Genomic DNA, 57,671 nt, shown 5'->3' on the forward strand with positions numbered 1-57,671 from the left:
GCGGCAGCGCTATCTGTACCCAACCTTGGCATTGGCAGGGGCGTTGTTGGTAATGTGTATGGCGGTATCATCCAGCCAAAATTTAATGTCTATTTGATCATCTGTTTAATAGGTATTGCGGCTGGACTTCTGATACGCCCGAAAAGTACGAGTACATCATAAATCTCCTCCTAGCAAAATAGCAGGAGGTTTTTTATATTCTATATGCGCGATCATGACCGGATTGCTCAATATGGTAAAGCTTACAGTGCCGTAAATCAGAGGACTGCCCGCAGATGTTTCCAGCATGCTTGAAAATTTATTAATTTCAAGTATGATAAGAAAGAAGGAAAAGAGGACATGTAATGAAGAAAATTGTAGTTTTGAATGCAGATAAAATAAATTATGATCATAAGCTGGATCTGTCAGGGTTTGGTGAGAATACGGTTATCTATGGGGATACGCCTGAGGAGTTGATAATCGAGCGGATTCAGGGAGCATCGATCCTGGTAACCAAGGAGCTGCCGTTGTCAAGAACGTTGATTGAGCAATTTCCCGATTCGATAGAATTGATTTGTGAAGCGGGAACCGGTTATAACAATATTGATTTAGAAGCAGTCGAAAAGAAACAGATTCATGTCTGCAACGTACCGGCGTATTCCAGTGAACGGGTTGCTCATACGGTAATTATGATGATTTGCAATGCAAGCTCGTCGATGAAAAAACAGATGCGAATGCTTTTGGAAGGAGATCATCGTAATTTCACCGATCATTTAATGGTCGACCATGTTGAAATTAATGGAAAAACATTAGGTATTATCGGAGCTGGCAACATTGGCAAAGAGGTGATGAAAACCGCCTTGGCAATGGGCATGAACATTCTTGTATACACGCGTACACCGCAAAAAGACAGTGAACACATCCGCTATGTGGATCTAAATTCACTTTTAAAACTGAGTGATTATGTATCGCTTCACTGTCCGCTGAACGAGACTACCTACCATATGATCAATCAGAAAACCTTAGCACTGATGAAACCGACAGCTTTTCTGATCAATACATCACGCGGTGCTTTAATTGATGAGGAAGCGCTGTTGGAGGCACTGCTCAATCATCAGATTGCCGGAGCGGGATTGGATGTGCAGGAAATAGAACCGCCGCGCGAGGATCATCCGTTTTATAAAATGGATGAGGTAATTTTGACTCCGCATATGGGCTGGCGGGGGCTGGAAACAAGGCAGCGTCTGATCGATAAGCTGCTCGATAATATTCATCAGTATGAACGGGGAAATCCAATCAATATGGTTCTGTGAATATTCATGCGGATAACAATGGTGAATATAAAACCTTGTGTGTTATAATACATACAGTTATTGAAGGAGGTAACCGATGAAAATATTAGTAACCGGAGGTATTGGATTCATCGGCAGTCACACCTGTGTGGAGCTGCTGAAGGAAGGATATGAGATCGTAATTATTGATAATTTATATAATTCACAACTCGATGTGGTGGATAAAATCAACGCGATCACAAAAAAACAGGTTTCTTTTTATGAAGGGGATTGCTGCGACGCAGACTTTATGGATTCGATTTTTCAGAAGCATAAGATTGATGCGGTCATTCATTTTGCCGGTTATAAAGCAGTTGGTGAATCGGTGAAAAAGCCCTTAGAATACTATCGTAATAATATGCAGAGCACCTTTGTCTTATGTGATGTGATGCGCTCTCATAACTGTAAAAATCTGGTATTTAGTTCCAGTGCGACCGTCTATGGTGATCCGCAGCGTATTCCGATTGATGAGGAATGTCGATTAGGTCCGACGACCAATCCATACGGTACAACAAAATTATATATTGAACAGGTGTTGAAAGATTTGTATATGTCTGATCATGACTGGAATATTCTGCTGCTTCGTTACTTTAATCCGATCGGAGCTCACGAAAGCGGCTTGATCGGAGAAAGTCCCAATGATATTCCGAATAATCTGATGCCGTATATTGTGAAGGTAGCTGCGAAAGAACTGCCGTATCTTCACGTGTTTGGCAATGATTATGAAACACCGGATGGAACCGGCGTACGTGATTACATCCATGTCGTAGATCTGGCAAAAGGTCATGTCTGCGCAATTGATAAATTGCTGCGTGAGCATATTGGTGTTGACGCGGTGAATTTGGGAACCGGGAAAGGGTATAGCGTTCTCGATGTGGTTCATGCGTTTGCTTCCGCAAATCAAGTGGAAGTGCCGTATCAAATCGATCCGCGCCGTCCCGGAGATATTGCTGTTTGCTATGCCGATCCTCAAAAGGCAAAACAGCTGTTGGGCTGGCAGGCGGAAAAAAATCTGGAGGATATGTGCCGTGATTCCTGGCATTATCTGACAGTTACACATGCGAAAAAATGATCCCATTAAGGATCATTTTTTATATATTGGTGCTGCTGAAGCAATCGAAACTATGGATCGATCACCGTGTTTGTCCTGCCGATACCTACGACTTGATTTACAAGCCGGGTCCAGGTTCCGCAGCCGCATACACCATCGGATACCAGCCCGTTTTGTCGCTGATATGCCATCAGCGCATTTCGGGTATTTATACCAAAAGCCCCATCCAGAGTACCGGTAGAATAACCGAGCGCATTTAATGCATCCTGAAGGATGAGTACATAAACGCCGCGGCTGCCGCTTCGAACAACCGGATAACCGGCACTGCAGGCCGGAGGGCCAATGCGTTTGTCAAAGTGCACCCAAGTCGGTGTCAAGTTCTGTGGTTCGACATACACCCAAACACCAAGATCTTTCGCAATTTGCCAAATTCGATTGCGTTGAGCTGAAGTTAGTGCCTGACCGACATCAAATGCAACACCGGCATAATGCTGAGATTGACGTCCATGTCCGCCTTCCCATATACGCTTGAATGCATAGCGAAATGGAATGGGTCTCCCATAATTGCGCCGGGTTGCATTCCATGCTTCCATTGCTGCGTTCGTCGTCCACAGCACAGTGGATTTTGAGGAGCCGCGGAATTCCGATACCTTCATGGTATTACCGTAGACATACGGCATTGTATCATTTTCTGCAAGATAATAGACTTCCAGTGCAGTCGTATTTACATTATAAACAATTACCTTAGCCATCATTCCTCTCCTTTCATAGTATGGTATGCACGCATGTGTAATCGACAAGGGACAAATAACCATTCCTTTGTAAAGTCGGGTCAAAACATCAGCTGCCTACATATTCTGTAAATGGGGGGTGGCATATGAATCTCAGTGAAATGGCCTTACTGAAGGAATGTGAAATTCGCACACTGCATCATCAGGGCTCGATGAAGCGCAGATTATTGGATTTAGGCATCATGGAGGGGGCAAGAATCAAACCAATCCTGAGCGGAACGCATGAGGGTATGAGAGCCTATTTGATCAAAGGAACACTGATTGCACTAAGAAAAAGTGAAACCGATTTAATCGATGTAGAGAGTGTGTAAAGTATGATGCAGACAAACAAGTCTGCATTTTTTGTGGTCAAGGAGCAGCTTTCTTATCGTTGTTTGAACCCTTCGGCTTTCTTGTGTAAAGCTTATCTGATTTCTTTTTATAGCATGATATAAATATTGCATATGGAAAATCATGGGAAACTGTCTTATAATAGATTCGGTAAAAATGAAGGTGGAAGCATGGTCGTCAAATCAGCAATCAAAAATATTCAATCTGTTATCAACCATATCAATGTACTGATCGATCAGAAAGCTTATCAGGAAATGACTTCTGATATCTGTCAGCTATTTTTATATGCCAAACAAAGCCATGATCCTGAGGCCCTGACCGCGGCTCATTTTTATTTAGGCTATCAGGAATATGAATTAAATCATTATGAGTCGAGTATTCACGCCTTGCAGATTGCGATCGAGGTATCAGAAACGCATCAGCTGGAGGACTATATCATCCGCAGCCACAATATGATGGGAGCGCTATATGCAAAGCAGTCCGATTATTATAGCAGTCTTGAGCATTATCTTAGGGTGTTCTATATTTGCAAGGATCATCCGAAATCAAAATACAAGGCATCTATTTTCAATAATTTAGGCAGTCTGTTTTATGAACTGCAGGACTATGAATTCGCGCTCGACTATTATGAACAGGCATACACCGTCTGTATGAACGATCCTAATCAAGCTGAAAACAGTAAACCGATCATTCTCTTAAATATCATTGAAACGCTGACTTGTATGGAAAAATATGATGAGGTTATGCGTCGCTATCAGGAGGATGAAGCAATGCTGCTGGAGTACGACCTAAGCTTGACGAAATGCATGATTTTACTAACACAAGCGCTCAAGTTCCATTCACAGAAGGCGGATGAGCTTGCCTTACAGCGGATGGAAATATTTTTGAAGCTCAGTGAAGACAGTGATGATTATGACTATTTGTTCAAGGGCTATGTGAGAGCTGCGAATCTGCTTATTGACATGCACCAGGAAGCATTGGCGGTACAGACGGTCGACCGCCTGAATAAAATCCAAAAATTTACAAGGGTAAAGTTACAGGAATTACTGTTAAAGCGGATGTTGATTCGTTTTTATGAAGAATTTGATAAAACGGAACAATATCAGCAATCACTGGTGGAGCTGTATCGGCTCCTGGAGGAAATCGATCAAAGTGCAAAGCTGGTTTATCATAAATGCATGCGGCTGAAAATCAATCTGGAGCGGCTGACCTTTGAACAGCGGCAGATCATGAAACAGAATGAAGAACTGCAGCGCAGTGTAAACCTTGATCCATTCACGGAAATTTATAACAAGGTGTACGTGGAACAGCTGATCGAACAACACTTGCGGCAAGCTCAGCATACGCGCACTGCCATGCTGTTGATTGATATCGATATGTTTAAATGCATCAATGATACTTATGGGCATACGATTGGAGATTATGTTATCAAGGAAAGTGTTCGGGTGCTGCGTAATGCTTTACGCGCTGATGATATTGTCGGCAGGGTCGGCGGCGATGAGTTTGTCGTATTTTTTAATACTGTGTATTCAGAAGAACTTGTTTATGAGAAGGCGGCATTGATCTTGAAGCAGATCAGTAATGTGTATATCAAGGCGCGAAACGATGCAGTGACTGTAAGCATTGGCGTTTGTATCTGTGATCATGCGGCTTCATATCAGCAGCTGTTCGCCCGAGCTGATGAAGCACTGTATCGGGCGAAGGCAAACGGCCGCAATCAGTATGCGGTGTGGAAAGGGGAATGTGCGTAGACACATTCTTTTTTTATGGGCATGACAGTGGATGAATTATGCTCCCTTTTGTATACTAAGATCAGTACGCAAAGGAGAAGACTATGAAGATCATAAAACGAGATGGGAAAAGTGAAAGCTATCAGGATGAGAAAATAAAAAATGCCATCCGAAAAGCGTTTTTGCCCCAGGATGAATTACTTAAGGAAACCGAGCTGCAGGAAATCTGTAATGCCATCCGGTCATATTTCGATAACCGTAAAGCAGTGCCTACTGTTGAAAAGATTCAGGATTTGGTAGAAGAACAGCTCATGGAACGCGGCTTTTTCAAAGAGGCGAAGCGTTATATCCTGTATCGTGAAAAACGTACGCAGGATCGAACCTGGCTGCTTTCCCTGCAGGGGTTGTTTGCCTCTAAGCAAATCCACCAGACTTTGATGGAAACACAGCGGGCATATCCGCAGGAGGAGTATTCATTTCGCTTTCTTTATCTGAAGCTTCAGGCATTTTTGAAAGAGGGCATGCAGGATGATGAGAAGCTCAGCATGCTGATGAAGGCCAGCGTTGAGTTGATCAGTCAGGAAGCTCCTAAGTGGGAATATATCGCCGCCCGGTTTTTATCACTGGATATTCATCGTCGTATTGATGCGTATATGCTTCCCCGCGGGATTGACACGATGGCTAAAAAGATGCTGTATCTCGATGAATCAGGATATTTGGGAAAGTATATTCGGCAAAGCTATCGGGATGAAGATATTGCGGAGCTGGAAGCATATCTGAAACCGGAACGTGATCATTTGTTTACATACAGTGGCCTGGAGCTGGTCATGAAGCGTTATCTGATTACTTCTAATGCGCATGAACTGCTGGAAACTCCGCAGGAGATGTTTATGGGCATTGCGATGCACTTGGCAATTCCGGAAAAGCAGCGGGTCTATTGGGCCAAACAGATTTATGATATTCTGAGTACCTTGAAGGTTACGATGGCAACCCCGACCATGTCCAATGCCCGTAAACCGTATCACCAGCTCTCCTCCTGCTTTATCGATACCGTCCCGGATTCTTTGACCGGTATCTATCAGTCGCTGGATAATTTTGCCCAGGTTTCCAAATACGGCGGCGGCATGGGATTGTATTTTGGTAAGGTAAGAGCGGTCGGATCAGATATCCGCGGCTTTGAAGGAGCGGCCGGCGGGGTCATTCGCTGGATCAAGCTTGTCAACAATACCGCGACTGCGGTGGATCAGCTGGGAGTGCGGCAGGGTGCAGTAGCGGTTTATCTGGATGCATGGCATAAGGATCTGCCGGAATTTCTGCAGCTGCGCACTAATAATGGAGATGACCGTCAGAAAGCACATGATGTATTTCCGGCCGTCTGCTATCCGGACTTGTTTTGGAAAATGGCTGAGGAGGACATGGATCAGATGTGGTATCTCATGTGTCCTCATGAAATTGAAACAGTTAAGGGCTACTGCTTGGAAGACAGCTTTGGCGAGCTGTGGGAAAAGCGTTATCTGGAATGCGTGCAGGACTCCCGCATTTCCAAGCGGGCAATTTCATTAAAAGAACTGATTCGATTAATTATCAAATCTGCGGTAGAAACCGGTACGCCGTTTGCCTTTATGCGGGATACTGTCAATCGTTTGAATCCCAATGCTCATAAAGGCATGATCTACTGTTCCAATCTCTGTACGGAAATTGCTCAGAATATGTCTTCCATTCAGGAAATTGACAAGCAGATCGTAGAAGTTGACGGAGCAACAATTGTGGTGGAGCGAAACAAAGCCGGCGATTTTGTCGTATGTAATCTCGCATCGCTGATTCTGGGGAATATGAATGTGAATGATCCCGATGAATTGAAAAATACGATTCGGGTAACGGTGAGGGCGTTAGACAATGTGATCGATCTGAATTACTATCCGCTGCCCTATGCGAAAATAACCAATCAGCATTACCGATCGATCGGACTTGGAACCAGCGGCTATCATCATATGCTCGTAAAGCAGGGGATCGCATTTGAATCAGAGGAGCATCTCACCTTTGTCGATAAGCTGTATGAGGATATCAACTATTACACGATCGAGGCGAGCAGCGATTTGGCCAAAGAAAAAGGCCGTTATGATTATTTCGAAGGTTCTAAGTGGCAAACCGGTGAATATTTTGAAGAACGCGGCTACCGGGAGAAGCGCTGGAAGCTGCTTCGAGAACAGGTTCAAGAGCAGGGTATGCGAAATGCTTATTTGCTGGCGATTGCACCGACTTCATCAACATCGATCATTGCCGGAACCAGTGCAGCGGTTGATCCGATCATGAATAAATTCTTCATGGAGGAGAAAAAGGGAAGTATGATCGCTAGAGTGGCGCCGGATTTGAGTCCGAAGACATTTTGGTTGTATAAGAATGCCCACCTGATCGATCAGCAGTGGGTGGTAAAAGCTGCCGGTGTCCGCCAGCGCCATATCGATCAAGCACAGTCAGTAAACCTGTATATCACAAATGAATTTACCATGCGGCAGGTATTCAATTTGTATCTGGAAGCGTGGAAGCAGGGCGTAAAAACAATTTATTATGTCCGCAGTAAATCACTTGAAGTAGAAGAATGCGAATCCTGCGCATCCTAAGGAGGAAATATGAGCGAATTAAAACGAAAGGCCCTGTTTAATGCGGCCGGTGATATAGAAGTAACCAAACGCAGAATGATCAATGGCAATACGACCAATCTAAATGATTTCAATAATATGAAATATGCGTGGGCATCCGATTGGTACCGGCAGGCCATGAACAATTTCTGGATTCCGGAAGAGATCAATTTGGGTCAGGACATCAAAGATTATCGTCAGCTGTCCTTGGCCGAACGAACAGCATATGACAAAACGTTATCCTTTCTGATTTTTCTGGACAGCATTCAGACGGCGAATTTGCCTAGCATTGGAGAATATATCACTGCTAATGAGGTAAATCTGTGCTTAAATATTCAAACCTTTCAGGAAGCGGTTCATTCTCAGAGCTATTCTTATATGCTGGACAGCATCTGTTCACCGGATGAACGCACAAAAATCCTGTATCAATGGAAGGATGACAAGCATTTGTTGGAGCGTAATGAATTCATCGGCAATCTGTATAATGAATTTCAGCTTCACCAGGATGGTTTCCAGCTGGTAAAGACGGCCATTGCCAATTTTATTTTAGAGGGCATCTATTTCTATTCCGGATTTATGTTTTTCTACAATCTGGGCCGTATGGGAAAAATGCCGGGATCGGTGCAGGAAATCCGCTATATCAACCGTGATGAGAATACGCATTTGTGGCTTTTCCGTTCGATCATCCTGGAGCTTCAAAAGGAAGAACCGGATTTATTCACTTTAGAAAAAATGGATATTTATCGTGAGATGCTGAAAGAGGGAGTGCGTCAGGAAATCGCTTGGGGAGAATACATCATCGGCAATGATATTGAAGGGCTGACGATGCAGATGGTATCAGACTATATCAAGTATTTGGGCAATCTGCGCAGTACCTCGATCGGACTGGGTGTTTTGTATGAAGGATACGAAAAAGAACCTTCGACGATGGAATGGGTATCGGTTTACAGCAATGCCAATTTGATCAAAACTGATTTCTTTGAAGCACGTTCCAGCGCATATGCCAAATCAACCGCATTGGTGGATGATTTGTAAGTGTTTGACCCGCTGAAAAAAGCGGGTTTTTTCATGATTTTTTACAAATTGCTTGCCTATGCAACTAGTTGGTGGTATCCTAATAAAGGTTGCCTATGCAACTATTGAATAGGAGTACAAATATGGAAGAAAAAATGCGGGTAAACCGAACAATATCCATCCTGTATCGGCTGGGACATATGTATTTTGATCGGGATCTGGAGCCTTATCAGATCGGCAGCGGTCAGCAATTTTTTTTGCTTACGATCGGCAAGAATCCGGGGATCAGTCTCTATGAGTTGGCGCAGCACGGCTGCTATGATAAGGGAACGACGACCCGAGCGGTGCGCAAGCTGGAAGAGGAAGGCTTTATTCAGCGCGTGATCGATACGCGGGATAAACGCTATCATCAGCTTTACATAACAGAAAAGGCAGAACGTTTGATTCCAGTTATTGAACAATCGCTGGAGGACTGGAATGCTATCATTACCGATGGTTTGGATGAGAAGCAGCAGGAATCACTGATTCAGCTGACTGATCAGCTGGCAATCAATGCTTCCAAGGCGGTTATGAAAGATAGAAAGAGGGATAAAGAATGAGCGAAGCAAGCACCAAAAATATACTGGGCTATTATCCGGTAGGCAAACTGATGCGGATGTTTGCCCTGCCGGCGGTGATCTCGATGCTGGTAAATTCCATCTACAACATCGTGGATCAAATCTTTATCGGCTGGGGTGTCGGATATTTGGGAAATGCCGCTACGACGGTAGCGTATCCGATTGTAACCATTGTTTTATCAGTGGGTACATTGCTTGGGGCCGGAGGCAGTGCTTATGCGGCTATCAAGCTTGGTGAAAAACATGTGAAGGAAGCAGAGCATACGGTGACAACAGTTTTTATCCTGCTGGTTGGAGTGGGCATTATCATGGCCATCGGCGGATTACTTTTTTTAGATCCGATCCTGAAGCTGTTCGGTGCTACTTCAAACGTGATGGGATACGCGCGAGACTATACCTCCGTGATCCTGATCGGTGTGCCGTTTAATTTGATTGGTATCGGTATGTCCAATATGGCCAGGACCGACGGCAGTCCTAAGCTTGCGATGTACAGTGTGCTGGCCGGATGCATTCTGAATACGATCCTGGATCCGGTTTATATCTTTGTCTTCCACTGGGGCGTGTTTGGGGCAGCCGTTGCGACGATTACCTCACAGATTATTTCCGCAGTGATCTTGACGCATTATTTTTTCCGTAAATCAAATATGCGGATTCGTATCAATGCATTACATATTCATTTCAATATCGCCCGCAAGGCAGTTATTCTTGGAGTATCCAGCTGTATTACGCAGCTGGCCGCAACAATACTGCAGATCGTCATGAACAATTCTCTGGTTTACTATGGTGATCAGACAACGGTTGGCGGTGATGTAGCGCTGAGCGCGATGGGCATCGTTATGAAAGTCAGTATGATTCTTACCTCGATCTGTATTGGTATCGGAATCGGATCCCAGCCGATCCTGGGCTTCAATCGAGGTGCCAATAATCCGCATCGCATCAAGGAAACATATATCAAGGCAGTGACAATGGCTACCATTGTTGCGACGATCGGCTGGCTGCTGTGTATGCTGATTCCGGATGTATTATTATCGATCTTCGGTTCTAATGATGCTAATTTCTTTGCGTTTGCGCAGAAATGTATGCGGCTGTTTATGCTGGGAGTATTCTTTGCGGGATTCCAAATTGTTTCGACCAATTATTTTCAGGCAACCGGTCAGCCGGCAAAGGCTTCGATCTTATCCATGATGCGGCAGCTGATCCTGTTAATTCCGCTGATTCTGATCCTGCCGACGAAATTTGGATTGGATGGTGTTTTATATGCCGGTCCGATTGCGGATATCAGTTCCGGGTTGATTGTATTGGCGTTTATCATTCATGAAATGAAACGGTTGAATCGCTGGATCAAAGAGAATGACGACAAGGAAGAGGGTCAGCGTGAAACTCAGCCTGCTTAAATCTTGCTGATCATTGTCAAAAAAAGTATTGCACGGGAAAACCGTGCTTTTTTTATCCTTCAGGCATACCGGTTTCCAATTGGGCAAAAATGAATATAATAGAGTATGAAAATGCGAGGGATCTTATGAACATACAGAAATACATCGATGTGCTGTCACATCTTCAAATAGCATGGAAGCAAAATGAGCGAATTGCGGCATATACCAGCTTAAAGATCGGCGGACCGGCAGCCCTGGTCGTGAAACCAAGCAATGATGAACAGCTGCATTTGGCATTTCAGGAGGCAAAGCGCCTTCAGCTGCCGGTATGCATGATCGGAAACGGGTCTAATATACTGGCGGATGATTGCGGCTATGATGGGGTGCTGATCGTAACGCCGCCTTTTTTTCATAGCATTGAACGCAGGGAAGGCAACGTTATTTATGCCCAGGCGGGAGCCAGTCTGAGGGATGTTTGTTTATTTGCGCGGGATGAATCCTTAGGCGGCATGGAATTTGCATATGGAATTCCGGCAACGGTTGGCGGAGCCGTCTATATGAATGCGGGAGCTTACGGTGGTGAAATAAAGGACATTCTGTTATCCTGCCGCTTTCTGGATGAGCATGGAGAATGGCATGTAAAACATGTATCTGATCTGCAGTTCAGCTATCGTCAAAGTCTGTTTACCGACCGCGAGGTTTGTGTGGCGGATGCATTATTTCAGCTGTATCCGGATGACAAAAAGAAAATTGCTGCGAAAATGGAGGAACTGATGGAAAAACGGCGGCAGAAGCAGCCGTTAGAATATGCCAGTGCCGGAAGTACCTTTAAGCGGCCGCAGGGGAATTATGCTTCAGCATTAATAGAACAGTGCGGTTTAAAAGGATACCGTATTGGAGATGCGATGGTTTCAGATAAGCATGCCGGGTTTTTGATCAATATGAATCAGGCAACCAGTCATGACTTTAAGCAGCTGATTCATTATGTTCAGGAAGAAGTGTATCAACAGACTGGCTACCATTTGGAATGTGAAGTAAAAATGATTCCCTGATGTGAATCTACAGAAAAAGGCAGATTGTATGATCTGCTTTTTTTTGATATTTAATTAAATAAATATCTAATTAAATATTGACATCTGTATTTATAAATATATAATTATTTTAACGTACTTATGTACAGGAGGATTATATATGGATAAGCAAACGATTGTGGACATCGTAAAGGCAAGCGGTGTTAAGGAAGGCGAAATGGTATTCATTCATTATTGGGGAGAAAATGAAAACAAGGAGCTTGCAGATCAGTTTATGTGTGCAGTTACTGCCCTGCATGCGACCCCGGTTTTGTTACAGCAGTCACGGAAATTAAATCGAGAACTGTTTTTAAATGTTGATGAGCATTGTTTTGACGATCGTTATTTTGACATGCTTTCACATTTTGATGCCGTTATCGATATTTTTACCTATCGTCCGGTGGTACTGAATGCGGATATCGGTGACTCACAAATGAAGCTTTATCGCCGCTACATGTCTCAGCTTTTTCCGGCTTTCATGAAAAGCAAGCGAGTGACACAGATTCGGATACCTACTCTTGAAAATGCCCAGGAATCCGGCCTGGAGCCGAACGATTTTATGCAGCGAATGGAACTGGCGTATGCAATTTCTTACGATGATTTAAAAATTGCATGTCAAAATCAGATCGATCAGTTAGCAAAGCAGTCACATCTGACCTTATGCACCGGTGACCACGCTAAACTGCATTTTACGTTGACCGGACGCCAATGGATAACGGATGCCGGCGATGGTGATATGCCCTGCGGTGAGGTCTTTATTGCGCCGCTTGAGGATCAAACATACGGAACGGTCTATTATGACGACTTGTTTATAGAAGATCTCGGTCATTTTACACAGGTTACCATAGAAGTAGAAAAGGGATGTTTTATGGGTGCTGATCAGACAGAGGTAAATCAGTTTATAAATCGTTTGGATCCGGCTGACCGAGTTGTCTGTGAACTGGGCTTGGGAATGAATCCTAATATCACATCATTGTGCGGATATACCGTACTTGATGAGAAGATGGCGGATACCTTCCATATTGCGATCGGTATGAATGACATGTTTGGCGGTCAAAATCATGCCTCTGTGCACATTGATCTGGTGGGCCGCGGCAGCTTAATAAATGAAAATGGTGATTGCATATGGTAAAAGCAGAAGCATCGATCATAAACTATTTTATCAAACAGATAGAGGAGAAGAAAAAACAGAGTACATTATGTTATGAGGATGGCAGAGCAGATGAAGCCAACCTTGAAAAAATCGCAGGCAGTGTCTTGACCTTATTTCAAACTGTTTATGAAGCTTCGTTGAAGCAGGATGACCGCATGTCCCAGCAGACATTTATGTTAGATCAGCTTCAGCAAATACCCAATCATTGGCGCCAATCATACCAGATCGCAAAGCAGCACGATGATGCGGTAAAGATGTTATACGAATCCATAAAAATCGAAACCGCGAAACAGATACGGGAAACATTTATACGGTATTGGGGTGAACATGATGAATGAACGAGAAACCGTACAGCTGTTTAAATGTCTTGCGGATAAGACAAGACTGCAGATTTTACGATCACTTGCGAATGAAGACATGGATGTGGAGCGTTTGGCACAGCGGTTAAATGTAACTCCGCCGACGATTTCATTTCATTTGAAAAAGCTTGCGGATGCGGGAGCGGTGTCCTCTTATAAAGAACAGTACTATACTTTTTATTCTCTTCATCGGGAAATCTTTATGAAAAATATTTTAGATTTTATTCAGATACAATCGGATGAAGCAGATTTGCAGGCACAGCGAGATCATGATTATCGGGAAAAAATCATTGCTTCCTTTTTTGAATATGGCAAGCTGAAAAGTCTTCCGACCCAGCGAAAGAAAAAACGGATCGTTTTGGAGGAAATCGTAAAAAGCTTTAAAGTAAATCAAATTTATACAGAACGTGAAGTCAATATCATGCTTGCGGATTACCATGATGATTTTTGTACACTGCGCCGCGATATGGTTGAAGCAGGGCTGTTGAAGCGTGATCAGGAAGGGTATCAAAGACCGTGTAAATATGAAAAGGAGAACTGATGATGTTTGTATGTATTATGGGAGACAGCTGTACCGGGAAGTCCACGCTGGCAAAGACGCTCGCAAAACGGATCGATGCCGAGGTAATGACCGGTAAAGATTATTTGCGGCTTGCGAAGGATGAGCGAAGTGCTGAAGCAGTTTTTAAAAAGAAAGCGGAATCGGCATCTCAGAGTAATCAGCATCTTTTTTATGTGATTACGGAGAAAACGCAGCTATCGCTTGTACCTGATCAAGCGCTGCGAATTTTGGTAACGGCGAGTTTGGAAACGATAAAAGACCGATTTGCGAAGCGAATGGGAGGAAACCTTCCTAAACCGGTGGAGCAGATGCTGGAACGCAAATACGGCATGTTTGAAAGAGAACAGTATGACTGCAGAGTAAATACGGATCAGGATGATTTTGAAACAGCCATGTCAGATATTCTCGAACAATTGCAGCGAATAGAAAAAAATCAGACTTAGGTCTGATTTTTTTGGATTGAATTGTATCTTTAAAAGTTTCTGCTTGATGATTCATTTAGCATTTATTTTATGTTTTATGGTTCTGCATTATGTTCGTGCAGGTAAGCTTGCAGATCGGTGAAGGAAAGAGCCTTGCTGTAAAGCCAGCCCTGATAGATATGGCATCCCATATCTGCTAGCTGCTGCTGTTGACTTTGATCCTCTACATATTCTGCGACTACATCGAAGTGCAATGATTGTGAAAGCTGCATGATCGATTCAATGATCTTAGCAGAGCGCTTGCTGTCACGAAGCTGTTTAATCAAGGAGCCATCCAGCTTGACACAGTCAAACTGATTATTCAGTAAGTACATCATGGAACTATGTCCCATGCCGAAATCATCCATAATAATCCGTACGCCGAGTTTGCGAAGTCTCATGATCTGCGCGATATTTTTCTGCGTGATTTCCATAGCTGCTTGTTCGGTCAATTCCAAGCCGATCATCGAGCTGTTGATTCCGGTCTGGTCGATTTCTTGCTGTATTTTTGATATCAGCTTAGGGTTAACCAATTGTTCTGCCGTTAAATTCAAAGAAAGTATGAAATGCTGATAACCCTGATCCTGGAGAATTTTTAAATCGCAAAATACCTGATGGATCAATAGATCCCGCAGCAGCTCCAGATACCCGTTTTCTTTTAGCAGGGCGATGACCAGCGGCGGATACAAATAACCGATGGATTCCACAAAGCATCGAAGCAATGCTTCTGCACCTAATGCTTTTCCCTTCTGGTTAACCTGAGGCTGATAATGAATGTTGATTTCTCCTTTATGCAGTTGATGTACGATTTCACCTAACAGAAAACGCGCCATTTCACCGGCTTCTCCTTCCAGCTGCATAAGCTTCGGTGAAGTGCCGTCTTCTTCATGCAGAATTACCAATTCTTCTAATTTTTTAACCTGCATTTTCTTAGTTTGATTGATCCTTCGCATATTGAAGCGTACAAACGGCAGATAAATGAGCATACCGACGATTAGATTGACAAGCTGTAAAATGCTTCCGGAAATTGAGCCGGTCGCCGCATATCCGCTGATAAAAATCGGTGAAGTCCATTCCACTCCATGAATCGGAATGGGGACAATATGGAAAAACATTGCTCCATAGCTAATGACGGTTAAAACGATAGGGGTCAGAATAAACGGAACCAAATAAACAGGATTTAAGACGATTGGAATACCGAAAATCAGCAATTCATTCATATTAAAGACAGCCGGCAAGGTTGAAAAACCGACAAACCGTTTGAATACCTTGCGTTTATCCGCAATCATGATCGCGGCAATCAAACACAGTAAGGCACCGCATCCGCCGAATAATACAAAGGTATCGAGAAAGGTCTTGGACATGATCTGTCCTGATTGCAGGGCAAAATAATTTCTTGCCACATTATCAAGAACATTCCCCCCATGAATACCGAAGAACCACATGAGATGAAGCAGAAAGATAAAGATCACACCGCTGAACAACGTAGTTCCCAAGGCAGTGAAGATAGTAAGCATAGCATCACTGATCAGTGACTGCAAATCATTGATGCCAAACGCGCTCATCAGCAGATGCAGAAAACTGAACAATAAGAGTATGACCGCTATGGGGATAATGGCATACATGGCATGGAAGAAGGTACTTTCATTCGCTGATTGATGCTTGAAAACTTTTTGCATCCACAAATTTAAAGTATGATACAGCATGGATGATACACATACAACCAATAATGCGTTAAACAACATCGTACTTTGGAACAATGTAAAGTCAAAGCTTTTGGCAGCGTTCCAACAAAAAATCAGGTAGGCACTTAGATTGACAAACACAAGCATGCCGCCTGTATTGAGTTTTAAATATTTCTCAAAACTGATACTGATGGTAATGAGCAGAATCAGCGTGATAACATCTAAGGTACAGCCATGTATGATCGTCAACAGCTCGAGATAAGGCTTCCAGCCGGCAGAATGTAACAGAGTCTGGTATCCGGGAATCGGCAGACTTAAAAGCAGCAGTGCCGTCGATCCGCATAAGATAGCCGGAATGGCCAAGGCAACACCGTTTTGGATTGCCCGAATGATTACATTTTGTTCGATCTTTTGAAATGTTTTGCGCAGAAAAACGGTCATTGTCTCATTCACCCCTCATGTATTTATTATATACGATTCACGGTCCTTGAAAAAGGATAAATTAACTGATTTTTCATAAGGTGATGTCGTATCGTTTCAGTCATGAAAGTGTTATAATAACATTGTTGAATAAAAGGAGGAGTTCTTATGACATGGCAGGAGATGCTTACTCACAATGCTACGAAAGCAGAAGATGTAAAAGAGCTTCTTCATCTGAGTGATGAAGAGGTAGAAAAATTAGACAGGATACTGGAACATTTTCCAATGTCAGTCTCTCAGTATTATTTATCCTTAATTGATCCAAGTGATCCGGATGATCCAATCCGTAAATTATGTATTCCTTCGTTATCGGAAACCGACCTGAGCGGTGTGTTTGACACCAGCGGTGAAGCCAGCAATACCAAAATGCCGGGACTTCAGCACAAATATCAGCAGACGGCGCTGATTTTATCAACCAATCAGTGTGCAAGTTACTGCCGCCATTGTTTCCGTAAGCGCTTAGTAGGCTTGAGCGATCAGGAAATTATGAAAACATTTGATGTTATGGCGGATTATGTAAGAGATCATGAAGAAATTACCAATGTTTTGATTTCCGGCGGTGATTCTTTTATGAACAGCAATGAGACGATTGAACGCTATCTGAAAGCTTTTTCCGCAATCGATCATCTCGATTTAATTCGTTTCGGTACGCGTACTCCGGTATTTCTGCCGCAGCGTATTAGCGAAGATCCAGAGCTGCTGAGCTTGCTGGAAAAATATAATAAAATCAAACAAATTTACGTAGTAACGCATTTCAACCATGTGCGTGAATTGACACCGGAAGCAATTAAGGCCGTACAGATGCTGATACATATCGGTATTCCGGTCAAAAATCAGACGGTTTTGTTAAAGGGCATCAATGATGATCAAAACGTATTGGCCGCTCTGTTAAAGGGACTTACCAAAGTCGGTATCATTCCTTATTACATCTTCCAGTGCCGTCCGGTAACCGGGGTTAAGGTACAGTTCCAGGTTCCGATTGCCGAGGCTTATGAGATTATCGAAGGTGCTAAGAATCTGCAAAATGGACAGGGCAAATGCTTCAAATACTGCATGTCTCACGAAACCGGCAAGATTGAAATTCTCGGCAAGCTTCCTGACGGCAATATGCTGATGAAATACAATCAGGCAAAATACAAAGAGGATGAAAGCAGAATCTTCACGGTTGCATTACGAGAAGGTCAGGCATGGCTTGAGGATGAGGATGTAAAGCGATAAGCGGACTGATATCCAGTCTGCTTTTTTTATGCCTTTGTTTATAAAAGCTTTTCTATACAGGTAATTTCTGTAAAATAACATCGCATGCATAAACCAAGATCACAGACAGTTATTGATAAGTGTGTATAGTGTATACCGTATGATCATAGAGAAATAGATGCTTTCAGCAAGCCTGATTGATTCTGTCTATGATATTAAGCCGCTTCTCGCATATCGTTTTTTCAGTTGTTGTTTTTTTGTATAGGCAACTGCATACAGGGTTATTATCACAAAGCATTAGGGGATGTGTATGATAATAGTAGGGATGATGGACAGACCAAAATCCCAGATTATAGGGGGATGATTATGCTTTTTTCGAAAATGATAGAAGTGAATGATGAGATAAATGCAGAAATGACGCTGCCCCGAAAGGGACCGGTCATAGCATTGGTCGGAAATCCAAATGTGGGTAAGAGTACGGTGTTCAACGCGCTTACCGGTATGAAGCAGCATACCGGTAACTGGCCGGGTAAAACGGTCGAGCTGGCAACGGGTACGTATGAGTACAACCATTTGCGGCATGAAATGGTAGATTTGCCTGGCACCTATTCGCTGCTGGCACATTCCAGTGAAGAAGAAGTAACAAGGAATTTTATCTGCTTTGAGGAATGCGATGTGTGCACGGTTATCTGTGACAGTACTTGTTTAGAACGAAATCTCAATTTGGTCTTACAGACACTGGAGATTACCAATAAGGTCGTTGTGGTTTTGAATCTGCACGATGAAGCGCAGAAAAAGGGCATCCAGATTGATCAGGAGCAGTTACAGAAGCAGTTAGGCTGTGATGTAGTGACAATGAGTGCCCGCAACAATGTTGGATTCGATGATCTGAAAGCGGCAATTCAGCGGACTGCAAAAAAGAAATTTCAGGAGGAGCTTGTACCGGTACGCTATGATATGCGCATTGAGTACATGGCGCAGGAAATTATTGACGCAATGGGAGATATGCCGTTCAATCGCAGATTTTATGCATTGAAGCTCCTGGATCATCAGGTGGATGCTGAAGCGTTCTATCAGCAAATGGGAAAAAAGGCGGAGAATGTAAGAGCAGTCGTTACGCAATGTCATGAGAAATTGGCACATATGGGAATTGATCAGCGTTATGAGGAAATGATCGTTCATGCGATCAATTCAAAAGCTAAAAGGATCAGTGAAGATTGTATTATATTCAACAATGCCGACTACTATCAAAGAAATATGAAAATAGATCGGATCGTAACCAGCCGCCGCAGCGGGGTGCTGATTATGCTGGCATTATTGGCTGTAATATTCTGGATCACGATCGAAGGAGCCAATGTACCGTCACAGATGCTGAGTGATATGTTCGGAAATCTTGAAGCTTGGCTGAATCAGCTGGCTTCGTCGATCTCCATGCCGGTATTTTGGCAGGGACTGCTGATTGACGGTGTGTATAAAACCCTAGCTTGGGTCGTCTCGGTCATGCTTCCGCCGATGGCCATCTTCTTCCCGATGTTTACGATCCTGGAAGACCTAGGCTATCTGCCGCGAATCGCTTTTAATCTGGATGGTTATTTCCAAAAAGCATGTGCCTGCGGGAAACAAGCGCTTACGATGTGTATGGGGTTTGGATGTAATGCGGTTGGGGTCAGCGGGTGTAGGATCATTGATAGTCCCCGTGAACGGCTGATTGCTTTATTAACGAATAACTTTGTACCATGCAACGGCCGCTTTCCTACTTTGATCGCAATCATAACGATGTTTTTTTCCGGGATGCTGGCTGCACCGTGGAATGGGCTTATGTCTACACTTTTATTGACCGGAGTAATCTTATTCGGCATTTTGCTAACCTTTTGGACATCATCCTTTTTGTCAAAAACGATTCTGAAAGGCGTGCCGTCCTCTTTTACCCTGGAATTGCCGCCTTATCGCAAACCGCAATTCGGCAAAGTAATTGTTCGTTCTATTTTTGATCGTACGCTCTTTGTATTAGGCCGCGCAGTCAGCGTTGCGATTCCGGCCGGCGCGATTATCTGGCTGCTGGCAAATATTCAGGTTGACGGCATAACTTTATTGGCACATATTTCTGCCTTTCTTGATCCGCTGGGTCATTTGATGGGTCTCGACGGAGTGATTCTGTTAGCCTTTATATTAGGCTTCCCAGCCAATGAAATCGTTGTTCCGATCATTATCATGTCCTATATGGCAAGCGGCTATATGATGGATATGCAGAATCTTTCAGCACTGAAAGAACTGCTGCTGAACAACGGCTGGACTTGGATAACCGCCGTATGTACGATGCTGTTTTCACTTGTCCATTTTCCATGTGCGACAACACTGCTGACCATTCGTAAAGAAACCAAGTCCTGGAAATGGACAGCGCTTTCCTTTCTGCTTCCGACGGTAATGGGAATCGTCTTATGTATCATCGTATCATCTGCATGTCATCTGCTGGTAGCACTCTTCTAAAAGATACTGTCTGACAGTATCTTTTTTACATACTAACACACTTTAAAAAGAAGTGAATAAATTCATTGCATTTCAATTATAAAAAGAGTAACATAGGCAATAATTAAGAAGGAAGGAACTTTCAAATATTATGCTGGAACTAAAACATATAAAAAAGACTTATCATGTCGGAGATACCGAAACCAAAGCGCTGGACGATATTTCGCTGTCTTTTCGCCAGAAAGAATTCGTAGCGATATTAGGAGTCAGCGGGTCGGGTAAGACCACCTGCCTGAATGTTATCGGTGGATTGGATCGTTATGACAGCGGTGATCTTGTTATCAACGGAAAACATACGGTTGATTTTAAAGATCGGGATTGGGATGCATATCGAAATAACAGCATCGGCTTTATTTTTCAAAGCTATAATCTGATTACCCATCTTGGTATTGTTGAAAATGTTGAGCTGGGCATGACGCTAAGCGGTGTATCACGGGATGAAAAGCATCGCCGTGCGGTAGAAGCGCTGACAAAAGTAGGACTGGAAGATCATATTCATAAAAAACCGAATCAGTTATCAGGCGGTCAGATGCAGCGGGTTGCGATTGCTCGGGCTCTGGCAAATGATCCGGATATTATTTTAGCCGATGAACCGACCGGTGCTCTGGATACGACCACCAGTGTTCAGATCATGGATCTGATCAAGGAGGTTGCCAAGGATAAATTGGTGATCATGGTCACTCATAATCCTGAATTGGCCGAAAATTATGCAGACCGTATCGTTCGCTTTGCGGATGGCAGGGTTGTATCGGATACCAATCCCTATGAGGAAGAAAAGCAGGACGATCATTTTAAATTGAAAAAGACCAGTATGAATTTCTTCACAGCACTGCGTCTTTCTTTCAATAACATCCGTACGAAAAAAGGAAGAACGGCGCTGACTGCCTTTGCTTCCAGTATCGGTATTATCGGAATTGCTTTGATTTTATCTTTATCCAATGGCTTTCAGATACAGATTGATAAATTTCAGCGTGAGAGCCTCACCAATTTCCCGATTATCATATCTAAGCAGAGCGCGTCGGTAAATCCTGAACAGATGGTTGCTCAAAGTAAAAAATATAAGGATTATCCTAAAGCCAAAACGGCTATTCCTTATGATCCGCAAAATGATTCGATGATGCATACAAATATTTTCACGGAAGACTATATGGAGTATATCAAAAAAGTCGATCCGCAGACTGTCGGCAGTATTGGGTATACTAGGGTGGTCGGAATGAACCTTCTGTCTAAACAGGATAAAGGGATTACTCGAGTAGACAGCAAAGCACTGAATTTCAGCTCGTATCCGACTTCATTAAAAGCTAAAGGACAAACGAACAAAAGTTATCTTAAACAAAATTTTGATTTGCTTCAGGGAAGTTATCCGAAGGACAAACAGGATTTAATTCTAGTCGTGGATAAAAAGAATCGTATCAGTACGCAACTGCTGGAAGCGCTGGGGCTTGATAAAGATGCCAAATCAATTGATTTTCATGAATTGGTTGGCAAGGAACTGAAAGTTGTACCTAATGATTTATTTTATCAATCCACACCAATGGGTACTTTTACGTTTAATCAGAACTATCAGCAGATGTATGATAATGAGAAATCATTAAGTGTACGGATCGTCGGGGTATTTCGTCAGAAAAAAGATGTTGTCATGTCGGAGCTAAATGCCGGTATCGCTTATCGTGATGATCTCGTCCAATATGTCATTGATGCAGATAAAGATTCTGCCATTTTAAAGGCGCAGCAAACATCTGATCGCAATGTATTAACCATGGAACCGCTGGATGCGGATACCAAAACTCAGATGATTTCTTACCTGGGCGGAGATGAAACTCCATATGTGATTACCATTTATCCGCGCAGCTTTAATGCAAAGGATGATGTATTGAAATATCTGGATGCTTTCAATAAAGGCAAGTCAAAGGAAGATCAGGTTATCTATACTGACATGGCAGATACGATTACTTCTTTAAGCGGTGGAATTATCGATGGTATAACGATGGTATTGGTTGCTTTTGCGGCGACCTCACTGATTGTATCTCTGATTATGATTGCAATTATTACGTACACGTCAGTATTGGAGCGAACCAAGGAAATTGGTGTGCTGCGTGCCCTCGGCGCTCGTAAAAAGGATATTACACGTGTGTTTGATGCGGAAACCTGTCTATTAGGTATTTTTTCCGGATGCTTGGGGATTGCCATTGCCTATTTCTTGACATTCCCGATCAATTCGATTATCTATGCGGCTACGGAACTTAAAAATGTCGCCCAGCTGCAGCCGATACATGCCGTTTTGCTAATAGTTATCAGTACAGTATTAACTATGCTTGGCGGTCATATACCAGCCCGTATGGCATCGAAAAAGGATGCTGTGGAAGCACTGAGAAGCGAATAAAAAATGCTGAGTGATCAGCTTTTTTTATATATGTAGATTTTCATAATTTGTGAATGATAATGGAAGAATATTGTGATACTTGATAAGTAAAAGGACTGCCTCATGAAAGTGACAGTCCTTGCAATGAGATGCGTTTTATCATAATCTGTTTTAGTTATTTACCTTCAAGAAAATAAGTAGCTTCCATATCGGCTGTACTCAATGCAAAGGCAATGGGATAATTCTCAAATGTGTAGCCGATGCTGCGTTGATCTTCCGGCCCAGAAAAACCCATGTGATAACGAATTGCGAATGCTTCCTCCCTAGTAAGCTTCATAAATCCGGTTATGATATAGACTGATTTTTCGCCATGACCATAGGGAAGCTGATCGTCAAACTCATAATACGGAACCTGCTTCCATTCTCCGTTTATCTTCTGATTACGAGTGCTTTCTTTATACACATTGGTTTTACAAATATCATGGAGCAGAGCTACTATAGCTACTGTTTCATCGTTATAATTCATGTTGTAAGTTGATTTCGTGCGTTCTCTGGACAGATAATCAACCAGGCAGTCATACACATTCAAGCTGTGTTCAAGCAGTCCTCCAGAATAGGAGCCATGAAAGCGAGTGCTTGCCGGAGCGGTAAAGAAATCACATTGATCACTGCACATATATGCAAGCAGCCTGTCTGCGCCCTCTCGCTTGATGTGTTCCTGAAATAAGGCAATAAAACGTTCTTTGTTATTTTCCATAAGCTTACCTCTCTGTGATTCCATTATACACGAAAAAGATTACCTGCGTCCACGTACGGAAATAGAATCAGACAAAATTAATTATTATAAATTGAGGGAACGGATGAAAATACAGGGAATGAAAAACGGATAAACGAAATGTAAAATAATTTATCAAAACCTATCTGAAGTTTATGGAAATAATTAATTATAGAATCATTTGAATGGTCTATTATTTCCTTCCATACTTAGAAACGATTTAGATTATGTTTTTATTCTTATAGATTATGATATAATTTTACCATTGAGGTGATTTTATGTATCATATTTCTGATATTAAAAAATTCGAACGGTGTGAAAAATATTTTTGGCTTTATACTCACCAGCCAGTAAAGTATTCACCTTTCGTGTATCATAATGAGAATATGACAGAGCTTTGTAAAAAGCTGCTTTCGATTAATGAACCGTATTTTGAAGGACAAGCCAATGATGAAGGAGAAAAAGCATTACAAGCAATTTCAGAGTATTCCTGCCTTGTAAATGCCCGTTTTGTATATCAGGATTTGCGTATTAAGATACCGTTTTTGATAAAACAGGATGACCACAGCTTCGACGTTTATTTTACTTATACCAGTTGTTATCCAAAAGAAGGGGAAGCGCAGTCAATCGCCGACCATATGTATGTGTTAAAACAGCTGCAAATACCGGTTCATCATATTTATGCGATTCATTTGAATGCGCAATATGTTCGTCAGGGGGACTTGGACGTTCATGAACTGCTGATAATCGATACCTATTTATTCAATCATAAAAATAAAGCGCATCAGAAAATTGAAGAATTAGTTGATACTTGTTCACGAAATCTGGATGAGGTGCTTGTGAGAATGCGTGAAGTTCAACAGGTTGAACATGTTGAAAGCAAGCGGACAACAATGTGCACAAGAGGATTAAAATGTCCTTATTTTGAAAAGTGCTTTGAAACTCCAAGTCCCACCTCTGTATTGAATCTGGTACAGTCCGCTGGAAAGCTGGAAATGCAGGAAGCAGGTATTCAGGATATGCGTGATGTCGATCTAGCCAAGTTAGAAGGTACACGTCATCAGTATGCGCAGATCATGGCCGCGAAATGTTTCGACGGTATTTACTTTGATACCTTTGCTATGTATTCGTGGGTGCATGACAATATTCAATATCCAATTTCCTATTTGGATTTTGAATGGGAAACATATGTTTATCCGCCTTACGACGGCATGAAGCCTTATGATGTGCTGACCTTTCAATATTCATTGCACATAGAAAAGGAACATGGTGCTGAGCTGGAGCATAAACAGTTTTTAGGTAAGCAGGACTGCCGTGAAGCATTCATACAGCATTTGCTTGCAAACATTCCGGAAACCGGCACAATTATGGTATTCAATATGGAAGGTGCAGAGAAGCTGCGCCTCATGCAGCTTAGCGAGCAGTTCCCACAGTATCGTGAACAGTTAGTAGCGGTATGCGATCGCATGATCGATCTATCTTTGCCATTCAGTACCGGCAATGTCTATCTAAAAGAGATGGCGGGGATGTACTCACTGAAAAAATTGGTTACGATTTTCAGTGATTATCGTTATAGCGATCTGGATATTTCATATGGTATGGATGCCGTAAAAAACTGGCGTATGCTGGCACATAGCGATGATGAGCAAAGTAAGGAAATAGAGCAGCATCTGTTTGAATATTGTGCGATGGATACATATGCAATGGTGCTTGTCTATCACGGTATCTTAGATCTATTAAATGAAAAAAGTAAGAATTTATATTCATCATCTTAGTTATATTTTGCAATTTTTTACTGTAAAATCGTATGGTGAAAATACACATAAAAAGGAATATTTGAAAATTTTTCCTATATATAAAAAATAGAAAAATCCCGTTATGAAAGATGATTGCACCTGCCTCATGGGTTGTTTATAATGATGGCAGGGAAAGGAAGAAACTGATAAAACAAAATGGTGGGGGCCGAAACAGTTGATACGGTATACTTCTGAGGGAGATTTAAAGAAGCGAAAGAACTGTGATTTTTCTGTTTCAAACGCCATGTCCACCATGGTGCTTTTTTTATCAGCGGGTGAAATTATGCGTATTGAGAATGATGAAAGATTGCGTAAAATGTATGCCGATATTTATCAGGAAATTATCAATATTACCGGGTATCATCACAAAGATGATTTAGAGCTTTTAGATCGATGGCTGGAAGATAATAATATTGTGGACGTATATTTACAGATATTACAAATTTACACGTCAGATATTAGACTGACGCCTCAGGAACGTGATTTGCTATTGCAGTATCGTACAATGAATGAGCGCAGCAGGGCAAAATTAAGAAAGTCATTAACATTGCTAACAAGCACAAAGTAATAAACTATTTTACAGAAAATTTCTTATTTGTTACAATAGACCTGTAAAGGGGTTTGACGGATGGAGACGATTATAAACTCATCTTATTTAATAACAATCGGAACGCTGATCGGTTATGAAAGAAAGATGAAATGCAAGGAATTGGCTGGTACCAAGGAAAAGGAAGCATATAAACAAATACCTTTTTGTGAAGGGATTTGTTGCGTGCAGACATATCGTAATATTGAAAAAGCTACTCTTGAAGTGAAAACTCCAATCTATGAGAAATTACTTCATAAGCTTGGCTATGAAATGATTTATGATGATGATCTTTATAAGGAGATAAATTATAGATTGCAGAATTTGAATGATGCAATAGAGAAATATGATTTGGAATCAGTATTTATTATTGTTGATAAATTGAATAATTTATTGAAAAATTCGGAAAAAGATATTTATCAGAAATATTTAATTCAAGTAATTGATGTCATATATCAATATTATAAAATCAATGAGTTCCCGGATTTAATAAATGTTGAAATGATGAAATCTGTATATGCAGGCTTTCCTTCATATATAAAAAGCGTCATGATTGATATATTATATAAATATGCCGTATTGAATATTATTGATGATAATGAATATGTTAAATATGTAAAAGAAATCAATTTAAAAACAAGTAAATATGTGCCTAATCAAATAAATTATTTACAATTTTTATGTAATATTCAAGATTTTGATAAATTCTATCTTATTTTTGAAGAAGTATTGAAAGACTTAAAAAAGAAGCGATTGTTTTTAAGAATGCTTGATATTTATGATTTAAAAATCATAGCTGATCTTAATACTGATCCAACAAGAATAGTAAAAGACATAGATGAATGTAATATAAATGTAGATCGTGTTATGAATAAATTAAGTTTTCATGAGGATGAAGAAGTCACTTCTAAAACCATAAAAACAAAGCTATCGCAGCATTATTATAATATTGGTTATTCATTGATGATTGCAAGGCAGTATAATGAAGCAAAAGATGCATTTGAAAAATCTTTGAATTATGATGATATCTTTGAATTAGCATGTAAAGTGTTTTTATTTAATTGCTATGATAGATTAGGATTTGATTGTGTTGAGTATAGGAATTATATTAATCTGAGCAGAACTTATGATACAAGTAATAAACATTATGTTTTATTCTTATATTATGTTTTCAAACTTGAGAATAATAATTTGAGGGAAAGGTTAAAGTACATTAAAAAATATGTGTTGAATTATATTCTTCCAGAAGATACATTGCTCATAAGAATTTTATTTTTCGAAATTAATAATTTGGCGAAGGCAACTTCTAATTATCAAGTTCTCCAAGAATTTATTGAAAAAATGGGTTTAATTAACTAATAAATTACCCATTTTTTTATTTTTGTTTAAATTCTGCTAAAAGCAGGATTATGGGTATTTCGGTGCATAGATAAAATATTTCATGGCCTTTATGATGTTTCTGTAAAGAGAAAAGGAGGGTCATTAGACCATGAAAAAATTAATTGTTGGATTTTCAGTTGTGGCTGTTTTGGCAGGATGTTTTATAGTGAATAATTCAGAAAATAATGAAATATCTACTAAAACAAGTGATAGAAGTGGTGGATTAATTGCTGATAGAAGTGGTGGATTAATTGCTTAATTATCGTTGATTGCGTAGAAGGTATCTCAAATCTCACATACGCGGGTGGAACCCATGTTCACATCTACATATAGCTGGGGAGCTAAACTTACAATCGAACATGGTGAAAAGCAGGACTTAGGGAGAGTCCTCTTTTTTTATATTTGGACTTTTTCGCCGATTTTTGCAGACAAGGGACAAAATCATGAAAGACTGCATGTCCGACTGCTATACGCAGACAAAGTGATTATGTTAAAATAAACAAAATGGGAAAGAGGGAGTTTGAATGATAGAGAATACGGATTATTTCCTCGCAGTAGGTGCTTTAATTGAGTGTGAACGTATTCGTCAGAAGAAACTGGCATCGGATCACAAGCCCTTCAATCAAGAATCTTTCTGCGAGCATATTTGTGATACCAAAACATATCGGCGCATGAGTGTTGAGAAAAGGGAAATCAATCATCGCTTCTATGGTCAGTTGCTACAGCGGTTGGGACTTCAAATGGCCTACGACGATGAACTTTATAAAAAGCTGCATGTACGTTTGGCCAATTTAAACGATGCCATAACCAAATATAATTTACATGACATCGAGGAAATCTACGGGAAAATAGAAAATCTTATCGGGGACTGTCACCCGGATATTTACTTTCAATATATCCGCTGGATCACAACCCTGCTTACCAATTATTATTTACATAATCAGTTTCCAAGTCTGGAGGAAATGCAGGTGCTCTTACAAATATGTATGGGATTTCCTAGGGATGTACGCGATATGATGATGGATTTGATTTTTAAATACTATCGGCTTCATACCACATCCAATCAGGATTATTTTTCATATATTAAAAAATTTCCGTATGAATCCAGCACCTTTCTTCCAAATCGAATAAATTATATACAGTCTATTCATGACCGAGATGACTTTGATCAATTTACCGCGCTGTCGAATGAATTGATACCTATACTGGAAAGTACCCGTAATTATTTTCGTCTGATTGATGTTTATGACTTACAGATTACGGCAATGTATTATACCGACCGTATTCATGTTGAGGATGTCATAACAAAAGCGGATAATAATGTGACTTCCTTATTTGAAAAATATAAATACAAAGCAGATATGCCAATCAAAAAGATTGAATGGCCATTAAAGCGTAAAATATCACAATATACATATCATAAGGGATGCATTTTATTTTTACTGAAAAATTATGAGCAGGCTATCCATATCCTGAGTGAATATCTGTTGAATAATCAAATGATGGAGGTTCACAGCAAGGTGATGCTAATAAGCTGTTATCATCATCTTCATCAAAAAATTCCTTCCGCTTATCTGGAATTGCATCACCATACAGATGATCAGAAATTTTTGAATATGCACACGTATTTTCAAATGAAGTATCTTCATGATGAACAATTGATTACGCTAAACAACTACTTGGAATATGAGGTCTTACCGCTGGTAATGCCGGAAGATGATGTACTGATCCGGGTTCTCACGTATGAGTTAAGTTTAAATGCGAAGAATAACCGCGGCTATGTATTATTTCATCATTTCTTTGAAAAACTAGGCATGACGCAATGAAAATTCCCTAATTTATGAGAATGTTAGGATTTTTTACCGGTTCTGTATTTTAGGTATTTTACCGTCTGGAGACCGTCTTTTCCTTTCTTTATGATAGAGATGGAAAGGAGGAGACATATTATGAAAAAGTTGTTGATAAGTGTCTTTGCGGTACTGCTTGCCGGTGGTCTGTTGAGTGGGGAAGCTTTACAGCCAAAGCAGGAACAGAAGGTTATGGTGGATCGTTCGATTTCTGTAATTTTCTAAATACATTCGCCTCAGGTGAAGAAAAGAGGGTGATATGCCTTCTTTTTCTATTTGAAACTGGGCGTTTATACCTGACGAATCTGGGTAGGTAACATAGGTTATGTCAGGGGGTGATAGTATCGCTACAGGATATTTACAGGTACAAACCTTCATCGCCGATCAGGCTATGCCAATTGCCAATGTAACCATTCGTGTATATAAAGTTAATAATAACGAGGTTGTGTTTGAAGATTATTTCATGACTGATCAGGAGGGAAGTACCGAAATTATTGCGCTATATGCACCGGATCGCGATCTTTCTTTAGAGGAAAGCAATGATTATCGGCCATATGAACAATATAATGTAGAAGCTCGAATCATTGGATTTGAATCAGAAGAGCGCATCGGTGTACAAATTTTTGCGGGGGAGCGCTCTGAATTGTTTTTTTCGCTTGTTCCCACTCGCATCAGAACCTCTACCGAACGTAATGTCAATACCATAGAAGACCACCATCTGCTGACGAACTATGGGGGAAATAATACCGGACAATCGATCCGTGATAATTTCAATGAAGGTGATGTGCAGCCGTTTGTATTAGATCAGGTAATCATTCCCAGAAAGATTACCGTTCATTTGGGGAGACCGACTGCCAGCGCTGAAAATGTTACAGTGGACTTTATTTATTATATTAAGAATGTTTGCAGCTCTGAAATTTATCCGACGTGGCCGTATGAGGCGCTTCGGGCGAATATCTGGGCACAGATTTCACTTGCATTGAACCGGATTTATACGGAGTGGTATCGAAGCAAAGGATATAACTTTGATATAACCAATAGTACAGCATATGATCAGGCATTTGTGAAGAACCGTAATATTTATGATACAGTGTCCGTTATTGTTGATGACGTATTCAACCAATATATTCAGAAATCAAATTTCCATGAACCATTTTATGCAGAATATTGTGACGGCAAGATTGCGACATGTCCTGGCATGAAGCAATGGGGTACGCTGGATCTGGCCAACCGCGGTTATGATTCACTGCAAATTTTAAAATACTATTATGGGGATAATATTAAGATCGTGGAGTCTAACAATATTCAGGATGTTTCCGGATCATATCCGGGCACACCGCTGCGTTTAGGCAGCAGTGGACAGGAAGTCTTTATGATTCAGGAATTTTTGAATGCGATTGCAGTTAATTATCCGAATATCAAACCGATTTATCCGGTAGACGGTAATTTTGGACAGTCTACAGAAGATGCGGTGAAAGTATTCCAGCGGCAGTTTAATCTTACTCCGGATGGCATTGTCGGCAAAAATACATGGTATAAGATATCCTTTATCTATGTGGCAGTGCGCAAGCTTGCTGAATTAACGAGTCTTGGCCGTGAGGAAGATGCATTCAGCGGTGAATGGCCAGGAGTTGTGCTACGTATCGGTGATAAGGGTGTGAATGTACAGCAAGTGCAGTTCTATCTGTCTTCGATCGCACAGTTCTATCCGCAGATTCCCGATGTAACGATTGACAGCCGTTTCGGTACACAGCTGGAACGTTCAGTTCTGGCTTTCCAGAAGGCCTTCAATCTGATTCAGGATGGTATCGTAGGGCAGGGTACATGGAACCGTATTTTTGAGGTATTCTCAACTTTAGAATCAACAGTGACACCGCCTTGGACACCGCCTCCGTATCCTGGTTTTACAATTTCTGAAGGTGCGTCCGGAAGTAATGTAGAGGCCTTGCAGGGAGCACTGAATCTGGTATCTCAGCAGTACACAAATCTGCCGGTCATTGTCGCAGACGGCTATTTCGGTCCGTCTACTACCAATTCTGTAAAGGATTTCCAGCGTACTTTTGGACTGACTGTGGATGGCATTGTCGGACAGGAGACATGGAATAAGATATTCAAGACAGCTCTGGAAGTGGATCAGGGGGATCTTCCTTCGCAGGGACTGCCGCCGTTTCCGGGAACCGTTTTACGCGTTGGTTCTACCGGCAACGATGTCCAGCTGATGCAGACAAGGCTAAAAACGATAGCGATTTATTATAAAACCATACCGGATATTACCGCTGATGGAATTTTTGGCAGCTCAACTCGCAATGCGGTCATTGCGTTTCAGCGGCTGATGGGACTGGAAGCAGACGGAGTTATCGGGCAGCAGACTTGGTATCAGATAAATAAGGTATTCGAGGAATTGACAACCTAGCAGAAACAGATCCGTAATCAGCGGATCTGTTTTTATAAGTTGGTGTCTTAATGGGTAAAAAGGAATATTTGATGCTATAATAAGGGCATATTAATGGAGGTATGGATATGCCAAATATTATTACGCATAAGATTTTCGGAGAAGAGGTTGTGAAAAAGCTTCAGGAGGAGCATAAGGATGAACTGAAAAAAATCATTGCCCGTAATCCCCAGCTTTTTTATATCGGTACCAACGGTCCGGATTTCCTGTTTTTCTATAATGCGAAGCCGTGGCAGGGACTTGGCTCTCATTCTGTCAGCGGAATTGGAAATCAACTGCATCGCGGAAATGTGAATAGTTTTTATACAGAAGCGATCAAAGAAATTCAAAAGCAGCATGATCTGGCAATCAAGGAACGGATGACAGCTTATTTGCTTGGTCATTTATGTCATTGGGCATTGGATAAAGTCACGCATCCCTACATTTTCTACATGACCGGTAACTGCAAGGGACAGTCCAATTCCTGGCATCACCGTTTTGAATCCATGATGGATACCAAGATGCTGAAACGCTATCATCATACGCGTATTTCCGGTTATCCTTTCTATAATATCTGTGCATATGACCGGGATATGTTACAGGCGATCGCCCGTATTTATGTACCGGTTGTTAATCGCATATTAGATCAAAAGATTAGCGTTTATGATATTCACAAGGCGCTGGATGACTGGATGGATGTGCAGAAGCTGCTGTTTGATCCTACCGATACTAAATTTCATATCATTCAAAAAGTGGAAAAGGTGGTACGGCCATGGCTGATCAGCGGCAACATTGTGCGGGAACAGGAAGATGATACGTATGATGAACTGAATTTGAAACATGCAGTTTGGTATCATCCGTGTGATTTGAGGATCTGTTCCAATGAATCGTTTATCGATCTGTTTGAAAAAGCGATCGATATTGCAGTAGAGGTAATGGATCATGCGCTGGAATTGATAATTCAAAATCAGGAAGCATCGCTGATCGGAAAAGATTTGCAGGATCAGGCATATGATACTGGTATGGCCAGCGGCTATGAAATGCTTCATTTCAAGCCGATATATGAGGAGGATTAAGTATGCAGCTATTTGATTTACATGCCGATATTGGCTACGATGTTTATGTTCAGCATCAAAAGGGAGAAAAAGACGTGATCGATTCTCGTCATGCTTCAAAGATGAAGGCAGGCGGTATATCCGTCGTTTGTATGGCATCCTTTTTTGACGGTACTCAGGATTGGGAAACAATGCAGACGATGATTCATGAAACCCGGGTTGAATTGGATCACTCAAAATATTTTAAGCATATTTTAAGGAAAGCAGATATGCCGGATGCGGATGATTTATCATTACATGCAATCATGAGTGTTGAAGGAATGTGCGGTATCAAAGAGGAACCGGAAGCAAAAGTGCAGTGGATGTATGAGCAGGGAGTGCGGCTTGCTTCACTTGTATGGAATGAGGAGAATGCTCTAGCGGCTGGAGCACCGCAGGATCCGGCCTGCGGCTTGAGTGAATTAGGAGTCCGTGTCGTAAAAGCGATGGATCGGCTGAATATGGTGATCGATGTTTCCCATGCGAATGAGAAAACCTTTTGGGATATCATGAAGCATACCAAAGGAAAGGTAATTGCTACCCATTCAGATGTCCGCAGCTTGAGCGATCATGCCCGCAATCTAAATGATGATCAGATAAAGGCAATCTGTGAACGCGGAGGGCTGATCGGTATGAATGCAGTTTATATGTTTGTATCGAAGGATCATCAGCGCTGTGATGTAAATGCGTTGGCTGATCACGCTGCCTATATCAAAGAAAGATTTGGAACATCTTATCTTGCCTGTGGTTTTGACTTCATGGATTTCTATGAGGATTCCGTTGAAGATGAAATGGTAGATGGTATGCCGGATGCCCGTTATGCCCAGGCTTTTCCTAACGCACTGGCAAAACGCGGTTTTACTGAGGAAGAAATCCGGATGGTGTGCTTTGACAACGCCCGCAATCTGTTTTTAACAACCTTGCCATAATAAAACATCATAAGTATGTATTGAAAATGCAGACCGCTCAGTCTGCATTTTTTATTATGAATGAATGCTATATGGTCAATTCAGAATGGTAAGACTTTTTAATCGGACTGTTTTTTTCGGATCGGGAATTGAATCTCGGTAAGCCATTCCTCTGGTGAATCTTTATTCCAAACCCCATCGATGTAGGATTCCCGCTGATGTCCGATAATTTCATAGCCGCTTTCTTCAATAAATTGTATGATCGCACTGTACGCTTCGGGCAGCCGATAATAAGGACCCTTGTGCAGTGTGCAGGCGGCAAGCTCGATTTTTGGAAGTCTGGTAAACTGAATGCTGTCTGTATCTTCTTTCAATTCTGTAACTGCCTGACAAATTTGTGCATCGATATCGGATTCTCGATACGCCTCATCATGATAGATCGTGAAACAATAATCCGGCTCAGCGCATTCACAACCTGCTTTTTCCATTTCCAGCCCCATTTGCGGCATTCGATCGAACAGTTCCTGGTAACCGGACATCTGAATCCGCATGGAAGCAATGATTACTTCCGGCAGTGATTTGGTAATTACATGATATCCGCTGTTTCTAGTATCACGGATCAAGTAGCTTTCAATGCCTGCTATCTTCTTACCCAATTCGGCCATTGATGATAATAGTTCACTCTTTTTCTTCAACAGAAGCTTTTCTTCTGAAGCACCGTCAATAACCGATTGAATTTCATCCAGGGAAAATCCAATCTCTTTTAGTGCTAGAATCTGATGAAGCTTGGGCAGCTGTTGAGAAGTGTAGTAACGATAACCGTTGCTTTCATCGATGACATGAGGTTTTAACAGACCTATATCGTCATAATGGCGCAGCGACTTGATCGTTACCTTGTTCATTTGGGAAAAGACGCCGATGCGGTAGAGTGCTTCAGGTACTTTCGAGCATTTTGGCAGCTTTTGGTTATTCATATCATATCCTCCTATTTCTATTGAAAGGTCTTATTGAATTTATACAGCTGATAACGGCTTTTACTGCCAAGAAAATATTAGAAAATAGCAGCTGATCGTGATACATGACAAGTGATCCTTTCATTCACAAGGAGATGTTGGATTACTTCGGTACAATTTTCCATCATAATTCCTCCTATTGAGATCAGCTTAAAGCCTCCTGTAAGAGGAGAGTCAACCAGAAAGTAAGAAAAATATGAATTCATTTGATGTATAGATTTAGAATTTACCGATAAAAAGCTTTCTGTTCAATCGAAAGCAATTCTTTCCGTGCGCAGTAAAATTGACGCATATCATTCATTTTATGAAATAAAAAAACATTTACTTTCGTGCTTCCATAAGCTTTCAAATAAATGTAATCAATAACTATTTTTTTCTTTCATTCCGTACACCTACAGTATAGCAGAAAGGGAATCAAAATGTAAGCCTGTTAATCGCTTAATTTTCGCATATAATAAAAGTAAATAGAAGGAGGAATTCATTATGAAAGTCCAAATTTACGGAAAAAACATTTCGGTTACGCCGGCGATTGCCGAGAAGATTGAGCGCAAGCTGTCCTCTCTGGAAAAGTATTTTATTATTGATGAGTCTGTGATTGCCAATGTAGTCGTACGTGTTTATCCGACAAAGCAGAAAATAGAGGTTACGATTCCAACTAAGTTTGCGGTGCTTCGTGCAGAGGTGGTGCATGATGATCTGTATGCGGCAATTGACTTGGTTGTAGATAAGCTGGAAGACCAGATTCGTCGTCAGAAGACGCGTCTGTCCCGCAAGAATAAAGAAAAGCTCGCGATGGCATTTGCGGAATATGAAGAGCTGGATGATGCCTATGAGGAAGACAAGGATGAAGTTGTCAGAACGAAGAGCATCGTGCCTGAAACAATGGATTTGGATGAAGCTATCATGCGTATGGAGATGCTGAACCACTCATTCTTTATTTATCGTGATGAAGAGGATGAGGAAATCGCAGTTGTCTATAAGCGTAATGACGGCGGTTATGGTTTGATCGAAACAGAATAAAGAAGTAAACGGTTCCTAAAGGATGGAACCGTTTTTTTACGCTTGATGTATCCTAGCATGATTTTGCAGGATTCTTGAAGCATTTTGATGAAAGAAAAGGTATGTATTTTTAGAGGATATTTGCGGATCACGTACAATCAGAGTACAATGTCATTATACAGGAGGGATACCGGATGAGTGAAAAGAAACGCTGCTGCTGGGCTGAGAATGTGGATGATATTTATGTCCGTTATCATGATGAAGAATGGGGTAGACCGGTCTATGATGACCATAAATTATTTGAAATGCTGGTTCTTGAATCATTTCAGGCGGGACTGTCCTGGATTACGATTTTAAAAAAACGGGAAAATTTCCGCCGTGCCTTTGATAATTTTGATGTGGATATGATCATGCACTATGATGAAGCAAAGGTCGCTTCTCTAATGCAGGATAAAGGTATCATCCGCAATCAACTTAAAATCCGGGCAGCGATTTCAAACGCGAAGATTTTTCGTTCCCTTCAGGAAGAATACGGCTCCTTTCATGAATATTTGTGGCAGTATACAAATCATCAGATCATCATCCGACAGGGTGAGGACATGCCGATTCATACCGCGCTAAGCGATCAAATTGCGGCAGATTTGAAAGCGCGGGGTATGAAATTCTTCGGAACGGTTATTGTTTATTCCTACCTGCAGGCGGTTGGAGTCGTAAACGATCACGAACCAAAATGCTTTTTGAGTCCACAAAGGGAAGTATAAGGTCGCTTATAATAAGAAAAGAAAGGAAAGGGATGTGAGGATGGGTATCGGTATCGCATGGGATAGTGAATTTGGTTGGATCGCAGGTATGCTTGCAATCATTTTGCTGTGTGTTGTCATTGGCTTGATCTATTATCTGGTTCGCCATAACCATTCCTAATTCAGCAGTTTTTTGAAAAATGTCCAAAGCTGGACATTTTTTGTTTGTTAATCAACTTGATATATTCAATTCGCACTTGTTCTTTAATCATGAAAGATACGAAATAGCAAGGATAAAATTAATTTTTTATTGAGCCAAACTGACAAATTATGAGCAGCTTATTCGCCTATACTTGTCCTCACAGGAGGCGGGGCATGAGCAGTTATATCGAGGTTACGTTCATCAATAATGTTTTCATTATGATGCTTTCACTGGTTCTGGCACATTACCTGCTGCTTGACCGCATGAGCCGCAGAACGATGTTACACTATACATTCGCTATTTCCTTGTTGGCAGTGCTGTGCTGGAGCTCCTTTTCCCCCTTGCTGATGCTGGGAGCGGAAATCCTGTCCTGTATTTTCTGGTTCAAGCTGCATATAAAAGTGTTTGCCTTAGCTTATAGTCTGCGGCTGCTTTTTTCCTTGACCTGCTATGTTCTGTATGGCGGAAGCTTTCATCTGCTGATCTATTTTGTTCCAATCGGTACCTACGCAATCTTGTACTTTTGGGTGATTGCCGGCATTGCCCTGATCGCATGCTTGCGAAAATGGAAATATTATATTACCCAGGCCCAGTATATCTACGAAACTGAGCTTTATACAAAGCAGAAAAAATTTCATATTTATGGCTACCTGGACAGTGGAAATGTGCTCACATATCATGAAATTCCTATTATATTCGCGGTTTCCAGATTTTATGAATATTTCAAAAATGAGAACATAGAATTAGTAGTAATGAATACTATGAATCAAACCAGCTCGATACGGGTCTATCCGTGTGAGCTGCAGGTAAGAGGCTGTGAGAAACAGCCTGCATATATTTGCTTTGATCGTCAGGGCATCATTCCGATGCACTGCGAATGTCTGTTGAATCTCCATGTATTGACGAGGTGAAGAAGATGAACATATGGAAAAGACTTTGGGCATTTTTATTTCGGTATCGTGATCATCAGGAAGTACTTTATATTCAGGGAAATGATGTGCTGCCTCAGCCGCTGTCGAAGGATGAGGAGCTGGCAGCGCTGATTGCACTGGAGGATGGAGATGAGGAAGCACGCAACACCTTGATTGAACATAATCTGCGGTTAGTTGTATATATTGCCAAGCGTTATGAAACCAATCCGATCTTTATGGAGGATTTGATCAGTATCGGCAGTATCGGTTTGATCAAGGCGGTAAATACGTTTAAACGGGATAAGAATATCAAGCTGGTGACCTATGCTTCCCGCTGTATCGAAAATGAGATTCTCATGTATCTAAGAAAAAAGAGCCGTCGCAAGGTAGAAGTATCCTTTGACGAACCGCTGAATGTTGATTATGACGGCAATGAACTACTGCTGAGCGATATTTTGGGAACCGATGATGACGTAGTCACAAAGGAATTTGAACGTAATGAGAACAAGCGAGAGCTGTTAGATGCCATGAAGTGTCTCAAGGAACGAGAACGTCAGATCCTGCAGATGCGCTATGGCATCGAGCATGAGGAATTGACCCAGAAAGATATTGCATCGCGCTTAGGCATCTCCCAGTCATATATCTCCCGACTGGAAAAGCGTATTATCCATAAATTAAAAAACCAGATGAAACAAAACAACGGGTAGCCTGACAGGAATTACCAGTTGTTTTTTTTATAAACAAACGGCTCACGGGAAGACTGCTAGTATCGCTAGGAGGAATATCATGAGTCGTTACAAAGTGGAAATCAGCGGGGTCAATACCGCTGCTTTGAAGGTACTTACGAATAAGGAGATGAAAGAGCTGTTTGTGAGACTTCAAAACGGGGAAAAAGAGGCGAAAGATATTCTGATTGAGGGTAATTTGAAACTGGTATTATCAATCGTACAGCGTTTTTCATCCCGCTGTGAAAATATGGATGATCTGTTTCAAGTCGGCTGCATCGGACTGGTAAAGTCCATTGACAATTTTGATTTGAAACATGAAGTGCGGTTTTCCACCTATGCCGTTCCGATGATCATGGGGGAGATCAAGCGATATTTAAGAGACAATCAGGTGATTCGCGTAAGCCGGCATTTAAAAGATCTGGCATATAAGGCATTTAAGCTGAAAGAGGAGTATATCCATGAGCATCAGCATGAGCCTTCTACGGCTTATTTAGCTGCCCAGCTGGAGGTAAAGGAAAAGGATATTGTAGATGCTTTGGATTCCGTACAGAGTGTAATCTCAATCTTTGAACCGGTCTATAACAGTGATGGCGATGAATTGTATCTCATGGATCAGATTCGTGATGACAAGGATGAAATTGCACTGCTGGAAAATGTACTGGCTTTAAAAAACAGTATGAAGGCACTGAATCCCAAAGAAATGGATATCATCAAAAAGCGCTACTATGATGATATGACCCAGACCGAGATTGCCAGTGAACTGGGAATTTCGCAGGCGCAGGTGAGCCGGCTGGAGAAAAGCGCGATCGCCGTTTTAAAGAAAAACTTTAATTAATGGTCGAAATGTTCACCTGGGCGCATATACTGAAACAGGTGATAGAATGAAAATGAGTGAACTTTCCTGTAAGCAGGTAGTGAATATGCAGGATGGAGCAATCCTTGGCCATATCGTAGACAGCGAGCTGGACGGTAATTTCCAGATTCAGCTGTTCACGGTCGCGAAACCGCCGCGGATCGTAAATAAGATGCTTCCTTGGTTCTTTCCCTGTGAAGAACTGTCCTTCAGTGTATGTGATATCATCAATATCGGAACTGATGTGATTCTGGTGAAACTCAAATAAAAACGTGAAATAAGAAATTTTGTCGGAATTTCTTATTTTTTGTTGGTGATCTTTTATAAAAATTAGCAGATAAGGTTTAACCCCTTAATCTATTTATGTTATAATAGGCCTTAGATAAGAAGATTTGTATAGTAGGAGGGTTCTCTATGGGTTTCAGCCAGAAGATAAAGGAATTTATCGCACCGATTGATGATGATGAAGTTTTGGAGCTAGAGGAAGAGGAAGCAGTAAGCATTTCCGAATACGAAGCACCGAAATCAAAAGTGGTAAATAAAATGTCAGCCGATACCAAAATGGTATTGTTTGAACCGCGTTCATTCGATGAAGCGGAAGAAGTGGCTCGCCGTTTAAAGGAAAATCGTGCGGCAGTTGTCAATTTACATAAGCTGCAGCGAGAATATGCCCAGCGGACAATTGATTTTTTAACCGGGGTGGTATTTGCATTAGACGGTACGATCCAGAAGATCGGACACAATGTCATTCTGTGTACGCCTAAGACGATCAATGTCAACGGTGAAATCAACTTAGATGCCAGTGAAGAGGATTAATCATCAGCGTACAGTTGATTTTTATCGGGGTAACGAGGAATTTGTAAAACGGCTGCTTGATCTGGAAGATCAGGTAGATCGTCAGCAAATACCGTTTGTTACTCCTTTTTTGACTGTCGATCAACAGGAAATTGTGCAGCAGGTCATAAGTGGGCGGTGCTTGCTTGATCGTTGGGGCGGTTATGCGGCTGCGGAGAATTGCCGGATACTGCTGGCACCGCTTTGGTGGGAGCATGAAAGGGATTTTGAAATCACACTGCTGAAAGGACAGTATGCGGATAAATATCATCAGCTGTCGCATCGTGATGTGTTGGGAGCGTTGATGAAGCTGGGAATTGAGCGAAATGTGTTTGGCGATATACTGGTTGAGGACGGCGTGATCTATCTGTTTTGTACGGCGGCGATAGCGTGCTATCTGATACAGAATTTGACACAGATCGGCCGGGCTAAAATTACCTTTACTCGCTGTGAAGATAACATTGAACGGGATGTGAAAATCGAGTGGCGAACCGAAGTGATCTCATCAATGCGCTTTGATACGATTGTGGCCGCGATCACACATTTGTCGCGGCGCAAGGCTCAGGAGTTGATCAGCAAAGGACTGGTGAAACTTAATCATGTAACGCTTGAAGAAACAGCAAGTTTATGTAATAATGATTGTACTGTTTCAGTGCGCGGCTATGGTCGATTTATCGTACATGATACGATGCGCCGAACACAGAAAAGCAATGCGGTAGTGGAAATTGGCAGGTATTGTTAAGGGAAGGTGAGGCTGGTGGACGAGAAGCGTTTTGATACAATGAAAAACGGTTATAATCGTTTTCAGGTAGATGACTGTCTGATGAAGCTGCATGATGAAATAGCAATGCTTACCCATAAGGTTGAACTATACCGCATGCGCAGTGAGGATGTTGAGGAACAGCTGAAGGACATCAAGCAAAAGTATGAGTTTGTCGTAACCGGATTGGCCGCAAAGGAAAAAGCCGCAGAGGATATGTCACGGCTGGCCATGCGGGAAGCCAATACGATCGTGAATACCGCCCAACAGAATGCGGATGTGATCGTAAAGGAAGCGCTGATGACAGCCCGCAGCATTCTGCTTGATATTGCCGGTTTAGGCAAAGAAGCAGCGCAGCTGAAGGGCTCGATGAAGGAACAGCTGGATGTTTTGGAGAAGGCCTTGAATGCCTTTGAGGTTCCCCCGATCCCGGATATGGAGTTATTGAATAGTACAGAAGAAAAGCGATGAACAGGACTCGTTTTGATCAGAAATCTTATAGAGAGCCGCTGGCTGGTGGAAAGCGGCAGAGGAATGATGAAAATATCACCTGGGAGCTGATTTCCCTAAGTATCGTAAGGAAATCCGTCACCTTCCGCGTTAGGAAGCAGAGGGCATATGAAATTCATATGAACTAAGGTGGTACCGCGTAATTTTACGTCCTTAGCGATAAGGGCGTTTTTTTATTTAAAGGAGGAAATAGTATGGAATATAAAGACACACTGAGGATGCCGAAGACCGCATTTGAAATGAGAGGTAAGCTCCCGACGAAAGAACCGTTGTTTCAAAAACGCTGGAAAGAGGCGGATATGTATCATAAAATGCTGGAAAAGCGTGATGGTGCACCGACCTTCAATTTGCATGATGGCCCGCCGTACGCCAATGGGGACATCCATATCGGACACGCTTTAAACAAGATATTGAAGGATGTCATTGTACGCTCTCATTATATGATGGGCTACCGTACACCATATATTCCGGGCTGGGATACGCATGGTCTTCCGATCGAGCATGCGATCACCAAGTTGGGGCATGACCGCAAGCAGATGAGTGTTGCCGAGTTTCGCAAGCTCTGTTACAATTATGCGCTGGAACAGGTGGAGAAGCAGAAACAAGGCTTCTTGAAATTAGGAGTAGTGGGTGATTACGATCATCCTTATATTACTTTAACCAAGGAATACGAAGCAGATCAGATCAAAATTTTTGCGAAAATGGCGATGGAGGGTCTGATTTACAAAGGCCGCAAACCGGTATACTGGAGTCCATCCAGTGAGTCGGCGCTGGCGGAAGCCGAAATCGAATATCACGATATCAAGAGTCCGACGATCTTCGTATCGTTTCCGGTCGTCGATACAAAGGGCGTGCTGGAAGGTGATGAAAGCTTCATTATCTGGACAACGACGCCTTGGACGATTCCGGCAAATCTGGCGATCTGTCTGAATGCCGATTTTACGTATGCCGTTGTACAGAGTGAAAAAGGGAAGTTTATCGTATTGGAAGAACTTGTGGACTCCCTTTGGGAAAAATTTGGATTATCCGAAAAGAACATTGTCAAAACATATAAGGGCAAAGAGCTGGAGGGCATTACCGCTCAGCATCCGTTTATGAATCGTACTTCCTTAGTCATTCTCGGTGATCATGTTACCGCGGATGCCGGTACCGGCTGTGTACATACCGCACCGGGTCATGGTGTCGATGACTTTAACGTCGGTATGAAATATGGCTTGGAAGCATTCTGTCCGGTTGATGAAAAGGGCTGTATGATGAAAGAGGCAGGAGCATTCTTAGAAGGTCAGTATGTCGATGATGCCAACAAGACCGTAGTGAAAAAACTGGATGAGCTGGGTGTGCTTTTGAAAATGGAATGGATCACGCACTCCTATCCGCATGATTGGCGGACGAAGAAGCCGATCATCTTCCGTGCTACGACGCAGTGGTTCGCATCCATCGATAAAATTCGTGAGAAGGTTCTCAATGAAATAGATAATATCAGCTGGGTACCGTCATGGGGACAGACCCGCATGCATAATATGATTGCTGACCGCGGTGACTGGTGTATTTCCCGTCAGCGTGCATGGGGTGTACCGATCCCAATTCTATATGCAGAAGACGGAACCCCGATCATGGAAGAAGCGGTATTCGAACATATCGCTGAGCTGGTGCGCGAACACGGTACCAACGTATGGTTTGAAAGGGAAGCCGGCGAGCTGGTTCCGAATGGCTATACACATCCGGGTTCACCGAACGGGAAATTCCGTAAGGAAACCGATATCATGGATGTATGGTTTGATTCCGGATCTTCTCATACCGGAAGCATGGTAGCAAGCGGAGAGGCATACCCGGCTGACCTGTACTTCGAAGGAAGTGATCAGTACCGCGGCTGGTTCAACTCCTCTCTGATCATCGGAACGGCCTACTATGGCAGTGCTCCGTACAAGCAGGTATTGAGTCATGGCTTCATCATGGACGGCAAGGGCATGAAAATGTCAAAGAGTCAGTTCAATGCCGTATCACCGGCTGAAGTAACGAAGAAATACGGCGCCGATATTTTGCGTTTATGGGCAACCAGCGTTGACTATCAGGCTGATTGCAGTATGTCAGATGAAATACTGAAGCAGTGCTCAGAAATGTATCGTAAGGTGCGGAATACATTCCGTTTTCTGTTAGGTAATATCGCCCCTGAGGATTTCACCAAAGCGGATCTGGTGCCGGTTGAAAAATTAGACGATTTGGATAAATACATGCTGATTCGTTTAAATGATGTCAATGAAAAAACCAAGAAAGCATATGAGGAATATCGCTTTTCGGATATCACTTCGATGCTGTCAAATCTGATGACAAATGAATTGTCCGCTTATTATCTGGATTATGCTAAGGATGTACTGTATATTGAAAAACAGGATGATCCAAAGCGTCGGATGATGCAGACCGTGCTGTATCATGCCTGCGATGTGCTGCTTCGTGCGTGGGCACCGATTCTTACTCATACGTGTGAAGAAGTCAATGATTTCTTCCATACCGAAGCGGAAAGTATTCACCTAGGTGAATTTGCACCGTTATTTGCAGTTGAAAATGCTGATGCGATCCGAGAAAAAGTGGAACGGCTTCTGGTTATCCGCAATGATGTGCTGAAGGCGCTGGAAGAAGCCCGTGCCGAAAAAATAATCGGTAAATCTCTGGAAGCACATGTATTCCTTCATGTGAGTGATGATGATAACCGACTGATTGATGAAATGCTGGGTGAACGTTTGGCTCAGTGGCTGATCGTTTCGGAAGCGACCCTGACCAATGTGGAATTGAAGCCTTATGAAGTCGCTCAGATTAAGGTGGAAGTATGCAATGGGGTTGTATGTCCTCGCTGTTGGAATATTACGGAATCAACCCGTGAAGATGGACTGTGCGATCGCTGCGCGAAAGTTTTAAAATAACAATCACATATTTTAGAAAAAAGAGAGAACTGCTGAAGCAGATGCTCTCTTTTTCTTGATTGACACAGCTTTTGAAAGTTGTAAAAAGTATGAAGATATGGATAATAAACAAACAGGAACCACAAATTTGTGATTCCTGTTTGTTATTATATAGACTTGAGGAATGGATCATAAAGCATGACATGAAAAAGAATTTTAGGATTGATCATTGCCCGATAATCAATCCTGTAAATTCTTTTAATTACTTTCAAGCTATCATTCTGCTTTCTTCTCAAAATGCGATTTTCAAGTTTTCAATTATCATTATGATGTAAGTGAAAAACGTGATTTCCTTGCCAAGCTCATTCTTTTACAATAAGGGTAAGAATGTATGAAAGAAGCAGAAGCATGAAAGTTCAATTGATAACTGTGGATGTCTTTTGTCAAAAGGAGTTTCTGATACAACTATCGAATAGATATGGGTTAGTATTCCATATGCTTGTTAACCTTGGCTAACTAAATAATACATGGCTTTTTGGGTAATGTCAATGAAAAATTGTACAAGAAAAAAGTACAGTCATATCATGCTGTACTTGCTCCTTCATCCTGGATGCTGTTCAGATATTGCTGCTCATATTGTTCGATTGGAACCGGCTTGCTGAATAAGTAGCCTTGAGCAAATTGCACACCGCATTGCTTCAGCACGTCCAACTGCTCTTCGCTCTCGATCCCTTCAGCAATTAATGTGATCTTCATTTGTTTACAATAATCTGAAATTGCCTTGATGATTGCCTTAGATTTATCATTGGTTACAATATCATCGATCAAACTCTTATCCAATTTTAATACATCAAATTCAATCGAGGTCAATAATGATATATTCGCATATTCAGTACCAAAGTCATCAATTGAAACAATAAACCCGGCATTGCGGATACGCGCTACCAGCTCTTTTATATCCAGACCGACGGTTCCGCGGATATCTTCGGTGATTTCAATTTCCAGATATTTTCTAGGAACCTGATGTTTATTGCAAATTGCTATCAATTGATCGATAAATGCCGGCTCCTGCAGGGAACAGCGGGAAAAATTCACAGAAATAGGCATGAGTTTCTTACCTTGATCTGACCATTCCTTGATTTTTGAACAGACATAATCGAAAACGAAGAAATCAATTTGGCTGATTTCCTGTACTTCTTCTAAGAGCGGCAGGAAGTTGCCGGGGAGAATCAGGGAATCTTTCTTAGGCTGATAGCGAATCAGCGCCTCGGCTCCGATAGCCGAACGATTATCCGAGGAAACCTTTGGCTGAAAATAAACGACAAATTGCCGCTGATCAATTTTATCTTTTAATATTTTAGGATCACCGAGCGGTAAAATTTCATCGTTGTGGCTGCGATACCGGCTTGTTTTTGGATGATCGCGATAGTAAAGCATTTTATCCAGATACATATCAGCATCCGCATCAGAAATCGTATATTGGATATTCTTAATTTGCTTGACCCATTTTGATCCGATCGCCGCATGGCAGAGCGTATCCTTTTTAAAACAAACTTTCAATTCCCGAACCTTGGTATAAAATAACTGTTCGCTGAATCCTTTGCATAGGATTACAAATTCATCTCCTCCGATACGGTATAAAGAGGCATCCTTAAACACGCCTTGTATCATACTGGAACAGCGAACGAGCATTTCATCTCCTCGTTCATGTCCAAAGCGGTCATTGGTATCTTTTAAACCATTCAAATCAAGGAAAACAACGCCGAGTGAGTCATGGTAATCTTTTAGGTCGGCGATGTCCTGTATATACCGGTTGCGATTGAAGAATGAGGTCAGAGTATCATGGTAAGATAATTCTGATAACTTATGTTCACTGATGCTTCGGCGAACTGCCAGCATGATAAAGAATCGCAGTGTGTGTAAGAAGGATACGATGTTTTTTATTTTCGCTGCCGGTGGATTATCAATTCCTATAAATCCGGTGATCTTGCCGTTTTGCTCCAACGGGGCAGCTACTAAAATGCGGATGCCCTGCTGGGACAGGATTTCGTATTCCTCAGGATTTGACTCGTGAATAGACTCAAGGTCTTCCAGGATAACACAGTTACGTTCCTCAAAAATTGTCATCCAGCGTTTAAATAGCTGCATGGGTATTCCCTGGAGAGAGTCGATCTGCTTCGGTATATCCGCTTTGCACCACTCATGAGTATTGTATCCGACGGCATCCCGTATTTCAAACATATAGGATCGATCTGCCTGCAGGTATATACCTACCTGTTCCAGAACATAATGAATAGCTGTATCTAAATCCTGTTCTTCATAAAGTACTCGAACACAGTCCATCAGCACTTTTTGCGAGTCCAATGAAGTTTTTAACTCCAATTTTTCATTTTCTGATTCTGTTGTATCAAAAGCGATTTCCATGCGGGCTGGTCTGCCTTCCCATTCAATCAGACGGTCTTTTAACAAATAATGACGGTGGGTGATGGAGTTGGTGAATTCCCAGGTATAATTATTGTCTACCGTCAGCTTGGAGGTGGTACAAAATGGACATGGAGCATCAAGCCCTTGGAGTGCTTTGTAACACTTTTGACCCTGGATATCCTTGATACCAAAGGATTTGCGTCCGGCTTCATTTAAATAAAGCAAATCATGATTTTTTGTATCTGCAATATAAGCAACCTCGGAAATTTCTTCCAAGGGGGCACGGAATGCTTGATACATCTGGGAAAGATATTCACTTTTTTCTCGATTTTCATTTTCCGCGATCATCAATTGATTGCGGCGGTGCTGCTGAAGCAATGCGTACAAGCTGCCGAGCACGGTCAGTAAAATAAAGATGATCGCTACTGAATAAAGCGCATCATGAGCACCATCAACGCGGTCCTCGGAATAATTCTCAGCATAGCGAACCGCATCATCAGCCATTTCAAAATAGGTCTCACTAAGGTTGAACAATGCTTCTGCATCCTGTCCCGCTCGAACGTTTTGAATTTCTTTTTGGATGTTTTTCCAAGTCTTCTGCATATCTTTAAGCTGCTCTTGAAATTGCTTGTCAGGCAAACGAATCAGATGATTATTACCTTTACCGCTTTGCAGTTCGGATAAGATACCATCAATTTTCGTAATCAGCTTATCGTTTGGAATATGGTTCAGCTCCTGCTTGATCAGCCGCTGGGTTGCCCCGCGAACGATTCCGGTATAGTTAATGACGCGGGCATTGCCCTGTAAATTATCGATAAATGATAATGAAAAAAACGCTGAAACCAGCAGCGCAATAATTAACATGCCCGGAATGATAATCCCTTGTATAATCCATGATTTTTTTGCCATGCCTGCACCTCTTACGAAGGATATGTCGTGTTTTTTACCGATTGGTAATTATTATGATAAGTATAGCAAATTTATTTTATGTATACAATGCATGATTTTACGCCTGAAACGATACAGAGACAGTTTGTATGAATTTGAAACATCAAATCAGAAACCTTTAAAAATGCATTGTATTTTATGATATAATGAGGAAACTTAAAGAAGGTGATGCTTGTGTCCGTATATGTTATGAGTGATGTTCATGGATTGAAAGCTCGTTTTGATGCTGTGCTGGAATCGCTTGCCTTGCATGATTCAGATCATTTATATATCATTGGAGATGTTATTGACCGAGGACCAGATGGGATAGAAATCCTAATAGAGTGCATGCGTAATAATAAGATTACCCTGCTGATGGGAAATCATGAATATATGATGCTGGAGGTATTGAAGCGGTCAAAGCAGCTTGCGGATCGTGTTGATATGTATGATGCGGTGATTGCGATTGAGCGCTGGTTCCGCAATGGCTGCCGGCCAACGCTGGAGGCTTTTGAATCTTTATCGAAGGCATTACAAAAAGAGCTTGAGCAGTATTTGGAAAGCTGTCCGTTGGCAATTTGCGATTTACGAGTACAGGATCGCTGTTATTATCTGGTTCACGCACATCCTGTACTGACGTATACGAAAGGAATTGTGACGCTGGATCAACTCAGCGGCAGTGAAGTGAAACCCGATCGATTTGTGTGGGACCGCATCCTATCTTATCAATCCTTCTTCAAGGATCGCTGCGTGATCTTCGGACATACGATGACAGAGTATTATCAGCAAAACCATCCTTATGCGATTTGGAGCGGTGATGAAAATTTGATGAACAGTGATCTGATCGGAATCGACTGCGGATGTGCAGCTGCGAATGAACATACGCGTTTAGCCTGCCTGTGTTTAGATACGATGCAGGTACGGTACTTCTGATGCGGATTCATCAGCTGGATTATGGGGAAATACAATATCAGCCATGTTCGTATGATCACTCTCTTGAGGAAAGCATCTTACGTATCGGCTGTTCCTTTCCCCTGCATGTGGAAATACGTAATCATTCCTATGTCTGTATCGATGGCAAAAAACGGCTGAGTGCACTTCATGAACTTGATCGGCAGGGAAGACTGGAAGCAAAACGCAGGCTTGTGCCGGTCATGATCATCAATGCAGGTGATTTTCGTTCAACTCCTCATCACAGTATGCGCAACCATCATTAATTATCGTAAAAATAAAGGAATAAGCAAAAGAAAACAATCTCAGGCTTTCCCCAATAAGGTAAGCAATTAGATTGTTTTTTTAAATGATCTCATACTTCCATTCCTGTTCATCATCCTGATAATAATAAAATTCGTTTAGAGTATCCTTTTCAAAGATCGGCAGCATCTCCAGAAAGTCATCTGCGAGCTTATAATTCTTCAGTGCTTCCTTGGTAATCCAGAAAACCTCACCCTCTGAGGAGCTTTTTAATTCACCCGTAAATTGATCACACGTATATAAAAGCACTACATAGCGGGCATGATCATCCGTCTGATATTGTTTGATACCGCAGAGCGAAGGATGCTCAATGGTCAAATTGGTCTCTTCCAAGACTTCGTGGATGACCGAGCGGGTAAAGGATTCTCCCGATTCGACATGACCGCCGGGGAAAGCGATGCCTGGCCAATATTTTGAAGTGCGGTTTTGTACCAGTATTTCTCCTTTTTGGTTGGTAATCATACATAAATTTGTAAAGATAGCGGCTTCCTTTCTGCTCATTTATTTCATCCTTTCTCACATTTGATATTTTATCATAAGTGTTATACATAAACAATTCAACTGGCGGGGCTATGCTTATGCTATAATAACAATAGGAGCTGATCGCATGGAAATTACATCAAAAACAAATCAAAAAGTAAAACAATGGGTACGATATCACCAGAAAAAGTACCGAGATGAGGATCAAAAGTTTCTCATTGAGGGAGAACATCTGATTGAAGAAGCAATCAAGCATGCTGCTATTGAGTGCATTATGGTGAGAAAAGGAGTAAAACATGCTTTTTCGTCATATCCTTGTTATGTGTGCAGCGATGATGTGATGGATAAATTGAGTATGAGTGTGTCAAAAGCCGATATCATGGCTTGTGTTTCCTATTTAAAAGCACCGATGAAGTGGGGAAACCGACTGGTTTTGCTGGATCAGGTGCAGGATCCGGGAAATGTCGGTACGATCATCCGTACCGCCTGTTCCTTTGGCTTTGATGGGGTAATTCTATCCGATCAGGCAGTAGATCTTTATAATGAGAAGCTGATACGTTCGACCCAAGGGGCGCTGTTTCATATTCCGGTGTGGCGCCAATCGTTGCTTGAGGCGTTGGAAATCTGTCATAATCATCAAATTCCCGTATATGCAACCAGCTTACATAAAGCGGTTACACTCAGTGACATGAAGCGGGTTTCTTCCTGTGCATTGATTTTCGGTAATGAAGGAAGCGGCGTATCACCGGAATTATTAGCGAAGAGTGATCAAAATATCATAATTGAAATGACCGCTTTTGAATCCTTGAATGTTGCGGTTGCGGCCGGTATTTGCATGTATCACTTTCGAAAGGACTGACGCATGAAAGCACTTGTTTGTATTCATGGATTCGGCGGACTTCGTATTAAGGACTTTGATTATCTGCGGGATCAGTGCCGTGAGGATGGACTTCCGTATTTTGATTTCAATATGTATGATCAAACAGAATGTCCTGACTGGCGGCTGTGGGTAAAGCGTGCGTATCGTGAGGTACAGTCAGTATGTGAACAGGGCTATGAGGTTACACTGTTGGGATTTTCCATGGGCGGCGTCATCGCCGGTTATCTGGCGTCCCGCTTGCCGGTTCAGCGAGTGGTTTTGGTTGCTCCTGCCTATTTCTATCTGGGCATTGACAGTAGCTGCCGTTATCTGAAAAAACTTGGCCGAATGGGAGCGAAGGATGCGCGTGAAATGAATGCTTTTATTCAAGCTCGCTGGTTGAGTGCCCAATACGTTTTTGAATTTATAAAGCTGACAGGAGTGCTTCGCCAAGCCGTAAAAGAGATTGATAAGCCGGTACTGCTGATCCAGGCATCCAAGGATGATATTGTTCCGCCTTATGCGAGTCGCTATGCCATGCGCAAAATACCCCATCAAAATAAACAATGCTGTATGATAGAAGGAGGAAATCATGAAATATTGAATGATAAACGGTTAGGCAGGGAGGCCTATTTGCAGATCGCCGCATTCATGGGTGAATCAGCCATGCTGTATAATCAAAGAGACATATCATAAGGCTGAACAGAGCTTTGGTAAAGATTGAGCTTGAAATAAAGAAATGGATGCTTTATAATAATAGCTGTTAATACGTTGAAAAGGACAAGTAGTAAAGTAACCTGATGAACAGGGAAAAGCGATCACCGATTGAAAGTCGCTTATCATCAGCCTTTATGAATTCACCTTGGAGTGAGGCTAATTCCCTCCCGTTGCCTAACGGTTATCAAAGGAATCTGATAATGAAGTGTGTCGCAAGACGAAGCAGGATGGTACCGCGCTGTATGGCGTTCCTGCAGGTCATGCGGCTTTTTTTATGAAGCGGAAAGGAAATGAATATGGAAAAATTGACGATGTTACGTGAAGAAGGATTGGCTAAAATTGAAGCATGTGCCGATCTGGCGTCATTACAGCAGCTGCGGGTGCTGTATCTGGGTAAAAAAGGACCGATTCAGGAAGTCATGGGAATGATGAAGGATCTGTCTAAGGAAGAGCGTCCAGCTTTCGGTCAGCAGGTAAATGAAATGAAATCGCTGCTGTCTAAAGCGATTGATGATCGCCGTGCTTTGCTGGAAGCAAAAGAGATGAATGAAAAGCTGGAACAGGAAAAAATTGATATCACGTTAGATGGTTATCAGCCTAAGGTTGCAACGATGCATCCGCTGAATCTGGTTCAGCAGGAAATTGAAGATTTGTTCATCGGGCTTGGCTATACGGTTGCGGAAGGCCCGGAGGTGGAACTGGATTTCTATAACTTTGAACGTGCCAATATTCCCAAGGATCACCCTGCTCGGGATATGCAGGATACCTTTTATATCAATGCCGAGGAGCTGCTGAGAACCCATTCAACAGCGATTCAGATGCGCCAGCTTGAGAAATTTTCACCACAGCTGCCAATTAAGGTTATTTGTCCGGGTAAGGTTTATCGCCGCGATGATGATGATGCAACGCATTCCCATCAGTTTACGCAGGTAGAAGGCTTGGTTGTCGGTGAAAATATTACGATGAGCGACCTAAAAGGAACCTTGGAATTTATGGCTAGAAAAATGTTCGGTGAAAAACGCGTAATTCGTTTCCGTCCGAGCTATTTCCAGTTTACCGAACCGAGTGTTGAGGTTGATGTTTCCTGTCATATCTGCGGCGGCAAGGGCTGCGGTGTCTGCAAGGGAACCGGATGGATTGAAATTTTGGGAGCCGGTATGGTTCATCCAAACGTTTTAAAGATGGCCGGTTATGATTCATCCAAATGCAGCGGTTTTGCATTTGGGGCAGGCATTGAACGGATCGCCATGCTGAAATACGGCATTGATGATATCCGTCATTTCTATACCAATGATCAGCGTTTCTTAAAAACGTTCACACGGTTCGAGTAGGCAGGAGGATAATAATATGAGAATCAGTAAAAAATGGCTCCAGCAATATCTGGATGTATCAGATTTAAGCGCTCAGGAAATTGCGGATTGCATTACCGATGCAGGATTAGAGGTTGAGGGATTGGAGGCTATGTCTTCGGGCACTAATCTAATGATCGGTGAAGTGGAAACATGTGTTGATCATCCCGACAGTGATCACTTACATATCTGCCAGGTAAATTTTGGTGATAAAACAGAGCAGATCATCTGCGGTGCACCCAATGTGAGGGCAGGCATCAAGGTGATCGCTGCACTTCCGGGGGCAAAACTGCCGGGTGGTGAGATACAGGCAGGAAACATCCGCGGGCTGGAATCTAATGGCATGATCTGTTCCTTGGCAGAGCTGGGAGTTGATCCCAAGCAGCTTCGTGATGATCAGAAAAACGGCATTGAAATTCTTCCGGCAGATGCACCGATTGGAGATCGTGATCCCTTGGCTTATTTGGGATTGGATGATGTTGTGCTGGATGTATCATTGACACCAAACCGCAATGACTGCATGGCAGGCTGGGCAATGGCAGTGGAAACCGGAGCAGTGCTGAATCGCAGTGTCAAGCTGCCAAACTGTGAAGGAGCAGCAAACGAGGGAAGTGCTACACGTTTAAAGGTTTCTTCGACAACGAAAAAATGTCCATTGTTCTTAGGCAAGGTCATCAATCATGTGACAATCAAGGAATCACCGAAATGGATGAAGGAATTATTAGCCGCAAGTGGTATCAAATCAATTAATAATGTTGTCGATATTTCTAATATTGTAATGCTGGAAACCGGTCAGCCGCTTCATTTCTATGATGTAAAAGCGATTCCAGCTCAGGAGATAACGGTCAAGGATCAGCTGGAATGTACGTATACGGCATTAGATGGCATTGAATATACCATTGAAAAAGATGATTTGATCATCACCTCAGAAGGCAAGCCGATCGGCATAGCCGGTATTATGGGTGGTGATGATTCTAAAATCGAAGCCGATACAGCCGGTATTATCATTGAGGCAGCAAGCTTTCATCATGTGAATATCCGCAATACCAGCCGCCGGCTCAATCTTTCAACTGATGCGAGCATTCGCTATCAAAAGGGAATTGAACCGTTAGCTGCTTATAAGGCCATGGATCGTGCGGTTGCGCTATTGAAAGAATACGCCAATGCAGATGGCTTGGAAGCAACCGTTCAGTACGGTGATGACGCGTATACACCGGTGGAGATCACCGTTTCTCCAAGCCGTATCAACCGACTGCTGGGAACCGATATTGCGGTTTCGGAAATGGTGGAGGTATGCCGTCGTCTGCAGCTTCAGCCATCGATGCAGGGAGAAGATATTCACGTTGTGATTCCAAGTGTTCGTCAGGATTTGCTGATTGAAGCGGATATCGCGGAGGAGATCATTCGGATTATTGGATATGATCGATTACCAAGTACAATGCCGCTGATGCCGGCAACGGTAGGAGCACTCAACGAACGGCAGCAGATGCGGCGCCGGATCCGCAGTCTGTTTACCGGATTTGGTCTGTATGATATGATAACTTATACGCTTGCTTCACAAAAGCAGGTGGATGATGCGATCATGGGGCTGACACCGGTGGTTGAATTGGCTTCACCGATGAGTGAGGACCGCAAATATGTCCGCGGCAGCATTCTGCCAAGTCTGCTTGACAGTGTGGCTTATAATCAAAATCGTTCGGTTAAGGAGCTGGCCTGCTTCGAAATGAGCAGTGTTTACGCGAAAGGAATTGAGGAAGAACATCTGGCAATCGTATTGTGTGATACCCTACAGAAGAGTCAGTGGCAGAATATTGTCATTCCTGCTGATTTCTATACACTGAAAGGCATCATAAAAACAATGCTGGCACAGTTTGGTTTTGAAGGTACTCGGGTTATTGTAAAACCGAATACTGTAGATGTTGAGCATTTTCATCCAAACAAGAGCGCTTGCATTTATATCGGTAAGGATTTGCTGGGCATCTTCGGTGATATTCATCCGATGATGGCAAAGCGTTATAATGTATCTTCTGCGGTTATGGCTGAGTTGAACATGGAAGTACTGTTGAAGAACCGTGCGTCCAAAGTGAAGTTTGCTCCGATTTCCAAATATCCGTCAGTCACTCGTGATCTGGCTTTGGTGGTTAAGACGGAAACTGCATCGGCGGATATCATTGACACAATTCGTAAGAGCGGCAAGCGTATGGTAACGGATGTAGAAGTATTTGATGTTTATACCGGTGAACACGTAGCCCAGGGAAGTAAGTCCATCGCGCTGCGTGTTACATTCCAGTCTGATGATAAAACGCTGACCGATAAGGAAATCAATGAAGTCTATGAGAAGCTGCTGAATGCACTGAAACAGGAATTGCAGGCAGAGCTTCGATAAGATTTTTAAGCGGGTGTGAAAAACATTCGCTTTTTTTATGTGAGCTCCCTTATTTATAGTATAATAAGAAAAAGGCGGGACATGATATGGAACTAGAAAAAACAGTTCAGATGCTCAGCAATAAAGATGCAAAGCAGGCTTATCAAGCGCTGCTGGAGCTGGAAAAACGAAGTGAAGACAGTAATGAAGCCTATGCATTTATGGATATTTACATAAAATTGATGGATGCCGATAATTCTTATGAACGAACAAGGGGCATCCGCCTGCTGGCGGCAAACGCAAAATGGGATGTGAATCGTAAAATAGAGCCGGTTATCAGTCAGCTGCTCAGCCACATTGAAGATGAAAAACCGATTACATCACGTGCGTGTATCAAGGTATTGCCATTGATTGCAAAAGTCAAACCGCATCTAATCGATGGGATGATTCAGGCCTTGGAGAGCTATCACACGATTTATGACAGCAGTATGCAGAAGCTGATCAGTCAGGATCGCATGCAGGCAATACGGATTCTCAGACAATATAAAACCGAATAAAATGCACCTCATTCATTTAATCAGCAATGAATGAGGTGCATTTCCATATAGCGTTTTATTTGGCAGCAGCCAAACGGTAGATAATAATCTCCGGAGGTGCAAACAGACGTACATCCGTATCACGTGTACCCAAACCGTTGGATACGCTTAAAGTTGTCTGCTGGACTTTATAGGTACCCTTATTGTAAGCTTCGGCACCGCTCATTTTATGAAGCGGTCCTAACAGCGGAAGCGCAATCTGTCCGCCATGAGAATGCCCGGCTACCATGACATTGATGTTATTGGTCGGAAGCTGAGCGATCAGATCAGGACAATGGGTAAATACCATATTGAACTCATTGGCGTTGACATTTTGAAATGCTTTGGAAATATCCGGCTGCCCGCCGATCATGGAATCCAAACCAATCAGGGAAATGCTGGCATTCGCACCCTTTCGAATCCGCACCAACTGATTGGTGATCATTTCAAAATCACTATTGTATAAGATGCTGGAAACCATATTTTTGATATCTGCATTCATCAGATCCTGTTCACCGAGCACTGCGAATTTACCGAGCGGAGCATCTAATTTTTTTAGAATTTCTGTCACTTCCTGCTGCTTGGTTTCATCCGGCATCTGTTTTTCCGGAGCGTAAAAGAGATCACCGCCAAAAATGATCACATCGGGATGTGCGTCATTCAGCCGTTTCATCATTTTGGAAAGACGAGTCTTATCCATATAGGCGTTATAGTCAATATCACTGATAAAGGCAATCTGCACATTATTCAAGGACTTGGGAATTTTTGAGCTGGCAGCGCTTTGATAATTTAAATTGACCCGTTCAACGGATACAAACATGCCGTATGCGAGAAAACCGGCAATGATCATAGCGATTGTTAATAGGAACAGCAGAAATTTAAGCAGACGTTTCAGCATGATTACACCTCATATTCTTTCTTATTTTATCATAGTCTTATAAAGAAAGGAATTGATATTCGTGTCAGATACGATCAGGAAACAGATTCAGGAAGCCAGTGCTATATCATTATCGATGGCGCTGATGAAAGGTCATATAGAAGATGCTCGATGCACTTGTCTGCATGGTGAGGACTTCACATTATTAATCGGTTCAGGAGATGTTTTGGAAATGATTGAAACAGAGTGCATGCAGGAAGCACTGTTTCAATATCGCTATGCACAAAGCTCCAAGGTACCGCTGCTTTTAAACAGTGAAGAACCGGCCCGTCTGGAGCCAGGAAGTATCATCCGCGAGGGTGCTGTGTTAAAAAAGGGATGTATCGTGCTGATGGGAGCGGTCGTCAATATCGGTGCGGTCATCGGAGAAGAAACAATGATTGATATGAATGCGGTGATCGGTTCAGGAGCAAAGATCGGCAGACGTACCCACATCGGTGCCGGAGCAGTTATTGCCGGTATGTTAGAGCCGATATGCAAGGATGCGGTGAAGATCGGTGATGATGTATTGATCGGAGCCAATGCTGTTGTATTGGAAGGTATACAAATCGGTAATCAGGCAGTGGTCGGTGCGGGCAGCGTCGTAACCAGGGATGTACCAGAAGGTATGGTTGTGCAGGGGATACCGGCCCGCGTGGTAAAAGCGCGCTGTGAGATTCGAACAGATCCTGCTATCAATGAATCGCTGCGGTAATAAAAAACCGGCTATTGGGCCGGTTTTGCTTGTTTTGCATCAGCGCGCCGAGGTTTGCTCAGCGGCTTTTCCTTATGTTCACTATTTTGTTTCATGCGCTGTGCCCGCTGCTGCTGCATCTGTGCCATGGCCTCTTTGGAATTTAAGATTACCGGTATCACGATCGGATTTCGGTGGGTCTTATTGTAGAGGAACGGCTCCAGTGAAGAGCGGATGGTATTCTTGATATCAGAGAAGGTTATACGCTGGGTCATCTTCTCTTTTAATGCATTGTAAACTACCATTTCAGCTTCTTTCAGCAGACCTTGAGAATCCTTGATAAAAACAAAGCCGCGGCTTACGATCACCGGTTTGCACAGTAGCTTATTCTCGCGGGAATCAATTGCTATGACAACTGATACCAATCCGTTGTCAGCTAATACTTTACGATCCTTTAAGACGGCGGTGGAAACCCCGCTGATATCATTTCCATCAACATAAATATCATCAGCCGGAATACGGATACTGCTTTGGAAGACCTTGCCGTCGCGCATCAGCAGTACATCGCCGTTGGCACAAGTAAAGATATTCTCCGGTTTCACACCGGTTTCAATTGCGGTTTCCCGATGCTGGATCAGCATCTTGTATTCACCATGTACAGGCATAAAGTATTTCGGTTTGATCAACTGCAGCATCAGCTTTTGTTCTTCCTGGGATGCATGCCCGGTCGTATGCAGATTGTTTAAAACAGATTTTGTCAAAACATTGGCACCGGCCTTAAACAATTTATTGACAACCTGATTAACGCTTGCGCCGTTGCCCGGGATCGGGGATGAGGAGAAGACTACGGTATCACCCGGAATCAGCTTGATAAAACGATGCGTACCGCTGGCGATCCGTGACAGCGCGGCTAATGGCTCTCCTTGGGATCCGGTGCAGATGATACAAACCTTATCCGCTGGGGTATGCGCCAACTGCTCCGGCTTCAGGAAGTGTTCTTCACCGACCTTGATATTACCGAGCTTACGGCCGATTTGCACAACATTTTCCATACTGCGTCCGAACACTATAACCTTACGTCCGCAGGCTACCGCAGCTTCTAAAATTTGCTGAACGCGATGCACATTGCTGGCAAAG

At 42.3% G+C, this 57,671-nt stretch carries 52 protein-coding genes and 1 other annotated feature (2 of these 53 cut by a window edge); of the genes, 44 read left to right on the forward strand and 8 right to left on the reverse strand.

Going from position 1 to position 57,671, the window contains the following annotated elements; all coding sequences use genetic code 11:
- The 3 genes from GSF08_RS05945 to galE all read left to right on the forward strand — a co-directional run.
- A protein-coding gene (locus GSF08_RS05945; RefSeq protein ID WP_160624920.1) for an APC family permease crosses the window boundary here: on the forward strand, window positions 1-97 show its final stretch. Its footprint begins 1,214 nt before the window's first position; only the last 97 of its 1,311 coding nucleotides appear in the window; its start codon lies off the left edge, out of view; the stop codon is at window positions 95-97.
- 247 nt (window positions 98-344) lie between these two features.
- On the forward strand, window positions 345-1,292 hold the full coding sequence (locus GSF08_RS05950; protein WP_160624921.1) for an NAD(P)-dependent oxidoreductase: 948 nt from the start codon (window positions 345-347) through the stop codon (window positions 1,290-1,292).
- Window positions 1,293-1,368: 76 nt separating this feature from the next.
- On the forward strand, window positions 1,369-2,382 hold the full coding sequence (gene galE / locus GSF08_RS05955) for a UDP-glucose 4-epimerase GalE (RefSeq protein ID WP_160624922.1): 1,014 nt from the start codon (window positions 1,369-1,371) through the stop codon (window positions 2,380-2,382).
- A 50-nt stretch (window positions 2,383-2,432) separates the two neighbouring features.
- On the opposite strand, the gene GSF08_RS05960 is transcribed toward galE, so the two are convergent.
- Window positions 2,433-3,113 (reverse strand): peptidoglycan-binding domain-containing protein, encoded by a 681-nt coding sequence (locus tag GSF08_RS05960; protein WP_160624923.1) that lies wholly within the window; start codon window positions 3,111-3,113, stop codon window positions 2,433-2,435.
- A gap of 125 nt (window positions 3,114-3,238) precedes the next feature.
- On the opposite strand from GSF08_RS05960, the gene GSF08_RS05965 reads away from it, so the two are divergent.
- The 11 genes from GSF08_RS05965 (at window position 3,239) to GSF08_RS06015 (ending at window position 14,442) form a co-directional block, all read left to right on the forward strand.
- On the forward strand, window positions 3,239-3,463 hold the full coding sequence (locus GSF08_RS05965; protein ID WP_160624924.1) for a FeoA family protein: 225 nt from the start codon (window positions 3,239-3,241) through the stop codon (window positions 3,461-3,463).
- A 189-nt stretch (window positions 3,464-3,652) separates the two neighbouring features.
- The gene (locus tag GSF08_RS05970) at window positions 3,653-5,233 is read left to right on the forward strand and encodes a tetratricopeptide repeat-containing diguanylate cyclase (RefSeq protein WP_160624925.1); all 1,581 of its coding nucleotides are present in this window, start codon (window positions 3,653-3,655) and stop codon (window positions 5,231-5,233) included.
- Window positions 5,234-5,316: 83 nt separating this feature from the next.
- A complete protein-coding gene (locus GSF08_RS05975; RefSeq protein ID WP_160624926.1) occupies window positions 5,317-7,833 on the forward strand; it encodes a ribonucleoside-diphosphate reductase subunit alpha in 2,517 nt (838 codons plus the stop codon).
- 9 nt (window positions 7,834-7,842) lie between these two features.
- Window positions 7,843-8,886, forward strand: coding sequence for a ribonucleotide-diphosphate reductase subunit beta (locus tag GSF08_RS05980; protein ID WP_160624927.1), 1,044 nt, complete (start codon window positions 7,843-7,845; stop codon window positions 8,884-8,886).
- Between the two features lie 122 nt (window positions 8,887-9,008).
- Window positions 9,009-9,464 carry a MarR family winged helix-turn-helix transcriptional regulator gene (locus GSF08_RS05985; protein ID WP_249805932.1) on the forward strand — a complete coding sequence of 152 codons (456 nt, stop codon included), beginning with the start codon at window positions 9,009-9,011 and terminating at the stop codon, window positions 9,462-9,464.
- Window positions 9,461-10,876, forward strand: a complete 1,416-nt coding sequence (locus GSF08_RS05990; RefSeq protein WP_160624928.1) for an MATE family efflux transporter — start codon at window positions 9,461-9,463, stop codon at window positions 10,874-10,876. Before GSF08_RS05985 ends, GSF08_RS05990 begins: the two co-directional genes overlap by 4 nt.
- 125 nt (window positions 10,877-11,001) lie before the next feature.
- Complete coding sequence (gene murB / locus GSF08_RS05995; protein ID WP_160624929.1) at window positions 11,002-11,907, forward strand: UDP-N-acetylmuramate dehydrogenase; 906 nt, start codon at window positions 11,002-11,004, stop codon at window positions 11,905-11,907.
- Window positions 11,908-12,046: 139 nt separating this feature from the next.
- Complete coding sequence (locus GSF08_RS06000) at window positions 12,047-13,057, forward strand: aminopeptidase (protein WP_160624930.1); 1,011 nt, start codon at window positions 12,047-12,049, stop codon at window positions 13,055-13,057.
- Window positions 13,051-13,416 (forward strand): hypothetical protein, encoded by a 366-nt coding sequence (locus GSF08_RS06005; RefSeq protein ID WP_160624931.1) that lies wholly within the window; start codon window positions 13,051-13,053, stop codon window positions 13,414-13,416. The genes GSF08_RS06000 and GSF08_RS06005 overlap by 7 nt, the downstream gene beginning before the upstream one ends.
- Complete coding sequence (locus tag GSF08_RS06010) at window positions 13,406-13,978, forward strand: DUF2087 domain-containing protein (protein ID WP_249805933.1); 573 nt, start codon at window positions 13,406-13,408, stop codon at window positions 13,976-13,978. Before GSF08_RS06005 ends, GSF08_RS06010 begins: the two co-directional genes overlap by 11 nt.
- Entirely contained in the window at window positions 13,978-14,442 is a 465-nt protein-coding gene (locus GSF08_RS06015) for a DEAD/DEAH box helicase family protein (RefSeq protein ID WP_160624932.1), read from the forward strand. The genes GSF08_RS06010 and GSF08_RS06015 overlap by 1 nt, the downstream gene beginning before the upstream one ends.
- 74 nt (window positions 14,443-14,516) lie before the next feature.
- On the opposite strand, the gene GSF08_RS06020 is transcribed toward GSF08_RS06015, so the two are convergent.
- Complete coding sequence (locus tag GSF08_RS06020; protein WP_160624933.1) at window positions 14,517-16,598, reverse strand: EAL domain-containing protein; 2,082 nt, start codon at window positions 16,596-16,598, stop codon at window positions 14,517-14,519.
- Between the two features lie 135 nt (window positions 16,599-16,733).
- On the opposite strand from GSF08_RS06020, the gene GSF08_RS06025 reads away from it, so the two are divergent.
- The 3 genes from GSF08_RS06025 (at window position 16,734) to GSF08_RS06035 (ending at window position 22,731) form a co-directional block, all read left to right on the forward strand.
- Entirely contained in the window at window positions 16,734-17,843 is a 1,110-nt protein-coding gene (locus GSF08_RS06025; RefSeq protein WP_160624934.1) for a KamA family radical SAM protein, read from the forward strand.
- A gap of 345 nt (window positions 17,844-18,188) precedes the next feature.
- Window positions 18,189-20,309, forward strand: coding sequence for a ferrous iron transport protein B (gene feoB, locus GSF08_RS06030; RefSeq protein ID WP_160624935.1), 2,121 nt, complete (start codon window positions 18,189-18,191; stop codon window positions 20,307-20,309).
- Between the two features lie 130 nt (window positions 20,310-20,439).
- Complete coding sequence (locus tag GSF08_RS06035) at window positions 20,440-22,731, forward strand: ABC transporter ATP-binding protein/permease (RefSeq protein ID WP_160624936.1); 2,292 nt, start codon at window positions 20,440-20,442, stop codon at window positions 22,729-22,731.
- Window positions 22,732-22,885: 154 nt separating this feature from the next.
- On the opposite strand, the gene GSF08_RS06040 is transcribed toward GSF08_RS06035, so the two are convergent.
- A complete protein-coding gene (locus GSF08_RS06040) occupies window positions 22,886-23,467 on the reverse strand; it encodes an HD domain-containing protein (RefSeq protein WP_160624937.1) in 582 nt (193 codons plus the stop codon).
- 404 nt (window positions 23,468-23,871) lie between these two features.
- Here GSF08_RS06040 and GSF08_RS06045 point away from each other — a divergent pair, with 404 nt between their 5' ends.
- The 9 genes from GSF08_RS06045 (at window position 23,872) to GSF08_RS06080 (ending at window position 33,548) form a co-directional block, all read left to right on the forward strand.
- A complete protein-coding gene (locus GSF08_RS06045) occupies window positions 23,872-25,260 on the forward strand; it encodes a DUF2779 domain-containing protein (protein ID WP_249805934.1) in 1,389 nt (462 codons plus the stop codon).
- Window positions 25,261-25,564: 304 nt separating this feature from the next.
- Window positions 25,565-25,849: a hypothetical protein gene (locus tag GSF08_RS06050; RefSeq protein ID WP_160624939.1), complete on the forward strand. Its 285-nt coding sequence runs from the start codon at window positions 25,565-25,567 to the stop codon at window positions 25,847-25,849.
- Window positions 25,850-25,909: 60 nt separating this feature from the next.
- Entirely contained in the window at window positions 25,910-27,226 is a 1,317-nt protein-coding gene (locus GSF08_RS06055) for a hypothetical protein (protein ID WP_160624940.1), read from the forward strand.
- Between the two features lie 130 nt (window positions 27,227-27,356).
- Entirely contained in the window at window positions 27,357-27,506 is a 150-nt protein-coding gene (locus GSF08_RS06060; RefSeq protein ID WP_160624941.1) for a lipoprotein, read from the forward strand.
- A 265-nt stretch (window positions 27,507-27,771) separates the two neighbouring features.
- The gene (locus tag GSF08_RS06065; RefSeq protein WP_160624942.1) at window positions 27,772-29,073 is read left to right on the forward strand and encodes a hypothetical protein; all 1,302 of its coding nucleotides are present in this window, start codon (window positions 27,772-27,774) and stop codon (window positions 29,071-29,073) included.
- 120 nt (window positions 29,074-29,193) lie between these two features.
- Window positions 29,194-29,319 (forward strand): hypothetical protein, encoded by a 126-nt coding sequence (locus GSF08_RS11655; RefSeq protein WP_283809454.1) that lies wholly within the window; start codon window positions 29,194-29,196, stop codon window positions 29,317-29,319.
- Window positions 29,320-29,419: 100 nt separating this feature from the next.
- Window positions 29,420-31,507, forward strand: coding sequence for a peptidoglycan-binding protein (locus tag GSF08_RS06070; RefSeq protein ID WP_160624943.1), 2,088 nt, complete (start codon window positions 29,420-29,422; stop codon window positions 31,505-31,507).
- A gap of 107 nt (window positions 31,508-31,614) precedes the next feature.
- Window positions 31,615-32,601, forward strand: coding sequence for a zinc dependent phospholipase C family protein (locus tag GSF08_RS06075; protein ID WP_160624944.1), 987 nt, complete (start codon window positions 31,615-31,617; stop codon window positions 32,599-32,601).
- Between the two features lie 2 nt (window positions 32,602-32,603).
- Complete coding sequence (locus GSF08_RS06080) at window positions 32,604-33,548, forward strand: dipeptidase (protein ID WP_160624945.1); 945 nt, start codon at window positions 32,604-32,606, stop codon at window positions 33,546-33,548.
- A gap of 98 nt (window positions 33,549-33,646) precedes the next feature.
- On the opposite strand, the gene GSF08_RS06085 is transcribed toward GSF08_RS06080, so the two are convergent.
- The gene (locus tag GSF08_RS06085; protein ID WP_160624946.1) at window positions 33,647-34,501 is read right to left on the reverse strand and encodes a MerR family transcriptional regulator; all 855 of its coding nucleotides are present in this window, start codon (window positions 34,499-34,501) and stop codon (window positions 33,647-33,649) included.
- A 522-nt stretch (window positions 34,502-35,023) separates the two neighbouring features.
- Here GSF08_RS06085 and hpf point away from each other — a divergent pair.
- The 10 genes from hpf to ileS all read left to right on the forward strand — a co-directional run bounded on the left by hpf (window position 35,024) and on the right by ileS (window position 43,995).
- Entirely contained in the window at window positions 35,024-35,560 is a 537-nt protein-coding gene (hpf, locus tag GSF08_RS06090; RefSeq protein WP_160624947.1) for a ribosome hibernation-promoting factor, HPF/YfiA family, read from the forward strand.
- A gap of 173 nt (window positions 35,561-35,733) precedes the next feature.
- Window positions 35,734-36,300, forward strand: coding sequence for a DNA-3-methyladenine glycosylase I (locus GSF08_RS06095; protein ID WP_160624948.1), 567 nt, complete (start codon window positions 35,734-35,736; stop codon window positions 36,298-36,300).
- A gap of 354 nt (window positions 36,301-36,654) precedes the next feature.
- Window positions 36,655-37,392, forward strand: coding sequence for a sigma-E processing peptidase SpoIIGA (locus GSF08_RS06100; protein ID WP_160624949.1), 738 nt, complete (start codon window positions 36,655-36,657; stop codon window positions 37,390-37,392).
- A gap of 5 nt (window positions 37,393-37,397) precedes the next feature.
- Window positions 37,398-38,099: an RNA polymerase sporulation sigma factor SigK gene (gene sigK, locus GSF08_RS06105; RefSeq protein WP_160624950.1), complete on the forward strand. Its 702-nt coding sequence runs from the start codon at window positions 37,398-37,400 to the stop codon at window positions 38,097-38,099.
- Between the two features lie 79 nt (window positions 38,100-38,178).
- The gene (locus GSF08_RS06110; protein ID WP_160624951.1) at window positions 38,179-38,955 is read left to right on the forward strand and encodes a SigB/SigF/SigG family RNA polymerase sigma factor; all 777 of its coding nucleotides are present in this window, start codon (window positions 38,179-38,181) and stop codon (window positions 38,953-38,955) included.
- A 46-nt stretch (window positions 38,956-39,001) separates the two neighbouring features.
- A complete protein-coding gene (locus GSF08_RS06115) occupies window positions 39,002-39,241 on the forward strand; it encodes a YlmC/YmxH family sporulation protein (RefSeq protein ID WP_160624952.1) in 240 nt (79 codons plus the stop codon).
- 146 nt (window positions 39,242-39,387) lie between these two features.
- On the forward strand, window positions 39,388-39,789 hold the full coding sequence (locus tag GSF08_RS06120; RefSeq protein WP_160624953.1) for a cell division protein SepF: 402 nt from the start codon (window positions 39,388-39,390) through the stop codon (window positions 39,787-39,789).
- Window positions 39,770-40,549 (forward strand): YlmH family RNA-binding protein, encoded by a 780-nt coding sequence (locus GSF08_RS06125; protein ID WP_160624954.1) that lies wholly within the window; start codon window positions 39,770-39,772, stop codon window positions 40,547-40,549. Before GSF08_RS06120 ends, GSF08_RS06125 begins: the two co-directional genes overlap by 20 nt.
- 15 nt (window positions 40,550-40,564) lie before the next feature.
- A complete protein-coding gene (locus tag GSF08_RS06130; RefSeq protein ID WP_160624955.1) occupies window positions 40,565-41,038 on the forward strand; it encodes a DivIVA domain-containing protein in 474 nt (157 codons plus the stop codon).
- Window positions 41,026-41,235: a binding site (T-box leader), on the forward strand. It overlaps the preceding gene by 13 nt.
- 36 nt (window positions 41,236-41,271) lie before the next feature.
- Entirely contained in the window at window positions 41,272-43,995 is a 2,724-nt protein-coding gene (ileS, locus tag GSF08_RS06135) for an isoleucine--tRNA ligase (protein WP_160624956.1), read from the forward strand.
- Between the two features lie 561 nt (window positions 43,996-44,556).
- On the opposite strand, the gene GSF08_RS06140 is transcribed toward ileS, so the two are convergent.
- On the reverse strand, window positions 44,557-47,307 hold the full coding sequence (locus GSF08_RS06140; RefSeq protein ID WP_249805935.1) for an EAL domain-containing protein: 2,751 nt from the start codon (window positions 47,305-47,307) through the stop codon (window positions 44,557-44,559).
- A gap of 213 nt (window positions 47,308-47,520) precedes the next feature.
- Between GSF08_RS06140 and GSF08_RS06145 the strand changes: the two genes are divergently transcribed.
- On the forward strand, window positions 47,521-48,258 hold the full coding sequence (locus tag GSF08_RS06145; RefSeq protein WP_160624957.1) for a metallophosphoesterase: 738 nt from the start codon (window positions 47,521-47,523) through the stop codon (window positions 48,256-48,258).
- Window positions 48,258-48,542: a ParB N-terminal domain-containing protein gene (locus GSF08_RS06150; protein ID WP_160624958.1), complete on the forward strand. Its 285-nt coding sequence runs from the start codon at window positions 48,258-48,260 to the stop codon at window positions 48,540-48,542. The genes GSF08_RS06145 and GSF08_RS06150 overlap by 1 nt, the downstream gene beginning before the upstream one ends.
- Before the next feature lie 79 nt (window positions 48,543-48,621).
- Here GSF08_RS06150 and GSF08_RS06155 read toward each other — a convergent pair whose 3' ends face one another.
- Window positions 48,622-49,080, reverse strand: a complete 459-nt coding sequence (locus GSF08_RS06155) for an 8-oxo-dGTP diphosphatase (protein WP_160624959.1) — start codon at window positions 49,078-49,080, stop codon at window positions 48,622-48,624.
- Between the two features lie 106 nt (window positions 49,081-49,186).
- Between GSF08_RS06155 and GSF08_RS06160 the strand changes: the two genes are divergently transcribed.
- From GSF08_RS06160 to GSF08_RS06180, 5 genes are all read left to right on the forward strand, one after another.
- Window positions 49,187-49,918 carry a TrmH family RNA methyltransferase gene (locus GSF08_RS06160; RefSeq protein ID WP_160624960.1) on the forward strand — a complete coding sequence of 244 codons (732 nt, stop codon included), beginning with the start codon at window positions 49,187-49,189 and terminating at the stop codon, window positions 49,916-49,918.
- Window positions 49,919-49,921: 3 nt separating this feature from the next.
- Window positions 49,922-50,614: an alpha/beta hydrolase gene (locus tag GSF08_RS06165; protein ID WP_160624961.1), complete on the forward strand. Its 693-nt coding sequence runs from the start codon at window positions 49,922-49,924 to the stop codon at window positions 50,612-50,614.
- Between the two features lie 317 nt (window positions 50,615-50,931).
- Window positions 50,932-51,966 (forward strand): phenylalanine--tRNA ligase subunit alpha, encoded by a 1,035-nt coding sequence (pheS, locus tag GSF08_RS06170; RefSeq protein ID WP_160625378.1) that lies wholly within the window; start codon window positions 50,932-50,934, stop codon window positions 51,964-51,966.
- A gap of 16 nt (window positions 51,967-51,982) precedes the next feature.
- Window positions 51,983-54,370, forward strand: coding sequence for a phenylalanine--tRNA ligase subunit beta (gene pheT / locus GSF08_RS06175; protein ID WP_160624962.1), 2,388 nt, complete (start codon window positions 51,983-51,985; stop codon window positions 54,368-54,370).
- An 86-nt stretch (window positions 54,371-54,456) separates the two neighbouring features.
- Window positions 54,457-54,906: a hypothetical protein gene (locus GSF08_RS06180; protein ID WP_160624963.1), complete on the forward strand. Its 450-nt coding sequence runs from the start codon at window positions 54,457-54,459 to the stop codon at window positions 54,904-54,906.
- A gap of 55 nt (window positions 54,907-54,961) precedes the next feature.
- Here GSF08_RS06180 and GSF08_RS06185 read toward each other — a convergent pair whose 3' ends face one another.
- Window positions 54,962-55,822: a metallophosphoesterase gene (locus tag GSF08_RS06185; RefSeq protein WP_160624964.1), complete on the reverse strand. Its 861-nt coding sequence runs from the start codon at window positions 55,820-55,822 to the stop codon at window positions 54,962-54,964.
- A 61-nt stretch (window positions 55,823-55,883) separates the two neighbouring features.
- Between GSF08_RS06185 and GSF08_RS11700 the strand changes: the two genes are divergently transcribed.
- On the forward strand, window positions 55,884-56,555 hold the full coding sequence (locus tag GSF08_RS11700; protein ID WP_347337985.1) for a DapH/DapD/GlmU-related protein: 672 nt from the start codon (window positions 55,884-55,886) through the stop codon (window positions 56,553-56,555).
- An 11-nt stretch (window positions 56,556-56,566) separates the two neighbouring features.
- Here GSF08_RS11700 and rnjA read toward each other — a convergent pair whose 3' ends face one another.
- Window positions 56,567-57,671, reverse strand: the 3' portion of a protein-coding gene (rnjA, locus tag GSF08_RS06195; RefSeq protein WP_160624965.1) for a ribonuclease J1. The gene runs 767 nt beyond the window's last position; only the last 1,105 of its 1,872 coding nucleotides appear in the window; the start codon falls outside the window, past its right edge; it ends in the stop codon at window positions 56,567-56,569.

The organism is Copranaerobaculum intestinale (assembly GCF_009831105.1).
Lineage (GTDB): Bacteria > Bacillota_I > Bacilli_A > Erysipelotrichales > Erysipelotrichaceae > Copranaerobaculum > Copranaerobaculum intestinale.

Bases quoted from the DNA above. Each gene is read 5' to 3' on its own strand.
- GSF08_RS06055 (WP_160624940.1), top strand. From the start codon at position 25,910: ATGGAGACGATTATAAACTCATCTTATTTAATAACAATCGGAACGCTG.
- ileS (WP_160624956.1), top strand. From the start codon at position 41,272: ATGGAATATAAAGACACACTGAGGATGCCGAAGACCGCATTTGAAATG.
- galE (WP_160624922.1), top strand. From the start codon at position 1,369: ATGAAAATATTAGTAACCGGAGGTATTGGATTCATCGGCAGTCACACC.
- GSF08_RS06080 (WP_160624945.1), top strand. From the start codon at position 32,604: ATGCAGCTATTTGATTTACATGCCGATATTGGCTACGATGTTTATGTT.
- GSF08_RS06115 (WP_160624952.1), top strand. From the start codon at position 39,002: ATGAAAATGAGTGAACTTTCCTGTAAGCAGGTAGTGAATATGCAGGAT.
- GSF08_RS06015 (WP_160624932.1), top strand. From the start codon at position 13,978: ATGATGTTTGTATGTATTATGGGAGACAGCTGTACCGGGAAGTCCACG.
- GSF08_RS05990 (WP_160624928.1), top strand. From the start codon at position 9,461: ATGAGCGAAGCAAGCACCAAAAATATACTGGGCTATTATCCGGTAGGC.
- feoB (WP_160624935.1), top strand. From the start codon at position 18,189: ATGCTTTTTTCGAAAATGATAGAAGTGAATGATGAGATAAATGCAGAA.
- GSF08_RS06000 (WP_160624930.1), top strand. From the start codon at position 12,047: ATGGATAAGCAAACGATTGTGGACATCGTAAAGGCAAGCGGTGTTAAG.
- GSF08_RS06160 (WP_160624960.1), top strand. From the start codon at position 49,187: ATGGAAATTACATCAAAAACAAATCAAAAAGTAAAACAATGGGTACGA.
- GSF08_RS06085 (WP_160624946.1), bottom strand. From the start codon at position 34,501: ATGAATAACCAAAAGCTGCCAAAATGCTCGAAAGTACCTGAAGCACTC.
- GSF08_RS05980 (WP_160624927.1), top strand. From the start codon at position 7,843: ATGAGCGAATTAAAACGAAAGGCCCTGTTTAATGCGGCCGGTGATATA.
- GSF08_RS06010 (WP_249805933.1), top strand. From the start codon at position 13,406: ATGATGAATGAACGAGAAACCGTACAGCTGTTTAAATGTCTTGCGGAT.
- GSF08_RS05970 (WP_160624925.1), top strand. From the start codon at position 3,653: ATGGTCGTCAAATCAGCAATCAAAAATATTCAATCTGTTATCAACCAT.
- GSF08_RS06165 (WP_160624961.1), top strand. From the start codon at position 49,922: ATGAAAGCACTTGTTTGTATTCATGGATTCGGCGGACTTCGTATTAAG.
- pheT (WP_160624962.1), top strand. From the start codon at position 51,983: ATGAGAATCAGTAAAAAATGGCTCCAGCAATATCTGGATGTATCAGAT.
- GSF08_RS06150 (WP_160624958.1), top strand. From the start codon at position 48,258: ATGCGGATTCATCAGCTGGATTATGGGGAAATACAATATCAGCCATGT.
- GSF08_RS06070 (WP_160624943.1), top strand. From the start codon at position 29,420: ATGTCAGGGGGTGATAGTATCGCTACAGGATATTTACAGGTACAAACC.
- GSF08_RS06035 (WP_160624936.1), top strand. From the start codon at position 20,440: ATGCTGGAACTAAAACATATAAAAAAGACTTATCATGTCGGAGATACC.
- GSF08_RS06050 (WP_160624939.1), top strand. From the start codon at position 25,565: ATGCGTATTGAGAATGATGAAAGATTGCGTAAAATGTATGCCGATATT.
- GSF08_RS06075 (WP_160624944.1), top strand. From the start codon at position 31,615: ATGCCAAATATTATTACGCATAAGATTTTCGGAGAAGAGGTTGTGAAA.
- GSF08_RS06065 (WP_160624942.1), top strand. From the start codon at position 27,772: ATGATAGAGAATACGGATTATTTCCTCGCAGTAGGTGCTTTAATTGAG.
- GSF08_RS05965 (WP_160624924.1), top strand. From the start codon at position 3,239: ATGAATCTCAGTGAAATGGCCTTACTGAAGGAATGTGAAATTCGCACA.
- GSF08_RS06125 (WP_160624954.1), top strand. From the start codon at position 39,770: ATGCCAGTGAAGAGGATTAATCATCAGCGTACAGTTGATTTTTATCGG.
- GSF08_RS05975 (WP_160624926.1), top strand. From the start codon at position 5,317: ATGAAGATCATAAAACGAGATGGGAAAAGTGAAAGCTATCAGGATGAG.
- pheS (WP_160625378.1), top strand. From the start codon at position 50,932: ATGGAAAAATTGACGATGTTACGTGAAGAAGGATTGGCTAAAATTGAA.
- GSF08_RS06025 (WP_160624934.1), top strand. From the start codon at position 16,734: ATGACATGGCAGGAGATGCTTACTCACAATGCTACGAAAGCAGAAGAT.
- GSF08_RS06185 (WP_160624964.1), bottom strand. From the start codon at position 55,822: ATGCTGAAACGTCTGCTTAAATTTCTGCTGTTCCTATTAACAATCGCT.
- GSF08_RS06060 (WP_160624941.1), top strand. From the start codon at position 27,357: ATGAAAAAATTAATTGTTGGATTTTCAGTTGTGGCTGTTTTGGCAGGA.
- GSF08_RS06155 (WP_160624959.1), bottom strand. From the start codon at position 49,080: ATGAGCAGAAAGGAAGCCGCTATCTTTACAAATTTATGTATGATTACC.
- GSF08_RS06045 (WP_249805934.1), top strand. From the start codon at position 23,872: ATGACAGAGCTTTGTAAAAAGCTGCTTTCGATTAATGAACCGTATTTT.
- hpf (WP_160624947.1), top strand. From the start codon at position 35,024: ATGAAAGTCCAAATTTACGGAAAAAACATTTCGGTTACGCCGGCGATT.
- GSF08_RS06140 (WP_249805935.1), bottom strand. From the start codon at position 47,307: ATGGCAAAAAAATCATGGATTATACAAGGGATTATCATTCCGGGCATG.
- GSF08_RS05985 (WP_249805932.1), top strand. From the start codon at position 9,009: ATGGAAGAAAAAATGCGGGTAAACCGAACAATATCCATCCTGTATCGG.
- GSF08_RS05960 (WP_160624923.1), bottom strand. From the start codon at position 3,113: ATGGCTAAGGTAATTGTTTATAATGTAAATACGACTGCACTGGAAGTC.
- GSF08_RS06040 (WP_160624937.1), bottom strand. From the start codon at position 23,467: ATGGAAAATAACAAAGAACGTTTTATTGCCTTATTTCAGGAACACATC.
- GSF08_RS06110 (WP_160624951.1), top strand. From the start codon at position 38,179: ATGAGTCGTTACAAAGTGGAAATCAGCGGGGTCAATACCGCTGCTTTG.
- murB (WP_160624929.1), top strand. From the start codon at position 11,002: ATGAACATACAGAAATACATCGATGTGCTGTCACATCTTCAAATAGCA.
- sigK (WP_160624950.1), top strand. From the start codon at position 37,398: ATGAACATATGGAAAAGACTTTGGGCATTTTTATTTCGGTATCGTGAT.
- GSF08_RS06005 (WP_160624931.1), top strand. From the start codon at position 13,051: ATGGTAAAAGCAGAAGCATCGATCATAAACTATTTTATCAAACAGATA.
- GSF08_RS11655 (WP_283809454.1), top strand. From the start codon at position 29,194: ATGAAAAAGTTGTTGATAAGTGTCTTTGCGGTACTGCTTGCCGGTGGT.
- GSF08_RS06180 (WP_160624963.1), top strand. From the start codon at position 54,457: ATGGAACTAGAAAAAACAGTTCAGATGCTCAGCAATAAAGATGCAAAG.
- GSF08_RS06100 (WP_160624949.1), top strand. From the start codon at position 36,655: ATGAGCAGTTATATCGAGGTTACGTTCATCAATAATGTTTTCATTATG.
- GSF08_RS06120 (WP_160624953.1), top strand. From the start codon at position 39,388: ATGGGTTTCAGCCAGAAGATAAAGGAATTTATCGCACCGATTGATGAT.
- GSF08_RS05950 (WP_160624921.1), top strand. From the start codon at position 345: ATGAAGAAAATTGTAGTTTTGAATGCAGATAAAATAAATTATGATCAT.
- GSF08_RS06095 (WP_160624948.1), top strand. From the start codon at position 35,734: ATGAGTGAAAAGAAACGCTGCTGCTGGGCTGAGAATGTGGATGATATT.